This window comes from Pseudomonas glycinis (assembly GCF_054871425.1).
The window spans coordinates 1-57,303 of sequence record NZ_JBTYHF010000010.1 but is presented as its reverse complement, the minus strand read 5'-3'; the positions used below and the strand labels follow the sequence as shown (position 1 = coordinate 57,303).

At 61.1% G+C, this 57,303-nt stretch carries 50 protein-coding genes and 2 pseudogenes (1 of these 52 only partly in view); 19 read left to right on the top strand and 33 right to left on the bottom strand.

Features of this window, described 5'->3' with window-relative positions:
- Positions 1-88: the final stretch of a lipid kinase YegS gene (gene yegS / locus ACYSTU_RS22520; protein ID WP_016770833.1), read on the top strand. 830 nt of this gene lie to the left of the window's left edge; 88 of the gene's 918 nt are visible here — the last part of the coding sequence; the start codon falls outside the window, past its left edge; it ends in the stop codon at positions 86-88.
- On the opposite strand, the gene ACYSTU_RS22515 is transcribed toward yegS, so the two are convergent.
- From ACYSTU_RS22515 to ACYSTU_RS22505, 3 genes are all read right to left on the bottom strand, one after another.
- Positions 72-731: a response regulator gene (locus tag ACYSTU_RS22515; RefSeq protein WP_016770832.1), complete on the bottom strand. Its 660-nt coding sequence runs from the start codon at positions 729-731 to the stop codon at positions 72-74. The two genes, yegS and ACYSTU_RS22515, sit on opposite strands and share 17 nt — an antisense overlap.
- Positions 728-1,621, bottom strand: coding sequence for a sensor histidine kinase (locus ACYSTU_RS22510; RefSeq protein ID WP_123443514.1), 894 nt, complete (start codon positions 1,619-1,621; stop codon positions 728-730). The genes ACYSTU_RS22515 and ACYSTU_RS22510 overlap by 4 nt, the downstream gene beginning before the upstream one ends.
- Positions 1,622-2,084: 463 nt before the next feature.
- A complete protein-coding gene (locus tag ACYSTU_RS22505) occupies positions 2,085-2,555 on the bottom strand; it encodes a hypothetical protein (protein WP_024013689.1) in 471 nt (156 codons plus the stop codon).
- A 454-nt stretch (positions 2,556-3,009) separates the two neighbouring features.
- Here ACYSTU_RS22505 and ACYSTU_RS22500 point away from each other — a divergent pair, with 454 nt between their 5' ends.
- Both ACYSTU_RS22500 and ACYSTU_RS22495 read left to right on the top strand, forming a co-directional pair.
- A complete protein-coding gene (locus ACYSTU_RS22500; RefSeq protein ID WP_016770829.1) occupies positions 3,010-3,945 on the top strand; it encodes a chemotaxis protein CheV in 936 nt (311 codons plus the stop codon).
- A gap of 87 nt (positions 3,946-4,032) precedes the next feature.
- A complete protein-coding gene (locus ACYSTU_RS22495) occupies positions 4,033-4,839 on the top strand; it encodes an MOSC domain-containing protein (RefSeq protein ID WP_136493006.1) in 807 nt (268 codons plus the stop codon).
- Positions 4,840-4,911: 72 nt separating this feature from the next.
- On the opposite strand, the gene ppnP is transcribed toward ACYSTU_RS22495, so the two are convergent.
- The 10 genes and pseudogenes from ppnP to ACYSTU_RS22445 form a co-directional block, all read right to left on the bottom strand.
- The gene (ppnP, locus tag ACYSTU_RS22490) at positions 4,912-5,196 is read right to left on the bottom strand and encodes a pyrimidine/purine nucleoside phosphorylase (RefSeq protein WP_016770827.1); all 285 of its coding nucleotides are present in this window, start codon (positions 5,194-5,196) and stop codon (positions 4,912-4,914) included.
- A gap of 71 nt (positions 5,197-5,267) precedes the next feature.
- Positions 5,268-5,810, bottom strand: coding sequence for a 3'-5' exonuclease (locus ACYSTU_RS22485; protein WP_024013686.1), 543 nt, complete (start codon positions 5,808-5,810; stop codon positions 5,268-5,270).
- A 70-nt stretch (positions 5,811-5,880) separates the two neighbouring features.
- On the bottom strand, positions 5,881-6,213 hold the full coding sequence (locus tag ACYSTU_RS22480; RefSeq protein WP_442793165.1) for an acyl-CoA carboxylase biotin carboxyl carrier protein subunit: 333 nt from the start codon (positions 6,211-6,213) through the stop codon (positions 5,881-5,883).
- Positions 6,190-6,345, bottom strand: a pseudogene (locus ACYSTU_RS22475) (hypothetical protein); the annotation flags it as partial. The pseudogene ACYSTU_RS22475 and the gene ACYSTU_RS22480, both read right to left, overlap by 24 nt.
- A pseudogene (locus tag ACYSTU_RS22470) lies at positions 6,321-7,842 on the bottom strand (acetyl-CoA carboxylase biotin carboxylase subunit); the annotation flags it as partial. The pseudogenes ACYSTU_RS22475 and ACYSTU_RS22470, both read right to left, overlap by 25 nt.
- A gap of 120 nt (positions 7,843-7,962) precedes the next feature.
- Positions 7,963-8,757, bottom strand: coding sequence for an enoyl-CoA hydratase/isomerase family protein (locus ACYSTU_RS22465; RefSeq protein WP_499001683.1), 795 nt, complete (start codon positions 8,755-8,757; stop codon positions 7,963-7,965).
- The gene (gene atuD / locus ACYSTU_RS22460; RefSeq protein WP_056788533.1) at positions 8,754-9,911 is read right to left on the bottom strand and encodes a citronellyl-CoA dehydrogenase; all 1,158 of its coding nucleotides are present in this window, start codon (positions 9,909-9,911) and stop codon (positions 8,754-8,756) included. The genes ACYSTU_RS22465 and atuD overlap by 4 nt, the downstream gene beginning before the upstream one ends.
- Before the next feature lie 30 nt (positions 9,912-9,941).
- Positions 9,942-11,558 (bottom strand): geranyl-CoA carboxylase subunit beta, encoded by a 1,617-nt coding sequence (gene atuC / locus ACYSTU_RS22455; protein WP_499001679.1) that lies wholly within the window; start codon positions 11,556-11,558, stop codon positions 9,942-9,944.
- Positions 11,559-11,561: 3 nt separating this feature from the next.
- A complete protein-coding gene (locus ACYSTU_RS22450) occupies positions 11,562-12,446 on the bottom strand; it encodes an SDR family oxidoreductase (RefSeq protein WP_217878602.1) in 885 nt (294 codons plus the stop codon).
- 12 nt (positions 12,447-12,458) lie between these two features.
- Positions 12,459-14,243, bottom strand: a complete 1,785-nt coding sequence (locus ACYSTU_RS22445) for an acyclic terpene utilization AtuA family protein (protein ID WP_136493012.1) — start codon at positions 14,241-14,243, stop codon at positions 12,459-12,461.
- A 184-nt stretch (positions 14,244-14,427) separates the two neighbouring features.
- Here ACYSTU_RS22445 and ACYSTU_RS22440 point away from each other — a divergent pair, with 184 nt between their 5' ends.
- The 3 genes from ACYSTU_RS22440 (at position 14,428) to ACYSTU_RS22430 (ending at position 17,040) form a co-directional block, all read left to right on the top strand.
- Positions 14,428-15,051, top strand: coding sequence for a TetR/AcrR family transcriptional regulator (locus ACYSTU_RS22440; protein WP_016770820.1), 624 nt, complete (start codon positions 14,428-14,430; stop codon positions 15,049-15,051).
- 93 nt (positions 15,052-15,144) lie between these two features.
- A complete protein-coding gene (locus ACYSTU_RS22435; protein WP_125926323.1) occupies positions 15,145-15,942 on the top strand; it encodes a substrate-binding periplasmic protein in 798 nt (265 codons plus the stop codon).
- An 84-nt stretch (positions 15,943-16,026) separates the two neighbouring features.
- Positions 16,027-17,040 (top strand): GNAT family N-acetyltransferase, encoded by a 1,014-nt coding sequence (locus tag ACYSTU_RS22430; protein ID WP_499001673.1) that lies wholly within the window; start codon positions 16,027-16,029, stop codon positions 17,038-17,040.
- A 136-nt stretch (positions 17,041-17,176) separates the two neighbouring features.
- Here ACYSTU_RS22430 and ACYSTU_RS22425 read toward each other — a convergent pair whose 3' ends face one another.
- Entirely contained in the window at positions 17,177-17,731 is a 555-nt protein-coding gene (locus ACYSTU_RS22425) for an RNA polymerase factor sigma-70 (protein ID WP_008088195.1), read from the bottom strand.
- A 370-nt stretch (positions 17,732-18,101) separates the two neighbouring features.
- Here ACYSTU_RS22425 and ACYSTU_RS22420 point away from each other — a divergent pair, with 370 nt between their 5' ends.
- Together ACYSTU_RS22420 and ACYSTU_RS22415 are read left to right on the top strand one after the other, a co-directional pair.
- Entirely contained in the window at positions 18,102-31,100 is a 12,999-nt protein-coding gene (locus tag ACYSTU_RS22420; RefSeq protein ID WP_499001670.1) for a non-ribosomal peptide synthetase, read from the top strand.
- 228 nt (positions 31,101-31,328) lie between these two features.
- Positions 31,329-32,144, top strand: a complete 816-nt coding sequence (locus tag ACYSTU_RS22415) for an alpha/beta fold hydrolase (RefSeq protein WP_499001667.1) — start codon at positions 31,329-31,331, stop codon at positions 32,142-32,144.
- A 135-nt stretch (positions 32,145-32,279) separates the two neighbouring features.
- Here the strand turns inward: ACYSTU_RS22415 and dsbG are convergent, their stop codons facing one another.
- The 4 genes from dsbG to ACYSTU_RS22395 form a co-directional block, all read right to left on the bottom strand.
- Complete coding sequence (gene dsbG / locus ACYSTU_RS22410; protein WP_217878597.1) at positions 32,280-33,050, bottom strand: thiol:disulfide interchange protein DsbG; 771 nt, start codon at positions 33,048-33,050, stop codon at positions 32,280-32,282.
- A complete protein-coding gene (locus tag ACYSTU_RS22405) occupies positions 33,026-33,907 on the bottom strand; it encodes a TlpA disulfide reductase family protein (protein WP_122700107.1) in 882 nt (293 codons plus the stop codon). The genes dsbG and ACYSTU_RS22405 overlap by 25 nt, the downstream gene beginning before the upstream one ends.
- The gene (gene dsbD, locus ACYSTU_RS22400; protein WP_499001663.1) at positions 33,907-35,640 is read right to left on the bottom strand and encodes a protein-disulfide reductase DsbD; all 1,734 of its coding nucleotides are present in this window, start codon (positions 35,638-35,640) and stop codon (positions 33,907-33,909) included. The genes ACYSTU_RS22405 and dsbD overlap by 1 nt, the downstream gene beginning before the upstream one ends.
- Positions 35,641-35,737: 97 nt before the next feature.
- Positions 35,738-36,430, bottom strand: coding sequence for a hypothetical protein (locus ACYSTU_RS22395; RefSeq protein ID WP_281881417.1), 693 nt, complete (start codon positions 36,428-36,430; stop codon positions 35,738-35,740).
- A 253-nt stretch (positions 36,431-36,683) separates the two neighbouring features.
- Here ACYSTU_RS22395 and ACYSTU_RS22390 point away from each other — a divergent pair, with 253 nt between their 5' ends.
- The 5 genes from ACYSTU_RS22390 to ACYSTU_RS22370 all read left to right on the top strand — a co-directional run bounded on the left by ACYSTU_RS22390 (position 36,684) and on the right by ACYSTU_RS22370 (position 41,162).
- On the top strand, positions 36,684-37,364 hold the full coding sequence (locus ACYSTU_RS22390; protein ID WP_016770812.1) for a response regulator: 681 nt from the start codon (positions 36,684-36,686) through the stop codon (positions 37,362-37,364).
- Positions 37,364-38,686, top strand: coding sequence for an ATP-binding protein (locus ACYSTU_RS22385; RefSeq protein WP_024013671.1), 1,323 nt, complete (start codon positions 37,364-37,366; stop codon positions 38,684-38,686). Before ACYSTU_RS22390 ends, ACYSTU_RS22385 begins: the two co-directional genes overlap by 1 nt.
- Positions 38,687-38,814: 128 nt before the next feature.
- Complete coding sequence (locus ACYSTU_RS22380) at positions 38,815-39,300, top strand: GNAT family N-acetyltransferase (protein ID WP_122700103.1); 486 nt, start codon at positions 38,815-38,817, stop codon at positions 39,298-39,300.
- Positions 39,301-39,442: 142 nt separating this feature from the next.
- Complete coding sequence (locus ACYSTU_RS22375; protein ID WP_499001659.1) at positions 39,443-40,855, top strand: aspartate aminotransferase family protein; 1,413 nt, start codon at positions 39,443-39,445, stop codon at positions 40,853-40,855.
- 82 nt (positions 40,856-40,937) lie between these two features.
- Complete coding sequence (locus tag ACYSTU_RS22370; protein ID WP_016770808.1) at positions 40,938-41,162, top strand: MbtH family protein; 225 nt, start codon at positions 40,938-40,940, stop codon at positions 41,160-41,162.
- Positions 41,163-41,359: 197 nt separating this feature from the next.
- Here ACYSTU_RS22370 and ACYSTU_RS22365 read toward each other — a convergent pair whose 3' ends face one another.
- The 10 genes from ACYSTU_RS22365 to soxR all read right to left on the bottom strand — a co-directional run bounded on the left by ACYSTU_RS22365 (position 41,360) and on the right by soxR (position 48,860).
- The gene (locus ACYSTU_RS22365; RefSeq protein ID WP_024013667.1) at positions 41,360-42,265 is read right to left on the bottom strand and encodes a metal ABC transporter substrate-binding protein; all 906 of its coding nucleotides are present in this window, start codon (positions 42,263-42,265) and stop codon (positions 41,360-41,362) included.
- A complete protein-coding gene (locus ACYSTU_RS22360; RefSeq protein WP_007917717.1) occupies positions 42,266-43,165 on the bottom strand; it encodes a metal ABC transporter permease in 900 nt (299 codons plus the stop codon).
- Entirely contained in the window at positions 43,165-44,016 is an 852-nt protein-coding gene (locus ACYSTU_RS22355; protein WP_123443496.1) for a metal ABC transporter ATP-binding protein, read from the bottom strand. Before ACYSTU_RS22355 ends, ACYSTU_RS22360 begins: the two co-directional genes overlap by 1 nt.
- Positions 44,013-44,942, bottom strand: coding sequence for a metal ABC transporter substrate-binding protein (locus ACYSTU_RS22350; RefSeq protein WP_123443495.1), 930 nt, complete (start codon positions 44,940-44,942; stop codon positions 44,013-44,015). Before ACYSTU_RS22350 ends, ACYSTU_RS22355 begins: the two co-directional genes overlap by 4 nt.
- 35 nt (positions 44,943-44,977) lie before the next feature.
- Positions 44,978-45,553 carry a DUF6162 family protein gene (locus ACYSTU_RS22345; RefSeq protein WP_206421806.1) on the bottom strand — a complete coding sequence of 192 codons (576 nt, stop codon included), beginning with the start codon at positions 45,551-45,553 and terminating at the stop codon, positions 44,978-44,980.
- Positions 45,550-45,888 (bottom strand): hypothetical protein, encoded by a 339-nt coding sequence (locus tag ACYSTU_RS22340; protein ID WP_016770802.1) that lies wholly within the window; start codon positions 45,886-45,888, stop codon positions 45,550-45,552. The genes ACYSTU_RS22345 and ACYSTU_RS22340 overlap by 4 nt, the downstream gene beginning before the upstream one ends.
- Complete coding sequence (locus ACYSTU_RS22335; RefSeq protein WP_016770801.1) at positions 45,885-46,427, bottom strand: PA2404 family protein; 543 nt, start codon at positions 46,425-46,427, stop codon at positions 45,885-45,887. The genes ACYSTU_RS22340 and ACYSTU_RS22335 overlap by 4 nt, the downstream gene beginning before the upstream one ends.
- Positions 46,424-47,623 (bottom strand): PepSY-associated TM helix domain-containing protein, encoded by a 1,200-nt coding sequence (locus ACYSTU_RS22330; protein WP_024013663.1) that lies wholly within the window; start codon positions 47,621-47,623, stop codon positions 46,424-46,426. Before ACYSTU_RS22330 ends, ACYSTU_RS22335 begins: the two co-directional genes overlap by 4 nt.
- A gap of 214 nt (positions 47,624-47,837) precedes the next feature.
- Complete coding sequence (locus tag ACYSTU_RS22325) at positions 47,838-48,296, bottom strand: VOC family protein (RefSeq protein ID WP_217878593.1); 459 nt, start codon at positions 48,294-48,296, stop codon at positions 47,838-47,840.
- Positions 48,297-48,407: 111 nt separating this feature from the next.
- A complete protein-coding gene (soxR, locus tag ACYSTU_RS22320) occupies positions 48,408-48,860 on the bottom strand; it encodes a redox-sensitive transcriptional activator SoxR (protein WP_130912598.1) in 453 nt (150 codons plus the stop codon).
- Positions 48,861-48,953: 93 nt separating this feature from the next.
- Between soxR and ACYSTU_RS22315 the strand changes: the two genes are divergently transcribed.
- From ACYSTU_RS22315 to ACYSTU_RS22295, 5 genes are all read left to right on the top strand, one after another.
- On the top strand, positions 48,954-49,316 hold the full coding sequence (locus ACYSTU_RS22315; RefSeq protein ID WP_016770724.1) for an antibiotic biosynthesis monooxygenase: 363 nt from the start codon (positions 48,954-48,956) through the stop codon (positions 49,314-49,316).
- Between the two features lie 101 nt (positions 49,317-49,417).
- A complete protein-coding gene (locus ACYSTU_RS22310; protein ID WP_217878592.1) occupies positions 49,418-49,687 on the top strand; it encodes a hypothetical protein in 270 nt (89 codons plus the stop codon).
- 101 nt (positions 49,688-49,788) lie between these two features.
- Entirely contained in the window at positions 49,789-50,403 is a 615-nt protein-coding gene (locus ACYSTU_RS22305; RefSeq protein ID WP_499001650.1) for a LysE family translocator, read from the top strand.
- Between the two features lie 204 nt (positions 50,404-50,607).
- A complete protein-coding gene (locus ACYSTU_RS22300) occupies positions 50,608-51,774 on the top strand; it encodes an aminotransferase class V-fold PLP-dependent enzyme (protein WP_499001647.1) in 1,167 nt (388 codons plus the stop codon).
- 68 nt (positions 51,775-51,842) lie between these two features.
- On the top strand, positions 51,843-53,651 hold the full coding sequence (locus ACYSTU_RS22295; protein ID WP_499001645.1) for an aminopeptidase P family protein: 1,809 nt from the start codon (positions 51,843-51,845) through the stop codon (positions 53,649-53,651).
- A 44-nt stretch (positions 53,652-53,695) separates the two neighbouring features.
- Here ACYSTU_RS22295 and ACYSTU_RS22290 read toward each other — a convergent pair whose 3' ends face one another.
- Both ACYSTU_RS22290 and ACYSTU_RS22285 read right to left on the bottom strand, forming a co-directional pair.
- The gene (locus tag ACYSTU_RS22290; RefSeq protein WP_499001642.1) at positions 53,696-54,292 is read right to left on the bottom strand and encodes a 2-hydroxychromene-2-carboxylate isomerase; all 597 of its coding nucleotides are present in this window, start codon (positions 54,290-54,292) and stop codon (positions 53,696-53,698) included.
- 41 nt (positions 54,293-54,333) lie between these two features.
- Positions 54,334-55,062 (bottom strand): SDR family oxidoreductase, encoded by a 729-nt coding sequence (locus ACYSTU_RS22285; protein ID WP_499001639.1) that lies wholly within the window; start codon positions 55,060-55,062, stop codon positions 54,334-54,336.
- A 91-nt stretch (positions 55,063-55,153) separates the two neighbouring features.
- Here ACYSTU_RS22285 and ACYSTU_RS22280 point away from each other — a divergent pair, with 91 nt between their 5' ends.
- Positions 55,154-55,723: a TetR/AcrR family transcriptional regulator gene (locus tag ACYSTU_RS22280; RefSeq protein WP_016770792.1), complete on the top strand. Its 570-nt coding sequence runs from the start codon at positions 55,154-55,156 to the stop codon at positions 55,721-55,723.
- Here ACYSTU_RS22280 and ACYSTU_RS22275 read toward each other — a convergent pair whose 3' ends face one another.
- The 3 genes from ACYSTU_RS22275 to ACYSTU_RS22265 form a co-directional block, all read right to left on the bottom strand.
- The gene (locus ACYSTU_RS22275) at positions 55,724-56,005 is read right to left on the bottom strand and encodes a hypothetical protein (RefSeq protein ID WP_016770791.1); all 282 of its coding nucleotides are present in this window, start codon (positions 56,003-56,005) and stop codon (positions 55,724-55,726) included.
- A 169-nt stretch (positions 56,006-56,174) separates the two neighbouring features.
- The gene (gene rhtA, locus ACYSTU_RS22270) at positions 56,175-57,062 is read right to left on the bottom strand and encodes a threonine/homoserine exporter RhtA (protein ID WP_024013655.1); all 888 of its coding nucleotides are present in this window, start codon (positions 57,060-57,062) and stop codon (positions 56,175-56,177) included.
- On the bottom strand, positions 57,055-57,303 hold a 249-nt coding region (locus ACYSTU_RS22265), incomplete at its 5' end, for a hypothetical protein (protein ID WP_499001636.1). The genes ACYSTU_RS22265 and rhtA, both read right to left, overlap by 8 nt.

Below are 57,303 nucleotides of genomic sequence, written 5' to 3'. Positions count from 1 at the left end.
TGTTGCGAAACCTGCAGCGTTGCAGGTGCATCTGCCGAAGGACTCGCCGTTATTGGGCCAACAACCGTCAATCAGTCATCAAGGCTGATGATCTGCTCACGCACGGCGAACAGCACCAGGCCCGCCACGTCGTAGATTTGCAGGCGCTTCATGATCTGTGCGCGGTGGGTTTCGACGGTCTTGACGCTTAAGCCCAGGCCATTGGCGATTTCCCGGGTCGATTTACCGCGCACGATCAGGCGAAGGATTTCCAGCTGGCGCGCGGTCAGATTGTGCGAATCGGCGACGTCCGGCTGGCTTTTCTGGTTTCGCGTCAGTGCCTGATTGATCACCGTATGGGCAATGGCCGGGCTGAGGTAGCGTTCGTTGTTGCGCAGGGCTTCCAGCGCGTGCTCGAGCTCGGTGGCCGTGGTGTCCTTGAGCAGATAGCCATGAGCGCCGGATTCCAGTGCCTGCATGATCAGCGCCGGATCGGTGTGCATCGACAGAATCAGCACTTTGCTCTGCGGCCGCACGCGCTTGAGCCGTTGCAGCGCTTCCAGGCCACCGGTTTCTCTCATCGAGATGTCCAGCAATACGATGTCCGGGCTCAATTGCTCGACCATTTCAAGCAATTGCGAACCATCACTGGCTTCGCCGATTACCGCGTAACCGGGAATATCCAATACCAGAGCGCGCACGCCGGCTCTGATCAGCGAGTGGTCATCCACCAGAAGTAAGTTACAAGTCAACGCATAACCTTATTCGTACTGGCCCGTTCGAGTGCCCGAGGCGCCCACGGGAATAGTGCTTCGATTCGAGTGCCTTTGCCCGGCTCGCTGATAACGCTCAATGTGCCGCCCAACTGTTCGATACGCTCGGCCATTCCGGCCATGCCGCGTTGGCCTTCTCTGGCCGGGTCGGCCGCCGGGGCAAAACCCAGGCCGTCATCACTGATCAACAGCGTCAGACCTTGCGGCAATCGCTGTACCCGAATCAACAGGTTTTTTGCCTGTGCGTGCCGGAGGATGTTGGTCACGGCTTCCTGGGCAATGCGAAACGCCGCGACGGCCATTTCCTCGGGGATGCCGTTGAGCCGTTGCTGGCAATCGAGACTCCAGTTGACCGGCGTGTTGGCCAGTGTCTTGAGCAAATGCGCACGCAGGCTGGCTTCGAGGCCCAGGCTGGTCAATTGACGTGGATTGAGAATCGCCGAGACGTCACGCACCTTGGTCAGGGTTTCATCCAGCGTGTCGCAGAGGACCTTGCATTGTTCCTGCAGATCTTCCGGCAGGCGGCGTTTGAGCCAGTCACTTTGCAGCTTCGCGGCGGTGAGCAACTGGCCGATATCGTCGTGCAATTCACGGCTGAGGCGATGTCGTTCGTTTTCCTGGACTTGCAGCAGTCGATCAGCCAGCTCTTGTGGCTGAAACTTGATCGATTTGCGCGACAAGCGATATTGCACCCAGACGCACGCGGTGGCGGCGATGTCGAGTGCCAGCAACCCCAGTGGAATGTGCGCGGAAAAAACATAGGCCAGCAGACTGCCAATAGTCGCCAGAACACACAGCACTAGTGTGAAGCGCCGGGCGTTTTCCCGCGAGGGTGGCCATGTAATAAGTGACTTGAGACTGGCGTACATAACGGATGGAGCCAATGGATGTTCGCTGCGGGCAGACCGACCGGTGACTGGCGGATCTCTGTGTGGAAATACTGTCGATTATGTTATTGATTCATACCGCATTCGTTAAGCAATCATTGACCGGCAGTAACATTGCTAATGAAACGCTGAAGTCACTGTGCCATTAAACGGCAGGTAATTAACCGGCGGCATAATACCACTTAACATACCGTTGGTCGCGGTCGCTATATATGTCCATTCAGTCAGGAAATACCGGATCGTGGACGCAAGTTCCATATTGGAAAAAGTTGGAGTTTTTGTAGTTGGACGACTTCGATTAGCCTGGAAGTGTCTCTGGGAGCACACAGGGAAAACCCTGATGGCGGCATCTGGAAATCAGCCGTTGGTCGGGCAGATTATTTGCCCGGGATTGTCGCTGGCAGGTATGCACTATTCAATTACGACAGTTTCGCGGCCGGTTTTCTCAAGCCTGGTGAGCTATCAGGGACGCAGAAAGCAAACGTTTGCTCATCATCTTCGGCTCGAACGTGTCCTGGCCCATTTGTGCCGCGAAGGCCTCAAGCAGGGCTGTCTGCTCGCTGCCATCAAGGCTCAGTTGTCCGGTTTTATGATCGACCAGCTCAAGCTGCCATGCCATCAGGGTGAAACAGTCTCGCAAGGCATCGAGGGCCTGTTCGTGCAGGTCGACGCGATCCTGGGTCAGATTCAGCAGGCTGTAGATGTGCAGGGAAAACTCGGAGATTGCTTCCAGTGCCAAGGCTTCGGCGCGGCCGGCCAGCTTCAACAGAGTGCCGAGCATGCAGTCGATGGCATCCTTGTCATTGCTGATCAGTTGCAGATGGCTCAGGCATTCTTCGGACTTGGCGAGAAGCGTTTCGGCCTCGACCAGAAATTCGGGGAAGCGTTGCGCCCAGTCTTTACGGTCGATTGGCATGTTCATCTCCACCACGTCGTGTTGGTTGACGGATGGCCGTGTGTGGCGACGATCGTGAATCGTCGGCAGATCGCGCCCGGCGGTGCAGGTGCACGGACCGAGGGGTTCCAGAGGGTGGGTTGCCACTGAATTGCGATCGCACACAATAGCCTGACTCCGTTCATGCAATGAGAATGGCGTCACAGTAATGGCTATTGGAAATGGCGAATATCAGGTTGGGCCTGATTGATCCTAGGGGAATCCCTTAGGCGCGGGAACCTAACGTGCAAACCGAGGTCGCGCCGCAATGAATCTAGCAGATGAAATCACGATTGCCAGTAAAGCATGATGTCAGTGTGACATCAATGGCCGTTTGTGGCATTTTTAGCGGCGCGCTTTGCAGCAATCAAGATTAGCTGAATGCAGCCGATAAACCCCCATAGTGAATTCATCAGAACAAGCCCAGGAGTCATTGATGGCCGGCATTCTCGACACGGTAGACCAACGCACGCAACTGGTGGGTGAGAATCGCCTGGAAATCCTCATGTTTCGCCTGGCCGGACGCCAGCTGTTCGCGATCAACGTGTTCAAGGTTCAGGAAGTGCTGCAACTGCCCAAGCTGACCCTGATGCCGCAGCGTCATCCTTTCGTCTGCGGCGTGGTCAATCTGCGCGGACAGACCCTGCCGGTGATCGACCTGTCCCAGGCAATCGGCATGCGCCCACTGGTGCCGGGCCCGAACAGCACGATCATCGTCACCGAATACAACCGTTCGGTGCAGGCCTTCCTCGTCGGCGGTGTCGACCGCATCGTCAACATGAACTGGGAAGCCATTCTGCCGCCGCCGACCAGTGCTGGCCGCCAGCATTATCTGACCGCGATCAGCAAGGTCGACGATCAACTGGTGGAGATCATCGACGTCGAGAAAGTCCTCGCTGAAATCGTCCCGTACAACGCCAAGGTCTCGCGCGAGAAACTCGACGACCCGGTACTGGAGCGCGCCCGTGGCCGCGAAGTGTTGCTGGTGGACGACTCCAACGTAGCGCTTTCGCAATTGCGCGATACCCTCGGCCAGCTCGGGGTGAAGATGCACATTGCCAGTGACGGTCTGAAAGCCTTGAACATGCTCAAGGCCTGGGCCGATACCGGCGTGCATATGACCGATAAACTGCTGATGATCTTCACCGATGCGGAAATGCCGGAAATGGACGGTTATCGCCTGACCACGGAGATCCGCAACGACCCTCGCCTGCGTGGCCTGTACGTCGTGCTGCACACCTCGCTATCGGGCAGTTTCAACGACTCGATGGTGAAGAAGGTCGGTTGCGACAACTTCCTCTCCAAATTCCAGCCGGACAAATTGGTCGACGTGGTGCGCCAGCGTCTGATGCTCGACGCCGTGCCGGCCTGACCACACACCGATTGTAGAAGTGAGCCTGGTCTTTGATTCCAGATCGAGCTCGTATAGGGTGGCGTTTTTCCTCCAAGGAAGCTGGCCATGCTGCGTCTGAGCGCGCTTTATCGTTACCCGTTGAAATCCGGCAAGGGCGAAATCCTGCAAAGCATCGAGCTGGACAAGCTCGGGCTGGCGGGCGACCGACGCTGGATGCTGGTGGACGAGGCCAGCGGGCGCTTTCTGACCCAGCGTGCCGAAGCGAAGATGAGTCAGTTGTCGGCGTTATGGAATGCCGGCGGCGGTCTGACCCTCAGCGCTCCCGAGCAGGGTTCTATCGAAGTCGCGCTGCCCGCTGCCGACGCCGAGCTGCGCGGTGTGACGATCTGGCGTGACACCCTGCGGGTGCCGGACGCCGGTGATCAAGCCGCGCGTTTTGTCAGCGACTTCCTCGGGAGGCCGACACGTCTGGTGCAAATGCCACTCGAGCGGGCACGCACCACGCAGTCGGGTTTCGGCAAGGACGACGATCAAGTGGCGTTCGCCGACGGTTATCCATTGCTGCTGATCGGCGAAGCCTCGCGGCAGGCTCTCTCGGAAACGGTAGGGCGAGACCTGGAGATGCTGCGCTTCCGTCCGAATCTGGTGATCGAAGGCAGCGCGCCCTACGCCGAGGACCAATGGAAACGCATTCGCATCGGCGATATCGAATTCCGCGTGGTCAAGCCATGTGCGCGTTGCATCATGACCACCGTCGACCCGCAAACCGGTGAGCGCAGTGCTGATCGTGAGCCGTTCGCGACGTTACAGAAACACCGCAGCACCGCCGATGGCGCGATGTTCGGGCAGAATCTGGTCAACGACGGTAACGGTCGCCTGGAAGTCGGCATGCCGGTGGAGATTCTCGAATAGGCTGTCGCTGAAACGAAAAATGCCCGGGTCTTTTGGACGCGGGCATTTTTTTGCGCGGTGAAACCGGCGGGATCAGCCGCGGTATTCGCACAGGTAAGCGGTATCCACTTCGACTTTCAGCTGGAACTTGCTGTTGGCCGGAACGTTGAACTGGCTGCCGGCGGCGAAGGTTTCCCAGTCGCTGCTGTCTGGCAGTTTTACGTTCAGCGCGCCGGACACCACGTGCATGATCTCGCGCTGGCTGGTGCCGAATTCGTATTCGCCCGGGGCCATGACGCCAATGGTCGCCGGACCTTCAGCGGTGCCAAAGGCGATCGACTTGACGGTGCCGTCGAAGTACTCGTTGACTTTAAACATGGGCGGATTCCTCGAAAAGGGCTTAAAAGGGGGCGGCCAGTATGCACAAGGCTTTTCGCGCCGTCACGCGTCTAAAGCGGCAGGACCAGCGGCAATAACCGTGCAGTATTGCGGGCATCTTCCAGCGCGCGATGTTGTTGGCCGTTGAACTGCATGCCCGCCAGTTGCAACGCGCCGTTGAGCCCCAGCGGTCGTTCCAGGCGCCGAGCCTTGGCGAAGCGCTGTTTGAGGTTCATGTGCGGGACTTTGCTCAGGCCGCTGTCGATGTTCAGGCGCTGCCACTCCTGGAGCAACTGCTGGCGATCGTAACCGCCCCAACTGGCCCAGCCTTCAAGGCGAGCCTGATGCTGCGCCAGCCAACGCTCAAAGGCCGGCCAGACTTCGCTCAGCGGTTGCGCCGAATCGATGTTGGCCTGAGTGATGTGTGTCAGCTCCCGACAGAACGGCGTCAGCAATGGCCGGCGGGTCGGTTTGACGAAGCGCTGGAAGTGATCCTGCTCGCGCCCGGCGCGGTCGACCAGGGTCGCACCGATCTCGATAATTTCCATTTCCGTGACCGGCCAGCCACCCTCGTCTGTGGTGGCTTCCAGATCTATGACCAGCCAATGGGGCATCGCAGGGTTCCTGATTTCCGCGTTCTGATTTATCAGAGCGTAGTCAAACCCCGCGCTTGTGCCCGGGCGACTACTCGACCTGCAACAGAACCTGACGATTTTTTACCTGATCGCCGACCTTCACTTGCACCCGTTTGAGCACGCCATCGATGCCGGCCTTCAACGGATGCTCCATTTTCATTGCCTCCAGTACCACCAGCAATTGACCCTTGCTGACCGTACTGCCTTCGCTGACCAGCACATCGACAATGGCACCGTCCATCGGGGCTTTCAGGGTGCCGGAGGCGACGCTGGTCTGACTGTCGATCGGCGCATGAGTTCGATCCTCCAGGTGCAGGCTGCCCGGATGGGTGAACAGCCACAGCTGCCGATCGTGCAGACGATAGGCGTGACGCTGGCGCAGACCATCGACTTCGAGGGTGATCGATTGCGCGGCGTGCTCAATGATTTTCACCGCCACAGTGCTTTCGCCAGCCTGCACGACCAACTCGCCGGGTTTGCGCGCCAGCACCGCCAGCGTCCAGTCCTGCTCGTCACTGCCCAGTCGATAGTGCAACGGCACGCTGGCGTTGTTGCGCCAGCCGTTCAGCGGGGCGCGATGGGGCAGGGCGCTGGCCTGATAGAACAACACCACGGCAATCGCCAGTTGCGCCGTCGTCGGCACATAAGTGTTGAGGCAGGCATGGCTGGAAAAATGTTCCTGGATGAAGGCGGTGCTGAAATCGCCACTGATGAACTGCGGATGTTGCAGCAGGCCTTCGAGCAAGCGTTGGTTGCTTTGCACGCCAAGCAGCACCGTGTCCTGCACCGCCCGCAACAATTTGCGCCGCGCCTCTTCGCGGGTTGCGCCGTGGGCGATCAGTTTGCCCAGCAGCGGGTCGTAGAACGGGCTCACCGACTGGCCTTCAAGCAGACCGTGATCGATCCGCGCCCCGTGATCCGAAGCCGGTTGCCATGCGGCAATTCGGCCGGTTTGCGGGAGAAAATCCGCAGCGGGATCCTCAGCGTAGAGGCGCACTTCCATGGCGTGACCGTCGAGGCGGACCTGTTCCTGCGTCAGCGGTAACGGCTGGCCCTCGGCAACCAGCAGTTGCCACGCGACCAGATCGAGGCCGGTGATCAATTCCGTCACCGGATGCTCGACCTGCAGACGGGTGTTCATCTCCAGAAAGTAGAACTGCCCGCGTGCGTCGAGGAGGAACTCCACGGTGCCGGCGCCGACATAATCCACCGCGCGCCCGGCCTTGAGCGCCGCTTCGCCCATGGCCTGGCGCAGCTCGGCGGTCATCACCGGGCACGGCGCTTCTTCGATGACTTTCTGATGGCGGCGCTGGATCGAGCAATCGCGTTCGCCGAGATAGACCAGATGGCCGTGCTGGTCGCCGAACAATTGCACTTCGACGTGGCGCGGTTCGATCAATGCCTGTTCGAGAATCAACTCGTCGCTGCCGAAACCGTTCATTGCTTCGGACCGCGCGGTGCGCAGTTGCGCCGCCAGTTCGCTGGCCTCGTGCACCAGGCGCATGCCACGTCCACCGCCACCGGCACTGGCCTTGATCATCAGCGGATAGCCGATGCGCTCGGCTTCGGCCAGCAGCGTCGCGTCGTCCTGCGCTGCGCCTTGATAGCCGGCAATGCACGGCACGCCCGCGTCGAGCATGGCGATTTTCGACAGGCGTTTGCTGCCCATCAGTTCGATCGCTTCGGCGCTGGGGCCGATGAAAATCAGCCCGGCTTCGGCGCAGGCGCGAGCGAAATCGGCGTTTTCCGAGAGGAAGCCGTAGCCCGGGTGAATCGCGTCGGCGCCGCTGCGGCGGGCGGCGTCGAGGATCGCCGCAATGTTGAGGTAGGACTGCTGCACCGGCGCCGGGCCGATACGCACGGCTTGGTCGGCCATTTGTACGTGCAGCGCATCGGCGTCGGCGTCGCTGAAAACGGCGACGGTGCGATAACCCAGCGCCTGGGCCGTGCGCTGGATGCGGCAGGCGATTTCACCGCGGTTGGCGATCAGGATTTTGTGGAGGGTGGGCATGGTGGGGTTCCTGAAATGATAGCGGTGAATGGGATGGCCGCATCGCTGGCAAGCCAGCTCCCACAGGTTATTTGAGCAAATGAGAATCCGTGTGGGAGCGGGCTTGCCCGCGATGCTTTTTCAGGCCCATCCCGGTTTGCGTTTCTGCATGAATGCCATCGTCCCCTCGATTCCTTCCTCTCCAGTCACCGCCGCGCTGAACCACTGCGCCGCCTCATCAAGCAACTCACTCGACGGCTGTCCGGCACTTGCCAGCAACAATGCTTTGGTCGCGGCATTCGCTTCCGGCGCGCAGCGCAGTACCTGTTGCAAGACCTCATCCAGTCGCTCGGCCAACGCTTGGGCATCCTGTTCAACGAAATGCACCAGCCCCAATCGCTGCGCCTCGGCGCCATCGAAACGCGCCGCCGTCAGCGCGAGCCGGCGGGTTTCGGTCAAGCCGATCCGTTGCACCACAAACGGTGCGATTTGCGCCGGGATCAGGCCGAGGCTGGTTTCCGGCAAACCGAACTGCGCCTGGTGATCGCTAATCGCAATATCGCTGACGCAGGCCAGGCCGAAGCCGCCGCCGAGCACGGCGCCTTGCAACACGCAGATCAGCACCTGCGGCGTGTGCTGGGCTTCCTCCAGTAACGCGCCAAACGCCCGGTTCAACTCGCGGTAAGCGTCCGCGCCCTGAGCCCGGGCATTGGCCATGTCCTTGATGTCGCCACCGGCGCAGAAATGCCCGCCGGCACCGCTGAGCACCAAGGCCCGCACTGTGCGGTCATCGCGCACCGCCGCCAGCACCGCGCGCACCTCGGCGACCATTTGCAGGCTCATCGCGTTGCGGCTGTCCGGGCGGTTGAGGGTGATGTGCAGCACGCCGCCATGCAGTTCCAGCAACAGCGTCTGGCAATCGGGCAGGCGGCTCATTTCTTTTTCCCCGGCAGGATGCCCATCAGTTTGCAGATGATCCCCAGCATGATTTCGTCGGCGCCGCCGCCAATCGACACCAGGCGCACATCGCGATAGGCGCGGGCCACCGGGTTGTCCCACATGAAGCCCATGCCGCCCCAATATTGCAGGCAGCTGTCGCTGACTTCACGGCCGAGGCGTCCGGCCTTGAGCTTGGCCATCGACGCCAGTCGCGTGACGTCCTGACCTTTGATGTACTGCTCGGTGGCCTGATAGACCAGCGCGCGCAGGCATTCGATTTCGGTCTGCAATTCGGCGAGACGGAAGTGGATCACCTGGTTGTCGATCAGCGCGTTGCCGAAGGTCTTGCGCTCCTTGCAGTACTCGATGGTGCTGTCGATGCAATATTCCAGGCCCTTGATCATGTTTGCCGCGCCGAACAGGCGTTCCTCCTGGAACTGCAGCATCTGCATCATGAACCCGGCGCCTTCATGGCCGATGCGATTGCGCTGCGGCACGCGCACGTTGTCGAAGAACACCTGCGCGGTTTCCGAGCTGCGCATGCCGAGCTTGTCCAGGTGCGAGCTGAGGCTGATCCCGGGGGTGTTCATCGGCACCATGATCAGCGACTTATTGATGTGCGGCTTGTCGTCGGAAGTGTTGGCGAGCAGGCAGATGAAATCGGCGCTCGGCGAGTTGGTGATCCACATTTTGCTGCCGTTGATCACGTAGTCATCGCCGTCCTTGCGCGCGGTGGTTTTCAGCCCGGCGACATCGGAGCCGGCGCCGACTTCGGAAACGCCGATGCAACCGACCTGTTCGCCCGTGATCGCCGGCCGCAGGAATTCTTCGCGCAATTCATCGGAGCCGAAGCGGGCGAGGGCGGGTGTACACATATCGGTCTGCACGCCGATCGACATCGGAATCCCGCCGCAATGAATGGTGCCGAACTCTTCGGCGGCGACAATCGAATAGCTGTAGTCGAGGCCCATGCCGCCGAATTTTTCCGGCTTGGAAATGCCCAGCAGACCCAGTTCGCCGGCCTTGCGGAAAATCTCGTGGATCGGAAAGCGCCCGGCCTTTTCCCACTCTTCGACGTGCGGGTTGATCTCGTGCGTGACGAACTGGCGGACGGTACGGCGCAGGGCTTCGTGTTCCGGGGTGAAGATCATTGTTGTTGTTCTCCGTAGGATCCGTGGCGGTCAGAAGCGGCTGACGCCGAAGCTGTTGGGTTGCAGCGTACGCCTGTCGGCTTCGTGGCAAATATCCAGCAAGTAGCCAAGCAGGGTGCGGGTGTCGCGCGGGTCGATCAGGCCGTCGTCCCACAGGTTGGCGCTGCCGTACAGTGCGGTGGACTGGCTGTCGAGTTTCTGCGCGGTCATCTGTTCGAGCATGTCGAGCATTTTCGGATCGGGCTCGATGCCGTCCTTGAGCTGTTTGGCTTCGGTAACGATGCGCAAGACCTTGCCGGCCTGTGCGCCGCCCATCACTGCCGTGCGGCTGTTGGGCCAGGCGAAAATGAAGCGCGGATCGAGCCCGCGTCCGCACATGGCGTAGTTGCCGGCGCCGTAGGAACCGCCGACGACAATGGTCAGTTTAGGCACCCGTGCGTTGGCCACCGCCTGGATCAGTTTCGAGCCGTGTTTGATCACCCCTTGCTGTTCCGATTCGGTGCCGACCATGAAACCCGTGGTGTTGTGGAAAAACAGCAGCGGCGTCTGGCTCTGGTCGCACAACTGGATGAACTGCGCCGCCTTGCTCGCACCTTGCGGGGTGATCGGGCCGTTGTTGCCAATGAAGCCGCAGGCGCGGCCCTGGATTCTCAGTTGGCCGCAAATGGTTTGCTGGTCGAACTCGCCTTTGAACTCGAGAAAGTCCGACTCATCGGCAATCCGCGCGATGATTTCGCGCACGTCGTAGGGCTTTTTTGCATCGTCGGGGATCAGCCCGAGCAGTTCGTCGATGGGGTAAAGCGGTTCTTTGAATTGCGGCTGCGGCAGCCACGGCAACTGCTCGTTCCATGGCAGCATGCGCATGATCTCGCGGACCTGACGTATGCCGTCAGCGTCGTTTTCGGCGAGATATTCGGCAGTGCCGGCGACCTGCGCGTGCATTTCGGCGCCACCGAGTTCTTCATCGCTGGCCACTTCGCCGGTCGCCGCTTTGAGCAATGGCGGGCCGGCGAGAAACAGCTTGGCCTTGCCGCGCACCACCACCACGTAATCCGATAACCCCGGTTGATAGGCGCCGCCCGCCGTGGCCGAGCCGTGTACTACGGTGATCTGCGGCAAACCCATTGCTGACATGCGCGCCTGATTGGCGAAACTGCGCGCGCCTTCGACAAAGATCTCTGCCGCGTAGTTGAGATTGGCGCCGCCGCTTTCGGCGAGGGTGATCATCGGCAGTTTGTTTTCCCGCGCGATCTGTTGCAGGCGCAGGGATTTTTTCAGGCCGCTCGGCGAGATCGTGCCGCCCTTGATTGCGCTGTTGTTGGCGACCACCATCGCACGGATGCCGCAGACGTAACCGATGCCGGCAATCAGCCCGCCACCGGCCGAGCTGCCGTCCTTGTCGTCGTGCAATTTATAGCCGGCGAGGCTGGCCAGTTCGAGGAACGGCGCACCGGGGTCGAGCAGCAGGTTCAGGCGCTCGCGGGGCAACAGTTGCCCGCGTTTGCTGAATTTGTCTTTGGCTTCGGCGGCCTTGTTCAGCAGGTTCTGTTCGAGCTGCTGCACCTGCTCGATGGCGGCGAGCATGGCCGCGCGGTTGCGCGCGAACGCTTCGCTGTGCGGATCGAGTTGCGACTGAATCTGCGCCATGGCTTATTCCTTGTCCTTGAGCACGTCGGGACGCAACACTTCTGGTAAATACGCGCGGTGAAAACCATTGAACGATTCGCTGTGGCTGGCCTTGTGCAGCGGCCAGGCGCGACTGCCGAGGCTGGCGGCGCCGTCGATTTTCAATGTGGTGCCGCTGATGAACGCTGCCGCCGGGCTGAGCAGAAACACGATCGCCGCACTGACTTCCGATTCGGTGCCGATACGCTTGAGCGGCACATGCTCGCGCAGGGTCGGAATCACTGCTTTGAATGCGCCCTCGTAGGTGTCCATGCCGCTGGAGGCGATCCAGCCCGGCGCCACGGCGTTGACCCGGACCCCGGCGTAACCCCATTCGAACGCGGCGGTCTTGGTGAAGTTGTCCATGCCCGAACGCGCGGCGCCCGAGTGGCCCATGCCGGGCATGCCGCCCCACATGTCGGCAAGCATGTTGACGATGCTGCCGCCGTGTTTGCTCATCGACTGGTTGAACACTTCCCGGGCCATCAGAAAGCCGCCGACCAGATTGGTCCGCAGCACGGTTTCGAAGCCCTTCTGATTGATCGAGGCCAAGGGCGACGGGTATTGGCCCCCGGCGTTGTTGACCAGGCCGTGGATCGGCCCGTGTTCGGCGATCAGCTCTTTGACCAGTTGCTTGACCGCTTCTTCATCGCGGATATCGCAAGCCTTCCAGTGCGCGCGGCCGCCGTCCTCGGCGATCTCGGCGGCGACTTTTTCCAGCTTTTCCGGCTTGCGCCCGACCAGCAGCACATTGGCGCCAAGGGCCGCCAGTTCATGGGCGGTGCAGCGACCGATGCCGCTGCCGCCGCCGGTGACAATCAGGTTCTGGCCGCTGAACAGATCGGCGCGGAAAATCGACGCGTAAGCCATGCACACCATCCTCTAGTCGAGCTGTTCGGCGATGCTCTGCGGCACCGGGATCTGGATTTCCAATAGTTGCTGGGCGAAGGCTTTGCCTTGCGGGTCGATGCGCAGACTGGCGACACCGCCGCCGCCGAGGGCGTTTTCCAAAAGAAAGTTGAGGCTGTGGGTGCCGGGCAGATACCAGCGTTCGACACGCCCGAGCACCGGATCGAGGACGTGGCGCATCCAGTCGACCACCACCGAAGGGGTCAGCGCTTCGGCGATCCATGGCAGGTAATCGGAATGGCGCGGCATCACGCCGATGTTGCTGTGGTTGCCCTTGTCGCCGGAGCGCGCCACCGCCAGTTTCACCAGCGGCACACTGGCATCGGCGCGGCCCTGGGGTTTGGGTGGCTGATGGGTGAGCGGCAAATCGGCGCTGTCGAGGGCCACTGGGTCGGGGAGGGCGCAAGGATGACGTTCGCCTGCGATGTCGACTTGCAGGGCGCAGGCGCTTTTATCGACGAGGAACGAGAACAAGCGGATGACTGGGTACACGGTCGGACGTCCGCCGACAATGCCGGTCAGACCGGGCGCCATACCGGTCGCGGCCTGGGCGATCTCTTTGGAAAACAGCACCAGCGCGCGTTTGTCAGGGTGGCGCACGGCGATTTTGATCACCACTTCACGGCTGTCGCGCCGCTGGCCGTGGGGGCCGTAGGTGGCTTCGCTGCCGAGCAGTTCGACATGGGTTTCGCTGTACGGCGCCCAGCCGCGCAGGCTGAACATCTCGGCGGTCTTGTCGATGATCGCCTGACTGACCCGCCGCGCCTTGTCCACCGCGTCGATGCCGGCCATCAGGCAACTGGCGGTGCAGCGAAAACCGTCCGGGTACGTGGCGCTGACCTTGTATTTGTCGCTGGGCGGCAGGCCTTTGGCACCGTGCACCTGCACGACGTTTTTGCCTTGTTGCTGAAGTTTGACCTGAGTGAAATCGCAGATCACATCGGGTAACAGATAGGCCTGCGGATCGCCGATTTCGTAGAGCATCTGCTCGCCGATGGTCAGCGGCGTGACCAGGCCGCCGGAGCCTTCGGGTTTGCTGACGAGGAACTGGCCATCGGCGCTGACCTCGACGATCGGAAAACCGATGTGCTCGTAATCCGGTACCTCGCGCCAGTCGGTGAAATTACCGCCGGTGCACTGCGCGCCGCATTCGATGATGTGCCCGGCCAGCGCGGCCTGGGCGAGTTTGTCGTAGTCATGCCACGACCAACCGAATTCGTGAACCAGCGCCGCACTGACCACGGCGCTGTCGACCACCCGGCCGGTAATGACGATGTCGGCACCCAGGCGCAACGCTTCGACAATCCCTGGCGCGCCGAGGTAGGCGTTGGTCGACACGCACATGCGCGGAAGCGGCGCGCCGCTGAACATTTCGCGGATGTCGGCGGGGTGTTTGAGCTGTCCTTGCAAGTCGTCGCCGAGCAACACGGCAATCTTCAGCTGGACCCCGGCCTGATCGCAGGCCGCTTGCAGGGCCGCCGCGCAAGCCTGCGGATTGACCCCGCCGGCATTGCTGATCACGCGGATGTTCTGTTCGGCCAGTTGCGTCAGCAGCGGCGCCAGCACTTCAACGAAGTCGCCGGCGAACCCGGCCTGCGGGTCTTTCAGGCGCGCGCCGGCCATCAGCGACATGGTGATCTCGGCCAGATAATCGAACACCAGATAATCCAGGTTTCCGCCGGAGACAAGCTGGGCGGCAGCAGTGGAAGTGTCGCCCCAAAAAGCACTGGCGCAGCCGATTCGCACGGTGGTTGGCATTTTTATCTCCGACTCAGGGACCTGCGACAGAAGTGTCTGGAGGCTACCAAGCAAGCGCTTGGTTTGTAAACAGGCGAAACATTCTTCTGCCCAAGCGCTTGCTTGGTGCCCGCGCGCGGCTTAAATTGCGCGCAACCCTGCGGTTACAGGGGGCAACACACTGATCGACTGTAGGAGAGAACGGGTGGACGAGCAAAAAGCCCTGCGGGTCATGCGCGAACTGGTCGACCAGGGCCAGTTGACCGACCCGGACAGCGCCCGCGGCAAATTGCTGCAAGTGGCGGCTCACCTGTTTCGCAACAAAGGCTACGAGCGCACCACGGTGCGCGATCTGGCCAGCGCTGTGGGCATCCAGTCGGGCAGTATTTTTCATCACTTCAAAAGCAAGGATGAAATTCTCCGCGCGGTGATGGAGGAAACCATCCGCTACAACACCGCGCTGATGCGCGCAGCCCTGGCCGAAGCCGGTGACGTGCGCGAGAAAGTGCTGGCGCTGATTCGCTGCGAATTGCAGTCGATCATGGGCGGCAGTGGCGAGGCGATGGCGGTGCTGGTGTACGAATGGCGCTCATTGTCCGAAGACGGCCAGGCTAAAGTCCTTGCTTTACGTGACGTTTATGAAGACATCTGGCTGCAGGTTCTGGGCGAGGCCAAGGACGCCGGCTATATTCGCGGCGACGTTTTTATTACCCGACGTTTCCTTACCGGCGCACTGTCCTGGACCACCACCTGGTTCCGTGCCGGCGGCAGTTTGAGCCTCGATCAGCTCGCCGATGAAGCGCTGATTCTGGTCCTCGAAGCGCGTTGAACGGTTGTCGGACCGGCCGACAAACTGGCTAAGTCGGCGAAACCGCCTAGCTTGAATGCATTGATCGCTATTTTTTTCGGGGAGTGGGGTGTTTTGAAGTCTTCGCCAATTCGGACAGCCGCCGGGCTGATGCTCGCTGCGCTGGCTGCGTTATGGGTATTGCCCGCTCAGTCAGCGCAATTGGTCCGGGTCGGCGCCGCGCATTTCCCGCCTTATACGATTCGCCCGGAAAACGGCGCCGACACCGGCCTGTTGCCGCAATTGATCGAGGCGCTGAACCGCTCGCAGAGCGACTATCAGTTCGTCCTGGTGCCAACCTCGATCCCGCGCCGCTTCGGTGATTTCAAGCAGGGCCGCATCGATATGGCGATCTTCGAGAACCCCGAGTGGGGCTGGAAGGACATTCCCCACGACGACGTCGACATGGGCCTGGAAGACGCCGAGATTTTCGTCGCGCAACGCGAGGACGGCCGCCAGCAAAACTACTTCTCGAGCCTGTCGGGCAAACGTCTGGCGCTGTTCAGCGGTTATCACTACGAATTTGCCAACTTCAACGCCGACCCGAAATACCTCGCGCACAACTACAACGCCACGCTGACCTATTCCCACGACAGCAACCTGCTGATGGTCCTGCGCGGGCGCGCCGACATTGCCCTGGTGACCCGTTCCTATCTGTTCGATTACCTGCTGCGCAACGAGAAGGTCCGCGATGAGCTGTTGGCGTCGCAGCGTACCGATCAGATCTATCACCATTACGCGATTCTGCGGCCAAGCGCTCCGATCAGCGGCGACGCCTTCGGCAATCTGTTGCAGCGTCTGCGTGACAATGGCGAATTGCTGAAGATTTTCGAGCCTTACAAGATTGCCGTGGTGCCCGTGCCGCATCACTGAAGCGCTGTTTTCGTCCCGCGCTTAAATTTCCCTTCCCGGCTCACGTCACTTCGTTGAACTGTGACGATTACGTGAGCCCGACCCATGTCCAATCTGAATGACCTGACTGCCCTGGCATTGCCCTCGGGCAGTCGCTTGATCGCTGATGCTACCGAGAGCCGCTTGAGCCTGAGCCTGGACGGGCAACCGCTGATTCGGCTGCGCCTGGACCGCGAGGCCAATGGCCCGATTCAGCTTGATGAACGTTTTTCCCTGCCGCCCGGGCAAGCCTTGTGGGCCGCCTGTTATTGGTTGTTCGCCCGTGACCCGGCGTGCCAGCAATTGACCTGGCAACTCGATCAGCCACCGACCGAAGCCTTGCGCAGTGGTCTGCTGATCAATACCGAAGTCGCCGGTGAGTATCGCTGCGAGCGCACGCTGTTCTGGCAACTGCCGCAGCCGTGGCTGGGCACTTCACTGACCGGCAGCTATCCGCAGCAAATGGTCATCAGCCATGGCAAGCGCCATCCGCTGCGACCGGTGAAGCCGCGCGGTGAAGTCTACCGGCGTTTCGATGCGCGGCTCGGCGCGTGGATTTCCTTGCGAACGCTGGAAATCGAGGAAGATCTGTCGCGCTTCAATCGCTGGCAGAACAGCCCGCGCGTGGCGAGTTTCTGGCAGGAGGAGGGCAGCCTTGAGCAGCATCGCGACTATCTCAACAAGCTCGATGCCGATCCGCACACGCTGACGCTGATCGGCTGTTTCGATGATCAGCCGTTCGCCTATTTCGAAGCCTACTGGGCCAAGGAAGATCGCATCGCGCCGTTCTACGATGCCGGCGATTACGACCGTGGCATTCACATGCTGGTCGGCGAGGAAAGTCATCGCGGCCCGCACAAAGTGGCGAGCTGGTTATCGGCGCTGGTGCATTACCTGTTTCTCGATGATCCACGGACCCAGCGCGTGGTCGCCGAGCCACGTGCCGACAACGCGAAGATGATCGGCCATATGCACAACCAATGCTTTCACTGCGAGAAGGAATTCGATTTCCCGCACAAGCGCGCGGCGTTGATGATTCTGGGACGGGAGCGGTTTTTTGATCGGTGCCGGTTGGCCTGATGTATTCGGCCTCGGAATTTCGTTGGGTCAGAGGCCGCTTTCGCGAGCAGGCTCGCTCCCACACTGGATTTGTGTCGTTAATCAAACCCTGTGGGAGCGAGCCTGCTCGCGAATGGCTTGACGCAGAATCCGGATCCTAACGACGACCCGCAATCACCGCATCCCGCCGACTGCCCGAGACCTTGCGGCAGTGCACCAGCGCATCACGAATCATGAAGTTGACCAGGGTGGGCGATACGCCCAGTTCCTTGGCGATGTCCTTTTGCGGCACGCCGTGCAAGCGGTACATCTCGAAGGCATAACGGGTGCGGCTGGGCAGTTCGGTCAGCGCATCGGCGATGTGTTCGAGGGTCGAGAAGTTGATGTGCGAAGTTTCCGGCGAAGCGCCCTGAATCACCACGTTCAAGCCTTCCTCTTCCGGGCCTGAGTATTTCTGTTCGAGCGCCTGCTTGCGGTAGTGATCGATGGCGAGGTTGCGCACGATCTGGAACAGGTAGCTCAGCTGAGCCTTGATCGACGACGTGATCGGCGGCGCCGATTGCAGTCGGAAAAACGCATCCTGAACCACATCTTCGGCACGAGACCTGCAACCGGTAATGCGGGCTGCAATCTTGACCAGAATCAGTCGATTGTCGACGAATGCCTGAAGTAGCGGTGAATCGCACCTGCTTGTGGATACTTGTTCCGTCATGGAAATCACCTTGCTGCCAATAGGTTAGTGGGAGGGCCTGGGGGGACGGCGCCGTCCTACACATCGAGCGACAAATTATGTTGAATGATAATGATTGTCAAATGAGAAAGAGAGGTATTGCTGTAAGGCGATGTGTTTTGCCAACTGCGACACGCCGCCGCACCCTGGCCCCGCTGGACGTCGTGCCTGCCGACTAATTATTTCCACAGTCCATCCGTTCTCATTGGTGAATGGCCCGGGTGCAGATCCCCGGCCTCAGCGCATTCCGATGCCCAGCGTGGTCGGCACAGACCGCGCCCCGCACGCCTCTCGACAGGTGTGACGCAGCCACCCGATTCCACTTGCAAGCCGAATTCAGGCAGGAAACCTCATGACCGACGCGTTCGAACTCCCCAGCACCCTGGTCCATGCCCTCAAGCGTCGCGCGGCCCTGACGCCGGACCGACTGGCCTTGCGTTTTCTCGCCGAAAACCCGGAACAGACCGTGGTGCTCAGCTATCGCGAACTGGATCAACGCGCGCGCACCATCGCCGCTGCGTTGCAGGCTCAGGCTGGATTCGGTGAGCGTGCGGTGCTGCTGTTTCCCAGTGGCGCGGATTACGTCGCGGCGTTTTTCGGCTGCCTGTATGCCGGTGTGATTGCGGTGCCGGCCTATCCGCCGGAATCCGCGCGTCGTCATCATCAGGAGCGATTGCTGTCGATCATCGTCGACGCCGAACCCACGCTATTGCTGACCAGCGCCGACCTGCGCGATGCCTTGCAACAAATCGACGGCGCGCCGCCGCTGTTGTGTGTCGACACCCTCGACAGCGCACTGGCCGAACAGTGGGTTGAACCGAGCCTGCCAGCCGAGCACATCGCCTTTCTGCAATACACTTCCGGCTCCACCGCGCTGCCCAAGGGCGTGCAGGTCAGCCATGGCAATCTGGTCGCCAACGAACTGCTGATCCGTCACGGTTTCGGCATCGACGTCAACCCGGACGACGTCATCGTCAGCTGGTTGCCGCTGTACCACGACATGGGGCTGATCGGCGGCCTGCTGCAACCGATTTTCAGCGGCGTGCCGTGCATTCTGATGTCGCCGGCCTACTTCCTCGGCCGGCCGTTGCGCTGGCTGGAAGCGATCGCCGAATACGGCGGCACCATCAGCGGCGGCCCGGATTTCGCCTACCGTTTGTGCAGTGAGCGGGTCAGCGAATCGGCCCTTGAGCGCCTCGATCTGAGCCGCTGGCGCGTGGCCTATTCCGGTTCCGAGCCGATCCGTCTCGATACCCTCGAGCGCTTCGCGGAAAAATTCGCTGCTTGCGGTTTCAGCGACAACAGTTTCATGGCCTCGTACGGTCTGGCCGAGGCGACCCTGTTTGTCGCTGGCACACCGCGCGGCACCGGCATCCCGGCGCTGCGCGTGGACGATCAGGCGCTGGCGCAAAACCGCGCCGAGCCGGGCGATGGCAGCGCGATCATGAGCTGCGGCATCAGCCAGCCTGAGCACGCGGTGCTGATCGTCGAACCGAATACCCTCGAAGAACTCGCCGACAACGCCGTCGGCGAAGTCTGGGCCGCCGGCCCGAGCATCGCCCACGGTTATTGGCGCAACCCCGAAGCCAGCGCCAAGACTTTTGTCCAGCACGCCGGCCGCACCTGGTTGCGCACCGGCGACCTGGGTTTTATCCGTGCGGGCGAGTTGTTCGTCACCGGGCGCCTGAAAGACATGCTCATCGTCCGCGGACACAACCTCTATCCGCAGGACATCGAGCAGACCGTCGAGCGCGAAGTCGAAGTGGTGCGCAAGGGCCGCGTGGCGGCGTTCGCGGTCACTCACGACGGCGAAGAGGGCATCGGCATCGCTGCGGAAATCAGCCGCAGCGTGCAGAAAATCCTTGCGCCAGATGCGCTGATCAAAGCCATTCGCCAAGCCGTGGCCGAGGCGTATCAGGAGGCGCCAAGCGTGGTGGTGCTGCTCAATCCGGGCGCGTTGCCGAAAACCTCCAGCGGCAAACTGCAGCGCTCGGCGTGCCGCAATCGTCTGGCTGATGGCAGCCTCGACAGTTACGCGCTGTTCCCTTCGATCACAGCCGCAACGGAAAACGCGACCAGCAGCACTTCGGACCTTGAAGCGTTGATCGGGCAAATCTGGGCCGAGCAACTCAACGTCAAGCAGGTCAGTGGCGACGACCATTTCTTTCTGCTCGGCGGCAACTCGATCGCTGCCACGCAAGTAGTGGCGCGGGTTCGCGAAGCACTCGGTGTCGAGCTGAGCCTGCGCCTGCTGTTCGAAGCGCCAACCCTCTCCGCTTCCGCCGCCGCTGTGGCGCAGCTAAAACAGGACGGCGGCAGCGCTCAAGGTCCGATCAGCACCTTGTCGCGCAGTGAGCCGATGCCGCAGTCGCTGGCACAAAACCGTCTGTGGATCACCTGGCAACTCGATCCACAGAGCAGCGCCTACAACATTCCCGGCGGCCTGCGCTTGCGTGGCGAGCTGGACGAAGACGCCGTGCGCAGCAGCTTCCAGCAACTGATCGAACGCCACGAATCCTTGCGCACACGTTTCTTCGAACGCGACGGCGTGGCATTGCAGCAAGTGCTCGCCGCTGCAGAACTCAATCTGCAACTGATCGACATCAGCGACCTGCCAATTCCCGAGCGCGAAGCCCGCGCCGAGCAGATTCGCGAAGACGAGGCGCGCACTCGGTTCGATCTGGAAAAAGGCCCGTTGCTGGCGGTGACACTGGTGCGTCTCGATGACGAAGAACATCAACTGCTGGTGACCCTGCATCACATCATCGCTGACGGCTGGTCGCTGAATATCCTGCTCGACGAATTCTCGCGTCTCTACGCGGCGGCAACCCAAGGGACGCCGGCGACACTGGCAGCGATGCCCACGCAATACGCCGATTACGGCAACTGGCAGCGGCAATGGCTGGCGCAAGGCGAGGGCGAGCGGCAACTGGCGTACTGGAAAGCGCAGTTGGGCGAAGAACATCCGCCACTGGAACTGGCCACCGATCACCCGCGCTCGGCCAGACACAACCACAGCGCCGCGCGCCACAGCGTGCGCTTGAGTACCGAACTCAGCGAGGCGATCCGCCAGACTGCGCAGGCCCACCAGGCCACGCCGTTCATGCTTCTGCTCGCTGCGTTGCAAAGTTTGCTGCACCGCTACAGTGGTCAGCGCGACATTCGCATCGGCGTGCCCAACGCCAACCGTCCGCGCCTGGAAACCCAAAGCCTGATCGGCTTCTTCATCAATACCCAGGTGTTGCGTGCGCAAATCGATTCGCGCCTGACATTTGCCGAGCTGCTGAACCAGACCCGCCAGGCCGCACTCGGCGCCCAGGCCAATCAGGATCTGCCCTTCGAACAACTGCTCGAAGCGTTCCCGCAGGCCCGCGAACAGGGACTGTTCCAGGTCATGTTCAACCATCAGCAGCGCGACCTCAGTGCGCTCAAGCGCCTGCCGGGTCTGCTCGCCGAAGAACTGCCGTGGCACAGCCGCGAAGCCAAGTTCGATCTGCAATTGCACAGCGAAGAGGATCGCAACGGTCGCCTGAGCTTGTCCTTCGACTACGCCAGCGAACTGTTCGATGCCACGACCATCGAGCGTCTGGCCGAGCATTTCCATAATCTGCTCAGCGAGGTCTGCGAACAGCCACAGCAGGCCATCGGCGATCTGCGCTTGCTGACCGCCAGCGAGCAGAATCAACAGAAGGACTGGAGCGTCGCTCCGTGCACCTCGGCGCAACACTGGCTGCCGGAACTGCTCGAGCAACAATCGCGCAACACCCCGCAACGCACCGCGCTGGTGTGGGACGGCGGTAGTCTGGATTTTGCCGAGCTGCACACGCAAGCCAACCGGCTCGCCCATTACCTGCGCGACAAAGGCGTTGGCCCGGACGTGTGCGTGGCCATCGCCGCCGAGCGTTCGCCGCAACTGCTGATCGGTCTGCTGGCGATCATCAAGGCCGGCGGCGCCTATGTGCCGCTTGATCCGGATTATCCGGCCGAACGCCTCGCGTACATGCTCCGCGACAGCGGCGTCGAACTGCTCCTGACCCAGACGCAATTGCTCGAGCGTTTGCCGGCCAGCGATGGCGTCAGCGTGATCGCCATGGATGCGCTGCACTTGGATAAATGGCCGAGCCAGGCACCGGGCCTGCGACTGCACGGCGACAACCTCGCCTACGTGATTTACACCTCGGGTTCCACCGGGCAACCGAAAGGCGTCGGCAACACCCACGCCGCGCTGGCCGAGCGCCTGCAATGGATGCAGGACGCTTATCGTCTCGACGAAACCGACGTGCTGATGCAAAAAGCGCCGATCAGTTTCGACGTCTCGGTGTGGGAATGCTTCTGGCCGCTGATCAGCGGCGCGCGTCTGCTGCTTGCCGCCCCCGGCGAGCACCGCGACCCGCATCGCATCGCGCAACTGGTCCAGCAATACGGCGTGACCACGCTGCACTTCGTCCCACCGCTGCTGGCGCTGTTCATCGACGAGCCGCTGAGTGCCGAGTGCACCAGCCTGCGCCGGGTGTTTTCCGGCGGTGAAGCCTTGCCCGCCGAGTTGCGCAACCGTGTGCTGACGCAACTGCCGGCGGTGCAATTGCACAACCGTTATGGCCCGACTGAAACCGCGATCAATGTCACCCATTGGCACTGCACAACTGCCGATGGTGAGCGCTCGCCGATTGGCCGGCCGCTGGGCAATGTGGTCTGCCGCATTCTCGATGCCGATCTCAATCCAGTACCGGCGGGTGTGGCGGGCGAGCTGTGCATCAGCGGTATTGGTCTGGCTCGCGGTTACCTGGGTCGTCCGACGTTGACCGCCGAGCGTTTTGTCGTCGATCCACTGGGCGAGCAGGGTGCCCGCTTGTACCGCACCGGCGACCGTGCGCGCTGGTCCTCGGATGGCGTTATCGAATACCTCGGCCGTCTCGATCAGCAGGTCAAACTGCGTGGCTTTCGCGTCGAACCGGAAGAAATCCAGGCGCGACTGCTGGCGCAAAATGGCGTCGCCCAAGCCTTGGTTCTGGTGCGGGAAACCGCTGCCGGTGCGCAACTGATCGGCTACTTCACGGCGAGCGATGCGCAGGAAAATGCCGACGAACAAATCGCTCGACTGAGGAACGCTTTGGCCGCTGAGCTGCCGGAATACATGGTCCCGGCGCAACTTTTGCGCCTTGACGCGATGCCGCTGAGTCCCAGCGGCAAACTCGACCGCCGCGCCTTGCCCGAGCCGCAATGGCAGGTGCGTGAACATATCGAGCCGGTCAGCGAACTGGAGCAACAAATCGCCGCGATCTGGCGCGAAGTGCTGGGTCTGAAGCAGGTTGGCCTGCGTGATGATTTCTTCGCCCTCGGCGGTCACTCGCTGCTGGCCACGCAAATCATTTCGCGCACACGTCAGGCCTGTGACGTCGAACTGCCGCTGCGCACCTTGTTCGAGCACAGCGAACTGGGCGATTACGCCGAACAGATTCGCCTGATCCAGGTCAGCGGCCACACCAATCAACAGTTGCCGATTGCAAAAATCGACCGCAGCCAGGCGGTGCCGCTGTCCTATTCGCAGCAGCGCATGTGGTTCCTCTGGCAGATGGAACCGGACAGCCCGGCGTACAACGTCGGCGGCATGGCGCGCTTGCGCGGCGTGCTGCATGTCGAGCATTTCGAGGCGGCGTTGCAGGCGCTGATCCTGCGCCACGAAACCCTGCGCACCACATTCCCAAGTATCGATGGCGTCGCCCGCCAACAGGTGCATGCCGAGACCGGCGTGCGCATGGGCTGGAAGGATTTCTCCAGCCTGCCGGCAGAAGTCCGGGAGCTACAAGTCCAGCAACTGGCCGATGCAGAAGCGCACCAGCCGTTCAATCTGGAAACCGGACCGTTGCTGCGTGCCTGTCTGGTCAAGACCGCCGAGCACGAGCATTACTTCGTCCTGACCCTGCACCACATCGTCACCGAAGGCTGGGCGATGGACATCTTTGCCCGTGAACTCAGTGCGCTGTATGAAGCGTTCGTCGATGAGCGCGAATCACCGCTCGCGCCGCTGCCGGTGCAATACCTCGACTACAGCGTCTGGCAGCGTCAGTGGCTGGAGTCCGGCGAGCGCCAGCGCCAGCTCGATTATTGGACCGCGCAGCTCGGTCGCGAACATCCGCTACTGGAACTGCCCGGCGACCGTCCGCGTCCACCGGTGCAGAGCCATCAGGGCGAGCTGTTCCGTTTCGATCTGAGTGACGATCTCGCTGCGCGGGTGCGGGCGTTCAATGCGCAAAACGGCCTGACCCTGTTCATGACCATGACCGCAGCGCTCGCCACGCTGCTCTACCGCTACAGCGGCCAGACCGACCTGCGCATCGGTGCGCCGGTGGCCAACCGCATCCGCCCGGAAAGCGAAGGGCTGATCGGTGCGTTTCTCAACACCCAGGTGCTGCGTTGCCAGCTCGACGGGCAGATGTCGGTCGGCGAACTGTTCGAGCAGGTGCGCCACACCGTGATCGAAGGCCAGTCCCATCAGGATCTGCCGTTCGATCATCTGGTCGAAGCCTTGCAGCCGCCACGCAGCGCGGCTTACAACCCGCTGTTCCAGGTGATGTGCAACGTGCAGCGCTGGGAATTCCAGCAGAGCCGCACCCTCGCTGGTATGACCGTCGAGTACCTGGCCAACGATGCTCGGGCGACCAAGTTCGATCTCAATCTGGAAGTCACCGACCTCGACCATCGCCTCGGCTGCTGCCTGACTTACAGCACCGATCTGTTCGACGAGCCGACCATCGAACGCATGGCCAGGCATTGGCGCAACCTGCTTGAAGCGTTGATCGCTGATCCGCAGCAACGCCTCAGCGAACTGCCGTTGCTCGACAACACCGAGCAACAGCACCTGCTCGACAGCCTTGGCATCGATCCGGGCGAGCATCGTCTCGACCAGTGCATCCATCATCTGTTTGCCGAACAGGCACTGGCGCGCAAAGACGCGCCGGCGCTGACCTTCGCCGGGCAGACCCTGAGCTACGCCGAACTCGATGCCCGGGCCAATCGTCTGGCCTGGGCGCTGCGTGAGCGTGGGGTCGGCCCGCAAGTGCGGGTGGGTCTGGCGCTGGAGCGTTCGCTGGAAATGGTCATCGGCCTGCTGGCGATTCTCAAGGCTGGCGGCGCCTATGTGCCGCTGGATCCGGAGTACCCGCTGGATCGTCTGCATTACATGATTGAAGACAGCCGCATCGGCCTGCTGCTCAGCGATCGGGCGATGTTTCAGGCCCTGGGTGACTTGCCGTCAGACGTGGCGCGCTGGTGCCTGGAAGATGACAGTCCGGGATTGGCCGACTACCCGGCCGGCGAGCTACCGTTTATCAGCCTGCCGCAACATCAGGCCTACCTGATTTACACCTCGGGCTCGACCGGCAAACCGAAAGGCGTGGTGGTCTCCCACGGTGAAATTGCCATGCACTGCCAGGCCGTGATCGAACGCTTCGGCATGCGCCCGGACGACTGTGAACTGCATTTCTATTCGATCAACTTCGACGCTGCCACCGAACGTCTACTGGTGCCGCTGCTCAGCGGTGCGCAGGTGGTGTTGCGGGCGCAGGGCCAGTGGGACGCGGAAGAAATCTGCGGCTTGATTCGCACGCATCGAATCAACGTCCTCGGTTTCACGCCGAGCTACGGCAGCCAGTTGGCGCAGTTCCTTGCCACGCAGAATGACGTCCTGCCGGTGCGCATGATCATCACCGGCGGTGAAGCGCTGACCGGCGAGCATCTGCAGCGCATCCGCGCGGCGTTCCAGCCAGCGCTGTTCTTCAACGCCTACGGCCCGACTGAAACCGTGGTCATGCCGCTGGCCAGTCTGGCGCCGCAGGTACTGGAAGAGGGCGCCGGCAGTGTGCCGATTGGTAGCGTGATCGGGTCGCGAGTCGCCTACATTCTCGATGCCGATCTGGCCTTGGTGCCGCAAGGCGCGACCGGTGAATTGTTTGTCGGCGGCGCCGGTCTGGCTCAGGCCTATCACGACCGCCCGGGCATCAGCGCCGAGCGTTTTGTCGCTGACCCGTTTACCGCTGATGGCGGGCGCATGTATCGCACCGGCGACCTGGTGCGCCAGCGTGCCGATGGTCTGGTCGAGTATCTGGGGCGGATCGACCATCAAGTGAAAATCCGCGGTTTCCGCATCGAACTGGGCGAAATCGAAACGCGCCTGCTCGATCATTCTTCGATCCGCGAAGCCGTGGTGCTGGCGCTGGATGCGCCGAGTGGCAAGCAGTTGGTGGGTTACCTCGTTACAGAGGTCGCCGGGCAAGGCGAAGCGCAACAGGCTGAACTGCGCGAAGCGCTCAAGTCGCACCTCAAGGCGCAACTGCCGGACTACATGGTGCCGACCCAGCTGATGCTGCTGGCAAGCATGCCGCTGACCGCCAACGGCAAACTCGACCGCCGCGCCTTGCCGGCGCCGGACACGGACCTCAATCGTCAGGTCTATGTCGCGCCGAGCAACGAGCTTGAGCAGACCCTGGCGCAGATCTGGTGCGATGTGCTCAACGTAAGGCAGGTCGGCCTCAACGACAACTTCTTCGAGCTCGGCGGCGACTCGATTCTGTCGATTCAAGTGGTCAGCCGCGCGCGTCAGCAGGGCATTCACTTCAGCCCGCGCGACCTGTTCCAGCACCAGACCGTGCAGACGCTCGCCGCCGTTGCCAGTCGCACCCAGCAAGTGACGGCCGAGCAAGGTCTGGTGGACGGCGAATCGCGCCTGACGCCGATTCAGCACTGGTTCTTCGATACGGACATTCCCCAGCGTCAGCACTGGAATCAGGCGCTGTTGCTGGAACCGACTGTGCGGCTCGAGCCGCAACGATTGCTGCAAGCTTTGCTGGCAGTGATCGAGCAGCACGATGCGCTGCGTCTGCGTTTCACTGAAACCGATGATGCATGGCAAGCGACGCATCAAGCGCTGACGAATGAGGATGTGCTCAGGCAAGTCAGCGTCGATTCGCTGGATCGGTGCGAATCTCTGTTCGCCGACGCGCAACGCAGCCTGAATCTGCAAAACGGCCCGTTACTGCGCGCAGTGCTGGTCGATGTTGCGGATGTTCAGCAACGCCTGTTCATCGCCATCCACCACTTGGTCGTCGACGGCGTTTCCTGGCGCGTGTTGCTGGATGATCTGCAAACCGCCTATCGCCAACTCGACGCTGCGCAGCCGCTGAAACTGCCGGCGAAAACCAGCGCCTTCAAGGACTGGGCCGCGCGTTTGCAGGCCTACGCCGGCAGCGAATCCCTGCGTGAAGAACTCGGTTGGTGGCAAGCGCAACTGGCCGGGCCGAGCGCCGATTTGCCTTGCGAAAACCCGCAGGGCGGCAGGCAGAATCGCCATGCGCAAACCGTCAGCGTACGCCTCGATGCCGAGCGCACCCGGCAGTTGCTGCAACAGGCACCGAGCGCTTATCGCACTCAGGTCAACGACCTGCTGCTGACCGCGCTGGCCCGTGTGCTGTGCCGCTGGAGCGGCCAGCCCTCGGCACTGATTCAACTGGAAGGCCACGGTCGCGAAACCCTGTTCGACGAGATTGATCTGACCCGCACCGTCGGTTGGTTCACCAGCGCTTATCCGCTGCGCCTGACCCCGCACAATATCGAAGAGGCCGCCGGGCAGGGCGCTTCGATCAAGGCGATCAAAGAACAATTGCGCGCCGTGCCGCACAAAGGTCTCGGTTATGGCGTGTTGCGTTATCTGGCCGATGACGGCTGCCGCCAGAACATGGCCGCGCTGCCGCAGGCGCAGGTCACCTTCAACTACCTCGGCCAGTTCGACCAGAGCTTCGGCAGCGATGCGCTGTTCCGTCCTCTCGATGAGCCAATCGGTGCAGCCCACGATCCGCAGGCGCCGTTGCCCAACGAGCTGAGTGTCGACAGTCAGGTTTACGGCGGTGAACTGCTGCTGCGCTGGACTTTCAGTGCCGAGCGTTACGAGGCGCAAACCATTAACGATCTGGCCGCCGCCTACCTCGGTGAGTTGCAAAGCCTGATCGCCCATTGTCTGCAAGACGAAGCCGGCGGCCTGACGCCATCGGACTTCCCGCTGGCGAAACTGACTCAGGCGCAACTCGATGCGCTGCCGGTGCCGGCCGCGCACATCGAAGATGTCTACCCGCTGACGCCAATGCAGGAAGGCATGTTGCTGCACACCTTGCTCGAGCCGGGCACCGGTCTGTACTACATGCAGGATCGATATCGCATCAACAGCGAGCTCGACCCCGAGCGTTTCGCCCAGGCGTGGCAAGCGGTGGTCGCTCGTCATGAAGCATTGCGCGCTTCGTTCTGCTGGAACGTTGGCGAAGACATGCTGCAAGTGATTCACACGCCGGGGCGCACGCCGATCGAGTATCTGGACTGGAGCGCCGTCGCCGAAACCGAGCAGGAACCACAGCTGCAAGCGCTGCTGAAAAGCGAACGCGAAGCCGGGTTCGATCTGCTCAATCAGGCGCCGTTTCACCTGCGCCTGATCAAGGTCGGCGCGGCGCGTTATTGGTTCATGATGAGCAACCACCACATCCTCATCGACGCCTGGTGCCGTTCGCTGCTGATGAACGACTTCTTCGAGATCTATACCGCCCTCGGTGAAGGTCGCGAAGCGCAGTTGAGCGTGCCGCCGCGTTATCGCGATTACATCGGTTGGCTGCAACGCCAGAACTTGGCCGAGGCGCGGCAGTGGTGGCGGCAGAATCTGCAAGGCTTCGAGCGCACCACGCCGATCCCGAGCGACCGGCCGTTCCTGCGCGAACACGCCGGTGAAAGCGGCGGCATGATCGTCGGCGACCGCTACACCCGCCTCAATGTCGAGGACGGCGCACGGCTGCGGGAACTGGCGCAGGCCCATCAACTGACCGTCAACACTTTCGCCCAGGCTGCGTGGGCTCTGGTTTTGCGGCGCCTGAGCGGCGATCGCGACGTGCTCTTCGGCGTGACTGTGGCCGGGCGGCCGGTGGAGATGCCGGAAATGCAACGCACCGTCGGCCTGTTCATCAACAGCATCGCCCTGCGGGTGAAGATGCCTGAGGACGATCAGCGCAGCAGCGTGCGTCAATGGCTCAGCGCGTTGCTCGACAGCAACATGCAACTGCGCGAGTACGAATACCTGCCGCTGGTGAATATCCAGGAGCAGAGCGAATTGCCCAAAGGCCAGCCGCTGTTCGACAGCCTGTTCGTGTTCGAAAACGCCCCGGTGGAAGTCTCGGTGCTTGATCGTGCACAGAGCCTGAATGCGACCTCGGATTCCGGCCGTACCCACACCAACTTCCCGCTGACGGCGGTGTGTTACCCGGGCGATGACCTTGGCTTGCACCTGTCCTATGACCAGCGTTACTTCGACGAGTCGACGGTCGAGCGCATGCTCAGTGAGTTCAAACGCCTGCTGTTGGCGCTGGTCGACGGCTTCCATGGCGACATGGCCGATTTGCCGCTGCTCGGCGACGAAGAACGCGACTTCCTGCTGCACGGTTGCAACCAGAGCGGCCACGACTACCCACTGGAGCAAAGCTACGTGGCGTTGTTCGAGGCGCAGGTCGCGGCGCATCCGCAGCGCGTTGCCGCCAGTTGCCTCGATCAGCAATTGAGCTATGCCGAACTGAATCACAACGCCAACCGTCTCGGCCATGCCCTGGTCGCTGCCGGTGTGCGCATGGATCAACCGGTGGCGCTGCTGGCCGAGCGTAATCTCGACCTGCTCGGCATGATCATCGGCAGCTTCAAGGCCGGTGCCGGTTACCTGCCGCTGGACCCGGGTCTGCCGAGCCAGCGCCTGAGCCGCATCATCGAGCTGAGCCGCACGCCGTTGCTGGTGTGCAGCGCAGCCTGCTTAGAGCAGGCGCAGACCTTGCTCGAAGAGTTTGGCTGTTCGAATCGCCCGCGCCTGCTGGTGTGGGAAGAGGTCCAGGCGTCGGCCGCAGCGACGCACAATCTCGGCATTCACAGCGGCCCGGACAATCTCGCCTATGTGATCTACACCTCGGGTTCGACCGGTCTGCCAAAAGGCGTGATGGTCGAGCAGCGCGGCATGCTCAACAACCAGTTGAGCAAACGCCCGTACCTCGACTTGAGCGAGGCCGATGTGATCGCGCAGACCGCCTCGCAAAGCTTCGATATTTCCGTCTGGCAGTTCCTTGCCGCGCCGTTGTTCGGCGCACGGGTCGACATCGTGCCGAATACGATTGCCCACGATCCGCAAGGTTTGCTGGGCCATGTGCAGGCGCAGGGCATCACCGTGCTGGAAAGTGTGCCGTCGCTGATTCAGGGCATGCTCGCCGCTGATCACATGAGCCTTGATGGTTTGCGCTGGATGTTGCCGACCGGTGAAGCGATGCCGCCGGAACTGGCCCATCAATGGCTGCTGCGTTACCCGGACGTTGGTCTGGTCAATGCTTACGGCCCGGCGGAATGCTCGGATGACGTGGCGTTCTTCCGCGTCGACATGGCGTCGACGCGCGGCAGCTATTTGCCGATCGGCACGCCGACCGACAATAACTTGTTGTATTTGCTCGATGGCGCGCTGGAACTGGTGCCTTTGGGCGCGGTGGGTGAGTTGTGTGTGGCTGGCACCGGCGTCGGTCGCGGTTATGTCAGCGATCCGTTGCGCACCGCGCCGGTGTTTGTGCCGAATCCGTTCGGCGCGCCGGGCGAACGCCTGTACCGCACCGGTGACCTGGCACGGCGCCGCACCGACGGCGTGCTGGAATACGTCGGCCGCGTCGATCATCAAGTGAAGATTCGCGGTTACCGCATCGAGCTCGGTGAAATCGAAGCGCGCCTGCATGAACAACCGGAAGTGCGCGACGCGGCGGTGGGTGTGCAGGAAGGCGTCAACGGCAAGCATCTGGTGGGCTACCTGGTCGCGGCCGATGCAGCGCTCAATCCGGGCGAACGCCTGGAGCGGATCAAGCAGCGCCTGCGCGCCGAACTGCCGGAATACATGGTGCCGCTGCACTGGCTGTGGCTGGAGCAAATGCCACTCAACGCTAACGGAAAACTCGACCGCAAAGCCTTGCCAACGCTGGAGATCGGTCAGTTGCAAAGCGCGGATTATCTGGCCCCGCGCAACGAGCTGGAGCAGACCCTGGCTGATATCTGGGCTGAAGTGCTGAAAGTGGAAAAGGTCGGCGTGCGCGATAACTTCTTCGAATTGGGCGGGCATTCGCTGCTGGCTACGCAAATTGCATCGCGGTTACAAAAAGCCCTGCAACGCAACGTGCCGCTGCGCGCGATGTTCGAATGCAGCACGGTGGAGGAACTGGCCGAATACATCGATGGGCTGGCGGCCAGCGACATTACGGAGGAGAAGGTTGATCGGTTGAATGATCTGATGGCGGAGCTGGAGGGGTTGTAGTTCTTCAGCGCTTGGGCCGGCCTCTTCGCTGGCAAGCCAGCTCCCACAGTTTTTGCGGTGAGCACAAATCTTGTGAACGACGTTGAACCTTGTGGGAGCTGGCTTGCCAGCGATGGCGTCGGTGAACTCAACACAAATCACCAGTACATGACTGTACATTTCCATCCTTGACGATCAACAGCCGGCAGCTCAGTCTGCCGGTTCTGTTTTTTGTCGCGGAGGTGGTCGATGCCCTTTTTCACGGTTGACGGACAAGCACTGCACTACATTGATCAAGGCACCGGCCCCGCCGTGTTGCTGGCCGGCAGTTACCTTTGGGACCAGGCGATGTGGGCGCCGCAGATCGCCGCGCTGACCGCGCACTATCGCGTCATTGCCGTGGATCTGTGGGGGCATGGCGAGTCCGGCAAGTTACCCGAAGGCACCACTTCGCTGGACGACATCGCCCGACAGGCGCAGGCCTTGCTCGATCACCTGGACATCGACCGCGTGACTCTGGTCGGGCTGTCGGTCGGCGGCATGTGGGGCGTGCGTTTGGCACTGTCCGCACCGCAACGTCTCAACGGTCTGGTGCTGATGGACACCTACGTCGGCGTCGAGCCAGAACCGACCCGGCAGTATTACTTCTCGCTGTTCAAGCAGATCGAAGACACCGGTACCATCTCCGAACAACTGCTCGATATCGTCGTACCGATCTTCTTCCGCCCGGGCATCGACCCGCAGTCGGCGCTGTATCAGGACTTCCGCGCGAAATTGAAGAGCTATTCGCCCGAGCGTCTGCGCGACAGCATCGTCCCGATGGGACGCATCACGTTTGGCCGCGACGACCTGTTGCCACGCCTGGACGAGCTGGACCCGGAGACGACACTGGTGCTGTGCGGCGATCAGGACAAACCGCGACCACCCTCGGAAGCCCGGGAAATGGCTGAATTGATCGGTTGCCCGTGCGTGCTGGTACCGGAGGCGGGGCATATCTCCAATCTGGAGAATCCCGCGTTTGTCACTGAGGCACTACTGGCGTTTCTGGCCGAGCGCAACCGCTAGACCGAGTGAATTCCAATCGCGGGCAAGCCCGCTCCCACAGGGTTTCAGGTGTTCACATATTCCGTGTTCATCACAAGACTCTGTGTGAGCGGGCTTGCCCGCGATGAGGCCGGGTCAGGCGATAAAGGATCGGTTTTATTTCGCCCCGAGAATCTTCACCAGCTTGTCCGGCGAAGGCGCGCCTTGCTGTTGTTGCAGTTCGCCTTTGTCATCCATATAGAAAATCGCCGGGGTGGCCTGCAGTTCGAGGTCTTCCATCAACTGCATGTTGGCCGCGAGTCTGGTTTGCACGGCGACCGGAATGTCTTTCAACGCCTTGAGGGCGCTGCCCTTACCAGCGCTCTCATGATCTTCCAGGGCCTTGGCCGGGTCTTTCGCCGCCAGCAGCGCGGCTGATTTGCCCGGGCTGTCTTCGCGGATGATGCCGACCATGATGTGGCGCAACTGCACTTTGCCTGCCTTGACCCATGGCCGCGCCTGTTCCCAGAACATGTTGCAGTAGGGGCAATTCGGATCGCTGAACAGGTACACCGTGCGCGGTGCATCCTTGTTGCCGTCCTGAATCCAGTTGCTCGCCTCGAACTTGGCCCAGACCTCCTTGGACATCGGTGCGTAGACCAGTTTCTGCAAAGGCTCGCTGCTCAGGTCCTTGCCGTCGGCATCGTACAGACTACCCACCACGACGTGTTTGCCGTCCGGGGTCAGGTACAGCGCCATGCCGCGATTCTGGTATTGCGCGGCGTACCCGCGCAGGCCATCGGGGGCGTCGAACTGGCCGACGATTTTCGCGCCCTTGGCTTCGATCTTTTTGATTGCGGCGGGCAGTTCTTCAGCAGCCTGCACCGACGGCAAGTGCAGCAGGGCAGTGCCCAGGGTCAGCGTCAGCAGGTGGCGGAGGCGGGGCATGGCAGTTTCCTTGCAGAGTTGGCCGGGGCAACGGCCTGATTCGGGCTTGAAGGCGAAGTGTCGAAGGTTTCCAAGGCGCGGGCGAGGCTGGCGTTCGACAGTTCACCGAGGTGACTGGTCAGCAAGCGACCGTCCGGGCTATAGAACAGCGTAGTCGGTAACGCCATGGAACCCACGGCCTGACCGAGACGGCCGCCGCGGTCGAACAGCACGTTGTTCAGGCTCAGGCCCTGGGTTTCCAGGAACGTTGCCACGCTTTGCATGCTTTCGGCCTGATTGACGAACAAGAACGTCAGATCCGGGCGCTGCTGTTGGGCGTTTTCCAGCACCGGCATTTCTCGCCGGCACGGCGGGCACCAGGTCGCCCAGAGGTTGATCACCAGCGGCCCGCCCTGATAGTCACTGAGCTTGATGGTTTCGCCAGCGGCGTTGCGCAGGGATATATCCGGCAGGCGCGTACCCTGTTCGTAGATATTCAGCGACAGGGTGGCAAGCAGCCAGAACGCCACGCCACTGACCACGCCGAAACCCAACGGTCGACGCAAAGCGGGCCGGCGCCAGCCGCGATACAACGCCGCCAGCAGCAGCACGATCACTCCGGGCCAAGCGAGGAAACCGCCGTCGCGCAGATCGATGATCTGCCACGGGTCATTGCGATAGTGCGACCAGTACAGCGCGACAAACGCAACGCGCGCCGCGAGCATGCCCAGCAAAAACAGGCTGAACAGCGCTGACTCGGGGTTATCACCGCCGCGCTTGGCCACTCGCCAGCCGACAAATGTCGCCAACGCCAGAGCACTGATCAGCAGCAGGTGGTTGAGCGCGATGGCGAAGGTGCCGAGGGTGAACGTCAGCATCAGTTGGCATCTCGGGTGGCGGACCAGCGTTGCAGGAAGGTATCGGCATCGACCTCGCCGGTGATGCGCTGGCTGCGGCGTTCTTCGCCGTCAGCGCCGATCCAGATGAACGTCGGCGGCCCCGGCACTTTATAGCGACTGAGCAGCTCACGGCTCGCAGCGTTGTCGGCGGTCACATCCAGGCGCAGCAGGCGCACATCGCTCAGGGCCTGCATGACCTTGGCCTCACCGAACACCTTCTTCTCCATGACCTTGCACGACACACACCAGTCGGCGTAGTAATCGAGCAGCACCCACTGACCCTGGGCCTTGGCCGCGTCGAGTTCGCGTTGCAGGGCGGCCGGTTCCTTGATTGTGCTGAAGGCATCGTGGCCCGTCGGCGCCGCGCTGGCGACAGGGCCGGCGCTGTAGACCTGCAATGGCTGATACGGATCATCACTGCCGCCCGCTGCACCGATCACCAACAAGCTGCCCCACAAACCGAGCAACAAGGACAGGGCGCCAAACATCTGCGCGACGCGGCCAAACCCTGCGGATTGTTTCCAGGCGCTGTAAGCGGCGATCAACAACAGGGCGCCACACAGGCCCAGCCACAAAGACGGATCCAGTACCGGGCGCAGCATCAACAATGCAGTGGCAAGAAAGAGGAAGCCGAATATGCCCTTGAGCAGATTCATCCACGCCCCGGGTTTTGGCAGGAAGCGGTTGCCCACGGTGACCAGCAGCAACAGCGGCACACCAATGCCGATGCCCAGTGCAAACAGAATCAGACCGCCGTGCAACGCGTTACCGCTCTGCGCGATGTATAGCAGCGCGCCGGCCAGTGGCGCGGTCATGCACGGCCCGACCAACAGACCGGACAACGCGCCCAGCACACCGGCGCCGATCAGGCTGCCGCCGCTGCGGCTGCGCGACGCATGTTCAAGACGATCACGCAGGGCCACCGGCAGTTGCAGCTCGAAGAAGCCGAACATCGGCAATGCCAGCACCACGAAAATGGCGGCAAACGCACCGAGCAGCCAAGGATTTTGCAACCACGCCTGCAGGTTCGCACCGAGCAGCGCAGCAATCACGCCCATCGCCGCATACACCAGTGCCATGCAGATCACGTAGCTGCTGGCCAAGGCAAACCCGCGCCGTGGTGTGGCGCCACTGCCGACGATCATCCCGGCGAGAATCGGCAGCATCGGCAGCGAACACGGGGTAAACGCCAACAGCAGGCCAAGGCCGAAGAACACCAGCAGACTCCAGCCCAGCGCCCGTTGTTGCAGACTGCTGGCCAAAGCCTGATCCGGGGCTTCAGCGCCTGTTGTTGCTGCGGCTTTGCCACCCAGGTCAATCACCCGGGTTTGCGGTGGATAGCACAGACCGGCATCGGCGCAGCCCTGATAACTGACCTTGATCTGACCGCTGGCCGCTGCCGGGATTTTCACTTCCAGGCCTTGGCGATAGACCGGCTGCTCGCCGAAGAACTCATCGCTGTGGGATTCGCCTTCAGGCAACACCGGCTGCTGATCGGCGGCCAGTCCGTCGAATTTCAGGCGTTTCTGATACAGGTAGTAGCCGTCAGTGATCTGCCAGAACAGCTGGGTTTCGCCCGAGTCCAGAAGCTCGGAGGTGAGTACGAATGCCTTGTCGACGGGTAAAAAGTCCGGCTTGGACTCGAACGGATTGTTTCCGGCCTGAGCCAGACCGGAAACCAGTAGAGCAAACAGAAGAAAAAAATGACGCATGGAGGAGCCTTGTCCCTGTGCAAGTGGGGTGCAGGATGGGCGGCGGCGATTAACCGATAATTAACCCTATCCTACTAGGCTCGCCGGGATTGACCAATCAGCCACGCAGCAGGCCGGGCCAATTACCGTCATCAATGGTTCTGGGGCCGGCAACGAGTCGGTCGGACTGAATGTTGTAAGTGAGGTACTGATTGTTGGTCAGGAAGATATACCAGTAACTGTCTGCAAATGTCCGGTCATTCTGCGCTGCGGTGATTATCCGGTCCTTGTAAGGTTTCAGCGCGCCCAGCTGATATTCGCCGAAACGGTTGTACTTGACGGTCTTGGCCTTGTAGTCGAAAGACAAGTAGTGGCCGTCATCGAGGATGAATCGAAACAGAAAAGGGTGGCCGGTCAGTTGAAACCAGGTGCCGGCGATGATCTTGTCAAAATATGGAAGAATCGGCTTCCATACCGAGTCGGATACCTTGTAGAAGGCGGCAACTTTATCGCTGTCCTGATCGTATTTGCAGACCATCGGAGTTGTTCCGTCATAGAAGAAAAGCCAGGCAATATCCTCGTCACTTCCGGCGTTCCAGCCGAAGGAAGTGGTAGTCAAGCCAAAGCGCAGATCTTTGGTATACGGGGCGAAGTTGTCCCAGTTGCCTGCCGTGGCGGTTGGATAATTGGACGGGACACTATTGTCGCCAATATCAAAGCGCGAATAGGTATCGGTGTCCTTGAAGAAAAAATAAATTCGATCAGGGCCGGAGCGCCAGTCTATGGCAACAAAGTTATTCAAGTTGGTCATGTTTGAAAGTCCATTTAAGTGTGGGGTTGAAGTTGCCAGTTGAAACTAGATGAAGTTGCGTTGGCGATAAAGGCTGGAATTGTTTCCGGATGGGTAACGGGGTAATAAAGTTTGCTTGGCATGCTCGCGTCGGTTGCTGGGCTGCGACAACCTGACTGCATTCTCGTGCAGCTTTGCGAAGTCGACGTGTGCCGCCATAATTGCCACTTAATCCTTGCCTGCTTCACTCGCCTTTTTTATTTCCGGAGCCCCTATGCACGTACTGGTTTGCGAAGACGATGAGCTGATCGCCAGCGGCATCGTCGCCGGGCTCAAGGCACAGGGCCTGACCGTCGAGCACGTCAACACCGCGTCCAAGGCGCGGGCGATGCTCAAGGTCGCCGAATTCGACGTGATGGTTCTCGATCTCGGGTTGCCCGACGAAGATGGCCTCAAGTTGCTGCAACAGTTGCGGCAGAGCGGCCTGGAAATCCCGGTTCTCATCCTCACTGCCCGTGACTCGGTGACCGATCGTGTCGACGGTCTGCAGGCCGGCGCCGACGACTACCTGCTCAAGCCTTTCGACCTGCGCGAACTGTTCGCTCGCCTGCAAACCCTGTTGCGCCGAGTGGCCGGGCGCAGTGTCAATCTGATCGAGCATGGCGCGCTTACTTACGACCCGAGTAGCCGCGAAACCCGACTCGCCGGGCAACCGGTGGACCTGTCGCGGCGCGAGCAGTCGCTGTTGCAGGCATTGCTGCACAATCGCGGCCGGGTGCTGTCCACCGAGCAACTGAAGGACAGCGTCTACGGCTTCAACGACGAACTGGAAAGCAACGCACTGAACGTGCATATCCATCATCTGCGCAGCAAGCTTGGCAAAGGCATCGTCGAAACCGTGCGTGGTCTGGGCTATCGCCTCGGGCCTGCCGATGGCGGAGAGCAAGGCAAGTGATGAGTCTGCGCCTGCGCCTGAGTCTGACGCTCGGGGCCGCCTTCGCGCTGATCTGGGCGCTGGCGGCGGCGTGGATGCTCAGCGATCTGCGCAATCAGATGATGTTCTCCCTCGACCAGCGCCTGGTCGCTTCGGCGCGCATGGTCGCCGGTTTGCTTGAGCAATTGCCGACGCTGCCGAGCAAGGGCGAGGGCACCCACTTCAGTGCTGAACAGCTGAACATTCCCGGCGGCATGGCCTGTCAGGTCAGCTCATTGCGCGGCGAGATTCTCGCGCGAAGCCACAACAACCCCGAGCAAGCGCTGGAAGCCGAGAAAATGGGCTTCCACGATCAAATGATCGACGGCGCACCGTGGCGCAGTTTCACCCTGGCCCGGGGCGATGTGCGCATCACTACGGCGGATCGGCAGATCGAGCGCGAAGCCTTGAACATGTCGATTCTGCTCGCCGCTTCGGTGCCGGTCGGTGTGGCCTTGCTGGGCTGCCTGTGCCTGCTGTGGCTGGGCATCGGTCAGGGTCTTGCACCACTCAATCGTCTGCGCGAGGCGCTGATGCGGCGCAATGCCGACTCCCTTGAGCCCTTGCAGTTGCAGGCGTTTCCCAGCGAATTGAAGCCGTTGCTGGAAACCCAGAATCAATTGTTCCAGCGCATCGGCAAGACCATCGAGCGTGAACGTCGCTTGACCGGTGACGCGGCGCATGAACTGCGCAGTCCGCTGACGGCGATCAAGACCCACCTGCAAGTCGCGCGCATGACCGACGGCAGTGCACGCGATCAATCGCTGGCCCGCGCCGAGGAGGGCGCCGATCGCCTGCACCGCACCCTTGAACAGTTGCTGCTGCTGGCGCGGGTCGAAGGCAGCCTGTCGTTCGATGACGGCTCGCAATGCAGCGCCGAGCAAGTGGCCCGACTGGCGATCCAGGACGCCACCGGCGGTGAACGGCTGCGGATCCAACTGCACGTGCCGGACGACTTGTCCGCCGCGCCGCTGCAAATGCCCGCCGTGCTGGCGATTGCTGCACTGCGTAACCTGCTCGACAACGCCCTGCGCCATACGCCTGAAGATTGCGCGGTCGAGGTCCATCTGGAAAACATCGGCAATCGCGTGCGTTTTGTCGTGCGTGACCATGGTCCTGGCATTGCGCCAGATGATTTGCAGCATCTGACCCAACGGTTCTGGCGCAACGGGCAGAGCACCGGCTGCGGGCTGGGTCTGGCGATTGTCCAGGCGATTGTTCAGCGCTGTGATTGTGCCCTGCATTTCGACAGCCGCCCGGATGGCTTGCGGGTGGAACTGACCATGCCGTTGCAAACCCTCTGATCTCACCTCAGATCCCAAAAAAAAACATGTTCTGGCACATCAAATGTAACTTCTCGGCGTTCGCTATCCGCCAGGGTTGGGGCTAAGGTCAACCCAGCTTTGACTCAATGGATTGAGGGAACTGCGCCATGGAAGCACCCGTCTGCGTACGTTCGGCCACCCTGGCCGACACCGGCATCATCAACCGTATTGTCGAGCGCTCGATCCGCATCGGATGTGCACTCGATCACCGCAACCATCCACTTCTCGTCAGCGACTGGCTCAACCGTTCTCACGCCGATTTCATCAGTAGCCGGCTCGCCGACCCACATTTCTATCTCTGCGTCGCTTTGCTTGATGACAAACCGGTCGGTGTCGGCATGGCCCGGGTCAGTGGCGAAATCCTGCTGTGTTACGTCCAGCCGGAATCCTTCCGCCGAGGCGTCGGCCGGGCGCTGATGCAGAATGTCGAAGGCTGGTTGCGGGTTCGCGGTGTGCGCAATGCTCACCTCAACAGCACCCGCACCGCCGAGGGGTTCTATCGGCACCTGGGTTACCAACAGGCAGCGCCACCCGGTCTTTCCAACGGCTTGCAAACCGTGCCGCTGCGCAAACCTTTGTCCTCACTGCCGTGACAACTCGATCAAGGGTGTAAATCCGCACCGCGCTGAAGCGTTTCCAGAACAGGAAAACCTGCAAGTGCGCCCCGCGACCGGAACGCGCACCTGTCGGTGTGCTGTTCTGGTCACTATCCATAGCGAATTGAGGGGTCGAGAGATGTCAGTCGCCACCAGTCTTATCGAAGCGTCGTCGGCCCGGGTCGCCTCGGCGCCGGCGGAAACGTTGTTCGAATTCAACGAATCACCGTTGTTGGCGCGGCAGAGCCGGCAGGAGTCCAACGCGCGCAGTTATCCTCGGCGTATTCCCTTGGCGCTCAAGCGTGCCAAGGGCTTGTATGTCGAGGATGTTGAAGGACGTACATTCATCGACTGCCTGGCTGGAGCCGGCACGCTGGCGCTGGGGCATAACCACCCGGTAGTGATCGAGGCGATCCAGCAAGTGCTGGCCGATGAGTTGCCGCTGCACACCCTCGACCTGACTACGCCGGTCAAGGATCAATTCGTCCAGGACCTGTTCGGGCTGCTGCCGACGGAGTTGGCGGCGCAAGCGAAAATCCAGTTTTGTGGCCCGACCGGCACCGACGCCGTGGAAGCAGCGCTGAAACTGGTGCGCACCGCAACCGGGCGCAGCACCGTGCTGTCATTTTCCGGCGGTTATCACGGCATGAGTCAGGGGGCGTTGAGCCTGATGGGCAGCCTGGGACCGAAAAAACCACTGGGTGCCTTGCTCAGCAACGGCGTGCAGTTCATGCCTTTTCCCTACGACTACCGCTGCCCGTTTGGCCTCGGTGGCGCGGCGGGCGTCAACGCCAATCTGAGTTATCTGGAAAACCTGCTCAACGATCCCGAGGCCGGCGTGCAATTGCCGGCGGCGGTCATTGTCGAGGCGGTGCAGGGCGAGGGCGGCGTGATACCGGCGGACATCGAGTGGTTGCGCGGCTTGCGCCGGATCACCGAGAAGGGCGGTGTGGCGTTGATCGTTGATGAGATCCAGAGCGGTTTCGCCCGTACCGGCAAGATGTTTGCCTTTGAACACGCGGGCATCGTTCCGGATGTGGTTGTACTGTCCAAAGCCATCGGCGGCAGCCTGCCGTTGGCGGTGGTGGTTTACCGTGACTGGCTCGACACCTGGCAACCGGGCGCCCATGCCGGCACGTTCCGTGGCAATCAGATGGCCATGGCCGCCGGTTCAGCGGTGATGCGCTATCTGGTGGAGCACAAGGTTTGCGAGCACGCCGCCGCCATGGGTGATCGACTCAGCGAGCATCTGCACATCCTGCAACGCGACTTCCCGCAGATGGGCGATATTCGTGGGCGTGGCCTGATGCTCGGCGTTGAACTGGTCGACCCGAACGGCGCGCCCGACGCGCTCGGTCATCCGCCAGCGTTTGCGCGTCTGGCGCCGCTGGTCCAGCGTGAATGCCTCAAGCGTGGCCTGATTCTGGAGCTGGGCGGTCGCCATGGCGCGGTGGTGCGCTTTCTGCCGCCGCTGGTGATCACTGCTGCGGAAGTCGACCGGGTGGCCGAGATCTTCGGTCGCGCATTGGCCGCTGCCACCACCGCGCTGTAAATTTTTCCGCGCGGCGAACGTTCTTTCTACATACCCGGCTGCATTCTTTGTGCAGCCGCCCTTACAACGATGGAGAACCAGCATGACGTCAGTATTCGACCGCGAGGACATCCTCTTTCAGGTCGTGGTCAACCACGAAGAGCAATACTCGATCTGGCCCGATTACAAAGCTGTGCCGCAAGGCTGGCGCACCGTGGGCAAGAGCGGCCTGAAAAAGGAATGCCTGGCCTACATCGAAGAAGTCTGGACCGACATGCGCCCATTGAGCCTGCGCCAGAAGATGGATGCACAAGTCGCGGCGCAATAAGCGACCGGGCATAAAAAACCCGCTGGACCAGTGATGTCAGCGGGTTTTTTCATGTCTTGAATTTGTATTGCTTGCACAGTCTCATCGCTGGCAAGCCAGCTCCCACAGGTATTGTGGTTGATCACAAATGTGTGTTCGCCAAAAACTCTGTGGGAGCTGGCTTGCCAGCGATGAACGATGACTCGGTATCAGCCTGACTACGCTCCGCTCAACCCCTTGAGCAACAAATCCACATTCCCCTCCAGCTCCGCCAGCGGATCCGCCGCATCGGTACTCAACACCACCAGGCGGCTGCCGGATTCGGCAATCGCTGCTTTCACCGGCTCCGCTGGCTGGCGATGGTGCAGCACCACCGCCACGTCATTGTCCTTGAGCGTCGCTGTCAGCTTCTTCAACTCCTCTGGCGTCCAATCGGCATCGGGACGCGCATCCTGTCCGGCCAGTTCAAGGTTGAGGCTGCCAATCAGATAGCCGAAGTGATCGCTCAGGCTCATCACGCTCAGGTTGTCCGCTTCGGCCAGACGCGCCTCGGTGTCCGCGCTGAGTTTCAGCAAACGCTGTTTCAACGCCGCCAGGTTGGCTTCGATTGCAGGCTTGGCGCTTGGTGCCAGGCGCACCAGGTCCGCCGCCATCACATCGGCCATGCGCCCCATGTTGTTGCTCGCCAGCCATGGCTGACTGTTCAGGCCATCAACCTGCAGGCCCGGCTGCACGGCGATGCCGGGCAGGGCGCCGTCGACCGGGCGCGCAGCGTCGACTTCGACGATACGGATATTGCTGCGCCGCGCGATCGGGTACAGCGGATCATCGGCCCACAGCGAACGCAGACCGATTACCGCGTCCGCGTCGGTGGCCAGTTTGCTCAGCGCCGGAGCGCCACGACCGGTGAAATACGCGGTCTGGCGGCTGCCGGGCAGGTTGGCCGGCGCCGCGCGTTCGAGTTTGACGTCGGTACCTTTGAGCAATGCTTCGCCCAATCCATAGGTGATCGGTAACGAGGCCAGAACGCGCAACGGTTTCGCAGTTTCAGCCGCCATCAACGGAGTGCAGACCACGCCACACAGGGCCATGGCCAGAGTCAGGTTACGCAATGAAAAAGCCATTTATCCAAGGTTCCCTTTCAGGCTGGGGACGACGCCGCGCGCAATGGCGGCGAGGGCGAAAGCGATGCCGGCGACCAGAATGATCGCGGCGCCGGACGGGATCGGCAGATCGAATACGATCGGCGCAAGAATCCCGCACAGGGTGCTGACGGTAGCGATCAGCACCGAGCACCAGAAAAACCCTTTCAGCGACTGACTGAGCAAGCGCGCCGCTGCCGCAGGAATCACCAGCAAGGCACCGACCAGAATCGCGCCAATCACCTTCACTGCCGCGACGGTGATCAAGGTCACCAGGATCACGAACAGGTAATCCAGGGTCTTCACCGCTACGCCACGCACCGCCGCCAGTTGCGGATTGAAACTGGCGAGCATGATGCGGTTGTACAGCGGCAGGGCGAGGGCCATGACCAGCGAACCGACGATGGCCAGCACCGCCAGATCATTGCCGTTGACGGTCAATACCGAACCGAACAGCACGTTTTCCAGAATGTGCACGTTGATCTTGCCGGCGAGAATCAGCAGCAGGCTCGCGCCCAGTGCCAGTGACACCGAGAGAAACACGCCGATCAGCGTATCCGGTGCCAGTCCGGTGCGGTTGCGCAGGTAATTGAGCAGAATGCCGAACAGCAAGCAGTAACCGAACAGGCTGCCGTACGGGCCGGTGTAGGGTTCGCCGAGCAGGATGCCGATGGCGACACCGGTCAACGCGGCATGGCCGACTGCTTCGGAAAAGAACGCGAATCGCTTGACCACCACCAGCGTGCCGAGCCCGCCGAGCACGGGGCCGATCAGCAGGCCGGCGAGCAGTGCATTGACGACAAAACCGTAGGCCAGCGCTTCCGGCAGATAACCGGAAGACGCCCAACCCTGAACCATCAAACGAAAGGCTTCGTAACTCATCAGACCGCGCTCCGTGGATGGGTGGAAAACAGCGTCAGCAGACGTTCCGGAGTCAGCGCCTGTTGCGGTGTGGCATCGAACAGCACGCGGCGGTTGAGACCGGTAACCCGATCGGCCAGCCGACCCACCGCTTCCAGGTCATGTTCGATCCACAACACCGTGATGCCCGCCGCGCGCCAGTCAGTCAGCAGACGTTCGAACACCTGGATCCCGGCCTCATCGAGGGCCGACATCGGCTCGTCGAGCACCAGCAGTTGCGGCGCCGGAATCAAGCCCTGCGCGAGCAGCACCCGCTGCCGCTCGCCGCCGGACAGCGCGCCCATGCGCCGCTTGCGCTTGTCCTGCATGCCGACGCGCTCCAGTGCTTCGCCGATGGCGCCGGCATAGTGTTTGCTCAAGCCGAGAAAGGCCGGACGGCGTTGACACATGGCGGCCATGAAATCGTCGACGGTCATCGGCAAGCCGCGATCGAACTCCAGCGCCTGCGGGACGTAACCAATGGTGCCGGGCTCGCCGGGCCAGTGCAGACTGAGCTGGCCCTGATGCGGCATCTGCCCGAGCAGGGTCTTGATCAGCGAACTCTTGCCACCGCCGTTGGGGCCGACCAGCGCATGCACGCTGCCGGGCTGCACCTGGAAGCTGACCTTGTCGAGAATCGTCGTGCGCCCCAAGGTCAGGCTGATATCCGCAAACTCCAGCGCCGGCCCGGTTATCCCCTGTGAGAGCGAGCCTGCTCGCGAATGTGGTGCGTCATTCAACGAAGATGTTGCCTGATCCGGCGCCTTCGCGAGCAGGCTCGCTCCCACCGGGTTATCGGTGTTGTCAGGGATCAGGGTTTCTTTCGACGTCATGCCCCCGACTCCTGAATCGCCCGAACCACGGTGTTGAGGTTGCCGGTCATTTCCTTTTCGTACTTGTCGGCGGTGTATTCGCCGTAGGAAATGTGCGACAGCGGGTACAGCTTCACCCCGGATTCGCGCTGGATGGTGTCGACGTAGCTGGACGGGAAATCCATCTCCGAGAAGATCACTTTGACGTCGAGTTCCCGCAACTGGTCGATGGTCTTTTTCAGCTGACTCGGGCTTGGCTCGATGCCGTGGGCCGGCTCGACCACGGCCGTCACTTCCAGACCGAATTCGCGCAAAAGATAGTCGTAAGCCGCATGCACTGTGGCCACGCGCAGTTCGGCGTTCGGTGCCTGGGTCAGTTTGGCCAAAGCGTCGGCGCGCATCTGCCGCAGGCGTTTGCCATAGGCGCGCGCGTTTTGCGTGTAGATCTTGGCGTTGTCCGGATCGATCTTGCCCAGCTCGCGGGCGATGTTGTTGACCTGGGCGATGGAGGCGCTGATCGACAGGAACGTGTGCGGATTGACCACTTTGCCGGCGCCGCGCGCAGCGACACCGGTGGCTGCCAGTAATGGCACGTTTTCGTTCGCTTCGATGGTTTTGACGTTGGGTGTTTCGCTGGCGGCGATCATCCGGTCGGCGAAGTCGTCATGACCGACGCCGTTGAGCACGATCACGTCCAGTCCGCTGATGCGCTTGATGTCCTCGGCGCGCGGTTCGTAGGCGTGCGGATTGAAGCCCGCAGGAATCAGCGGCACCACTTCTGCCTTGTCGCCGACGATGTTGGCGACGTAGCTGTAATACGGATGCAGAGTGATGCCGATACGCAGGCGTTTGCCTTGCTCGGCGCTGGCCAACGAGCTCAGCAGGCAGGCGCACAGGCCAAGCAGAAACAGGCGTAACAAGGAACGGCGAGGAGATGAAATGGACATGGGCAAGCAGTCTTCTCTCGGATAAAGGCGAGGAATCAATGGCGATGTTCGCGGGTAACCCCGGCATCGAATTGCGCGACGATCTGTTTCCAGCCAGCGGCGGACAGCGCGGCGTCAGACAGATCTTCAGCAGGCGCGGAATCGGCGCTGCGGTTCAGCCAGATGTCCGGCGCCGCGTTGGCGTCAGTGCCGACACGCATCAGAAACGAGCCGGCGACGTCAGGCGTCGCACTACGGCCGAAATACGCGCGGTCGGCGAGCATCTGCCATGCGTGACCACCACGGCTGACCGAACTGGCGTCCTGCGCGAACGGCGCGAAGCCTTCGTCGGCGAGCATTTGTGGCGTCGGCAGGGTTTTTTGCTCTTCGCGCAGCAAGCGGATTTCGTCGAGGGTCACGCGCAGGTCGGCATAGATGCCTTGCTCGGCGGCGCTGAGATCGCGGCGGGCGTCGTACTGGTTGCTCGCGACCGGCTCCGGTTCATGGGAAACCCCGCGCCACGCCACCACCGAGCCGGCGACCGCGAGAATCAGCAGGCACAACAGCAGCACATTGAGGGTTTCATGACCGGCGCCGGCCGGGCGTACCACTTGCGTCGTCGGGCTACTCATGGGGCTTCGATATCCGCCTGGTCGATTTCCACAACGTGGCCTGGGCCGGCATCGAATAGCACATAGAACTCGCTGCCGGGTTTCTTGAACGTCAGCGTTGAGTCGTCACCGAGTTTGCCCGGCACCAGAATGGTTTCGTCATAGCCGATCACATCGAGGGTCACCCCGGGCGCGCCGCTGCCGTCGGAGAAACCGCCGGTGCATTTGATCTGTTCGGCATCGATGGCTTTGCATTCGCACATCGGGTTGTGCGCCAGGGCGCTGGCGCTGAAACCGGCGCTCAGCAGCAGCGCGGCGCTGGCGAGCAAACGGGTCTGAAGGGGTGAGCGAGTCATGGTTTGGCTCCTTGTTTGTTCAGCCACGCAACCGTGGCGGGGGAGGCTTGGCTCAGGGGAATCGCGGCTTGGTGCATGCTGCCGTCCCAGCCTTCCATGGTGATCCACAGCTCGGCGTCAGGTTTGGTCTTTGCCGGGATCGGCATTTGCGTGCCCATGCGATAAGGCGTACCGAAGAAGATCGTGCCAGCGGCGCGCAGACTGCGCGGCTTGCCGATGCGCAGGTAAGTAGCCTTGACCTGTTCGACACAGGTATCGCAGACGGCGGCAGTGAAATCCTTCATATAACCAGCCGGACCGCTAAGGTGCGGCGCCTCGTCACGCAGTTCGGCCAGGCGCAGGCTCCACGGGCCGACCTGAACCGTGCCTATTTCCCGTTGGCCCAGGCCACTGTCGCCGCGAAACAGCGAAGCATCGGCAAAGTATTTCGGCATGAAGCCCAGCGGGATCAGCAACAGCAGGACATTGATGTGGAAACGCCACTTGTGCCAGAAACGCGACAGGCGCGAGGGCGGTGTGACCGAGATGGCTTTGTTCACAGGCTCGCCTCCGAAGTTTCATGGCGCAGCGCCGGTTGGGCGGTGACGCGGTTTTTTTTGTCCTCGCGTTTCAGCGCATTGGCGGTGGCCAACGCGGTGCGCTTGGTCCAGATCAGCAGGCCGCTGAGGATCATCATGCTCAGCAACAGACCGAAGAAGAACCAGATCAACTTGATCCAGATGCCACCGAAGTCACCGGTGTGCAGCGGGCGCATGGATTCGGTGACGAATTCCAGCGAGGAGCGATCGGACAGCAACCGTGAGGAAGCCATTTCGCCGTTGTACGGGTTGAGAGTCGCGGTCTGATACATCAGCGGATACCAGCCACGGCCGCTGACGCTCATGTGCGAGTAGGCATTGCCCGGCAGGTTGACGTAGCTGGCTTCCAGCCCCGGAATCTTCTGCTGGGCGATTTCGATGGCGCGGTCCAGGCTGATGCGCGGCGGCGGGGTGCCGGCGGCCGAGATCGGCACACTTTCGCGGGACATCGCCGGAATGATCGGTTCGCTGGAAATGGAAATCTGGTTATCGAACAGGATCGCCTTGATCAGGAACCAGATGCCGGTGATGGAAATCACCGCGATGAACCAGATTGACCAGATGCCGCACAAGCGATGAAAGTCGCCCCAGAAAATCCGCGCGCCGTGGCGCACGCGCAGGGTCGGGCGCAGGAAACCTTTCCAGAAGCGTTTGTAGACCACCAGCCCGGTAATCAGCGACACCAGCATCGGCACGCCGAGCAATGACACCAGATACCAGCCCCAGCTATAGCCATTGGTGAACGGCACCAGCCACCAGCCATGCAGGGCGCGGGTAAAGGCCTTGAAATCAAAGGCCGGCGCGGTGCCTTGGATGACCCCGGTGTACGGATTGACATAGACCGTCAACGAGCGCCCGTCGGGGTAGCTGACTTCGACATCGAGGGCAAAGTGCGACTCGTCCGGACGATTGATGCTCTGCACCAGGGTTTGCGGCTCGGCTTGTTTGATCGCGGCGAGAATCTGGTCGTAGCTCAGTCGCGGCGCATCGTCCGACGGCTGACTGGCGCGCATTTGCGGGTTGGCCAGCCAGACAATTTCCTGGCTGACCACCGCCAGCGTGCCGGTAACACAGACGATCAACACAAAGAACCAGATCGGCAACGCCAGCCAGCTATGCACCAGGAACCACAGTTTGGAACGGGATTTCTTCGACATGATTGCGCGTCTTGATTGCGGTGGAAGGGGCCGGGCTACGGGCTTCGCAGCACGGAACTCCCCGGGAGGCCGTTCGTGGCTTTTGCCTACGCGAACGGCCTGCATTCCTATAAGACGGATGAGCGAAGAAAATCCCGAAAGCGGATATGAAAGTAAATGTTTCGCAATTACATCGGCAGTGCATTTTTGCCGGTCGATCCGAGGCAAAAAGCCCTCAGCCTTGGCTGAACATCTCCATCGCACGCTGGCGAATCTGCTCTTCGCTCAGATCCTCTTTGTGCGTGGCGAGAAACCACAGATGGCCGAACGGATCTCTCAGCGTGCCGCTGCGATCACCGTAAAACTGGTCTTTGACCTCGGAGACGCTTTGCGCCCCGGCATCCAGCGCTTGTTGAAAGGACTGGTCGACATCGGTGACATACAGGTGCAAGCCGATCGACACCGCCTGCTGTGGATTGCTCAGCGGCCCCTGATCGCAAGGCGTGCCAAGCATGATCGCGCTGTCGCCAATGCGCAGCTCGGCATGGCCGATGGTGCCGTCGGGCATGGTCAGGCGCATGACTTCGCTGGCATTGAAGGCTTTCTTGTAGAAATCGATGGCCTCGGCAGCCTGTTGGATGCCGAGATACGGGGTAATGCTGTGATACCCCTCGGGAATGGGTTTGACGCTCATGACGTTCTCCCTGTTTTTGTTTTCAACAGATGTGGTTACACCGGATTTACCCGGAGCAATCACTATAGAACCGTCCTTGCTGCGCAAATTGTTCGCCGACGAGCAGCGTCATCACTCATCGCGAAAGTGCGGGCCTGGGCCTCGGTCACCGAGCATGTCGCCTTTATTGCGTAACGGACACGCTTCCATGGACAGACAGCCGCAGCCGATGCACCCGGTGAGCTGATCGCGCATCAACGTAAGTTGCCTGATCCGTTCATCGAGCTCGCGCTGCCATTGTTCAGACAGAATCTTCCAGTCCGCCGCCGACGGCGCGCGATCCTGCGGCAGGATCTTCAGCGCTTCGCCGATTTCCGCCAGCGGTATCCCCAGCCGTTGTGCGACTTTGATCAACGCCACCCGGCGCAGTACGGCGCGCGGATAGCGGCGTTGATTGCCGGCATTGCGCTCACTCTTGATCAAACCTTTGGCTTCATAAAAATGCAGCGCCGTGACCGCGACGCCACTGCGCGCCGCAACCTCACCCACGGTGAGAGGCTTGTGCACCTGCTCCTTGCTGATCATGCGGAAAATACTCTTGACCTTGACTTAACTAGAGGTTTTACCCTGCAGCTCTTCGGGTCGCAAGGCTCGCATCAAGATGAGTGGGGGCTTTACATGAGCAATCGCAGCTTTACCCAATTGATCGAATTCGAAATCGAACCCCGCCAGCAAGCAGCGCTGGTCTCGGCACTGGCGACGCAGACCGAGGGGCTGGCCCAGCGTTACGACGGGTTTCTCAGCGCCAGCGTGCAGGCCAGCGACGACGGCCGCCGCGTGCTGAGCTTTTTGCAATGGCAGAGCCGCGAAGCGGGGGAGGCGGCGTTTCGCAGTTTCGAAAGCGGCGAGGAGGATTTCTGGCAATTGATCCGCACCCATCGGGCGAAAACCGTGACCTTCAATTCGTTCCAGGTGCACAGCAGCATTGCCCGCAGCCACGACGACGCGCTGCACTGCCGTTTGCCGGTCAGCCAGTATTAGCGCAAAGCTGATAGCCACTATTGAGAGCGTTGATTTCTGCGCGAGCGTGCCCGGGCGTAGCCTTTCTCCATCGACCCCACATTGCTCGCCAGGACGCTCCCATGAACCGTTTACTGACTCTTTCGCTGATGCTCGCTGTTTCCGTACTCGCCGGTTGTGCCGGCCATGTTTCGCCCGAGCTGCGCCCTTACACCGCTGAAGAATCCCGCGAACTGGCGCTGGAAGCGCTGAACCGCAGCGGCTTGTCATTCGACGAATACCACGCGAAAAAAGCCCAATTGCTCGGCCAGCCGCAGAAGACTTTCGGTTTCGACCAACAGGGTGAGATGAGCGCCGAACGTGCCATACAGCTGCACGGTCGTCCGAGCTGAAGGCAAACTGTACTGCTTGAAGTTTTCCCTAACTGTCCGTGGGTTTGCCGGGCCGTGTGGGATAGGGTCAACAGCTGAATGACCCTGGATGGACTGCCTCGATGAACCTCTCGCTTGATCTGCTGTTGGGCTTTGCCCTGTTTGCCCTTGTCACCTCGATCACACCGGGGCCGAACAACACCATGTTGCTGGCGTCCGGAGTGAATTTCGGTTTCAACCGCACCATTCCGCACATGCTCGGCATCAGCTGCGGCTTCTTTTTATTGGTGGTAGCGGTGGGCTTCGGCCTTGGCGCGGTGTTTCAGGCCTATCCGATTCTGTATACGGTGCTGCGTTATATCGGCGCCGCGTATCTGTTGTATCTGGCGTGGAAGATCGCCCACTCCGGCCCGGTCGGCGACAGTGCCCACGGCGAGGCGAAACCGATCAGCTATCTGGGCGCCGCGGCGTTCCAGTGGGTCAATCCCAAGGCGTGGATCATGGCCATCGGTGCCATCAGCACGTACACGCCGATGCAGGGTTATTTCTATAACGTCGTGATCATCGCGGCGGTGTTCGCCATCATCAATCTGCCCAGTGTCGGCCTGTGGGCGGCGTGCGGCACGCTGTTGCGCAATGTGCTGAAAGATCCGCGCTGGTTGCGCGTGTTCAATTGGGGCATGGCAGCGCTGTTGGTGATCTCGTTGTATCCGTTACTTCTCGAATGCTTTCACTGACGCATTGCTTCAATCGCCGGCCCGATGCCTGTTAAGCTCGGTTTCAGGAGCGTTCCTACGCACTTTTAATGAAGCCCTACTTCTTTAACGGCATCCGATCAGGTATTGATGACGCTCTCGAACCCATGCACAGCTCACGAGGCTGTGCATCGTCGTTTGCAGACACGAGCATCCTGATCCCGGAACACGCTCTGCGAGTCCTTTATGAACACACGTCCGTTGTATTTCGATTACGCCGCCACCACCCCGGTGGACGAGCGGGTCATCCAGGTGATGATCGAATGTCTGGGTTTTCACGGTAACTTCGGTAACCCGGCGTCCAGCTCCCACGCTTTCGGCCAGCAGGCCCGGCAGACGGTCGAGCAGGCACGTCGGCAAGTCGCCGATCTGGTCGGCGCGCAGCCTGAGCAGATCGTCTGGACCTCTGGTGCCACCGAATCCAACAACCTCGCCCTCAAAGGCGTCGCTCAGGCCCGTGGCGTTTGCGGCGGGCACATCATTACCAGTCAGATCGAACACAAGGCCATTCTCGACACCGCGCGGCAATTGCAGGACTCGGGCATTGCCGTGACCTATCTGGTGCCGGACGCCCAAGGCTTGATCACGCCGCAAGCGGTCAGCGAAGCGATGCGTGACGACACTTTTCTGGTCTCGCTGATGCTGGTCAACAACGAGTTGGGCACGGTCAATGATGTCGAGGCGATTGGCGAAGTGGTGCGCAGTCGGCAGGCGTTGTTTCATGTGGATGCGGCGCAAGGCGCGGGCAAGGTCGCGATCGATCTGAGCCGCTGGCCGGTGGACCTGATGTCGTTTTCCGCACACAAACTCTACGGCCCCAAAGGCATCGGCGCTTTGTATGTCGGCCCGCAGGCGCAGCAACGCTTGCAGGCACAGATCCACGGCGGCGGTCATGAAGGTGGCCTGCGCTCCGGAACCCTGGCGACTCATCAGATTGCCGGGATGGGCGCTGCTTTCGCTTTGGCCGCCGACGCATTTGATGAAGAGAAAAAGTCCATCATCGCTTTGCGCGAACGCTTGCTCGAACAGCTTTTGAAGTTGCCCGGCGTGCGCCTCAATGGCAGTGCCTCGCAACGTATTCCGCACACCCTGAGCCTGACCTTCAGCGAGGGCGAGTTCAACAGCGCCGCATTGAGCCATTCGATCGCGTTTTCCGCGACGTCGGCGTGTAATTCCGCAAGTAATGCGCCGTCCCACGTGCTGCTCGCGCTCGGACACGATGCGCGGCTGGCGGGGCGCACCATTCGCTTGAGCCTCGGGCGGTTTACCACCGTTGAGGATGTCGACAAGGCCGTTGACCTGATCACAACCGCCTGCGCCAGTGCTCCGGCATTCTGGGCGACAGGGTTCTAAACAGCAGACGCTTTCCATGGCCGCGAAGGCTACGAACAATAACGATGACGCGATTAGCAGGAGACATGATGAGTTCCCACACCTTGACCGAAGGAACGGTGCCTCAGCGCCTGGCGCATACCCGTGAACTGATGCGCCGCGAAGGCATCCATGCGCTGCTGGTGCCGTCCGCCGACCCGCATCTTTCGGAATACCTGCCGGGTTACTGGCAGGGCCGGCAATGGTTGTCGGGTTTCCACGGTTCGGTCGGTACGCTGATCGTCACTGCTGATTTCGCTGGCGTGTGGGCCGACAGTCGTTACTGGGAACAGGCGACCAAGGAGCTCAACGGCAGCGGCATCGAACTGGTCAAACTGCAACCGGGGCAGCCGAGCCCACTGGACTGGCTGGCCGAACAAACCCCTGAGGGCGGCGTTGTTGCGGTCGACGGCGCGGTAATGGCAGTGGCGTCGGCGCGTACGCTGAGCAGCAAACTCGAAGCACGCGGCGCTCGCCTGCGCACCGATACCGACCTGTTGCAGGAAGTCTGGCGTGATCGCCCGAGCCTGCCGAACGCGCCGATCTATCAGCATCTGCCGCCGCAAGCGACCGTCAGCCGTGGCGAGAAACTCGCGACATTGCGCGAAACCTTGCAAGAACGTGGTGCCGACTGGCACTTCATCGCCACCCTGGATGACATTGCCTGGCTGTTCAACCTGCGTGGCGGTGATGTTTCGTTCAATCCGGTGTTTGTTTCGTTCGCCTTGATCAATCAGCAACAGGCCACGCTGTTTGTGGCGCTGAGCAAGGTCGATGCCGATCTGCGCGCGGTACTGGAGCAGGATGGCGTGACGCTGCGTGACTACAGCGAAGTGGCCGATGCGTTGCGTGCTGTGCCGAGCGGCGCGAGCCTGCTGGTCGATCCGGCGCGAGTGACCACGGGGTTGCTGGATAACCTGGACAGTGGCGTGAAACTGGTCGAGGGTCTCAACCCGACTACGTTGGCCAAATCGCAGAAAAGCGAAGCCGACGCTCAACACATCCGTAAAGCCATGGAGCAGGATGGCGCGGCGTTGTGCGAATTCTTTGCCTGGCTGGAATCGGCATGGGGGCGCGAGCGCATCACCGAACTGACCATCGACGAGAAACTTACCGCTGCCCGTGAACGTCGTCCCGATTACGTTTCGCTGAGCTTCAACACGATTGCCGCGTTCAACGCCAATGGCGCGATGCCGCACTATCACGCTACCGAAGAGGAGCATGCGTTGATCGAGGGTGATGGTCTGTTGCTCATCGATTCCGGTGGTCAATACCTCGGCGGTACCACAGACATCACGCGCATGGTCCCGGTGGGTACGCCGACCCAGGAGCAGAAACAGGATTGCACGCGCGTGTTGAAAGGCGTGATTGCGCTGTCGCGGGCACGATTTCCGAAAGGCATTCTGTCGCCGCTGCTCGACGCCATCGCTCGTGCGCCGATCTGGGCTGACAACGTCGACTACGGCCACGGCACTGGTCATGGCGTGGGCTATTTCCTCAACGTTCACGAAGGTCCGCAAGTGATCGCTTATCAAGCGGCACCGGCACCGCAGACGGCGATGCAGCCGGGGATGATTACCTCGATCGAACCCGGCACTTATCGCCCGGGCCGCTGGGGCGTGCGCATCGAGAACCTGGCGATGAACCGCGAGGCCGGCAGCAGCGAATTCGGCGACTTCCTCAAGTTCGAAACCCTGACGCTGTGCCCGATCGATACTCGCTGCCTGATTGCTGACCTGCTGACTCAGGAAGAAAAGCAGTGGCTCAATGCTTATCACAGTGAAGTACGCGAGCGTCTGAGTCCGTTGTTGGATGGCGCGGCGCTGAGCTGGCTGAACGAGCGCACTGTGGCCATTTGATCGATTTACCCAAGGCGCCGCTCGCGGTGCCTTGGGTCTCGGCTTCAATCCTGGCGCAATGCCTCTTCTACGAAGTCGAGTCGATCCTGACCGAAGAACAACTGATCGCCAATGAACATGCTGGGGGCACCGAAAACGCCGCGCTTGATCGCGGCTTCGGTGTTTTCCTTGAGTGCGGCTTTTACTGATTCATCGTTGGTCAGCGCCATTATCTCTTGGGGGTCGAAGCCGTTTTCAGTCAGCACGGCGGCAACGGTTTGCGGATCGTTGAGGTTACGGCCTTCTACCCAAAGCGCCTTGAACAGGCAATCGACGAACTCGGCGAAACGCTGCGGCTGGCGCATCTGCATGCCAGTGACGGCACGCATCAGTATCAGCGTGTTGATTGGAAAGTGCGGATTGAATCTGAGCTGTACGCCGTAGCGTTTGGCGAAGCGATCGAGGTCCTGAAACATGTAGCGGCCCTTCGCCGGAATCATTGCCGGCGAAGCGTTGCCGGTGGCTTTGAACACGCCACCCAACAGCATCGGGATGTAGCTCAGTTCGCTCTGGGTATCGGCGCAGATTTTCGCTAGCTGGGTGTGCGCCAGATAGGTGGTGGGGCTGCCGAGGTCGAAATAGAATTCCACGGTTTTCGTCATGATCAAATCGCTCTCTTATTGTTGTAATGAGGGTGGAGGGCTTACCAGCGTTCGTTCCATGGGCGCAGGTCCAGCTCAAAGGTCCAGGCATCCCGCGGCTGACTGTGCAGATACCAATAGTTTTCAGCGATGTGCCCTGGATCGAGAATGCCGTCCTGATCCTTGGTCGCGTATTTCTCGGGAAAGCTGTTGCGGATGAAGTCGGTATCGATCGCACCATCAACTACGACGTGGGCGACATGAATGTTCATCGGCCCCAACTCTCTCGCCATGCTTTGCGCCAGTGCGCGGATGCCGTGTTTGGCTCCGGCGAAAGCGGCAAATCCAGAAGCACCGCGCAGCCCGGCCGTGGCACCAGTGAACAGAATCGTGCCGCGCTGCCGAGTGACCATGCGCTTGGCCACTTCACGGGCATTGAGAAAACCGGAGAAGCAGGCCATCTCCCAGATCTTGAAATATTTGCGTGCGGTTTCTTCGAGAATGCTGCAGGGCACGTTGGCGCCGATGTTGAAGACAAAGGCCTCAATCGGGCCGACGCGGGTTTCGATGTCTTCGATCAACGCGATGACATCTTCTTCCTTGCGCGCATCGCAGGCAAAACCATGGGCCTCACCGCCCTCAGCGATGATTGCGTGAACCAGAGGCTGCAATTTGTCGGCGCTGCGCCGGGTCACGCAGGCTATAAACCCCTCACTGGCAAAGCGCTTGGCAATTGCCCCGCCGGTGGCATCACCGGCACCGACAACCAACACGACCTTCTTGTTATTCATGGGTGAATCCCTTTTGGTTAACGATCGTTTAGTTAACGAACGTTATGCTAGGATTCGGGCAGCGTCAAGGCGATCTACTTCAGGAGATGACATGCGTTATTCGGCCGGACACAAATCGGAAACCCGCGAACGATTGCTGCAAAGCAGCGCGCTGTCGGCAAAGAAATCGGGGTTTTCCACGGTGGGCGTGGATGGCCTGATGAAAGCCATCGGTTTGAGTGGCGCCGCGTTCTACAGCCACTTTTCATCCAAGGATGCGTTGTTCGCTGCCATCGTCGAGCGAGAGTTGAGTGAAAGTCTTGAGCGCCTTGGTGGCCAGGGCGGTGCAGATCGGCAGCGGCTGGAGCGTTGTCTGAAGCAGTACCTGAGCATGGCCCATGTCGAGCAACCCGAGGCCGGTTGCGCGCTGCCGACATTGGGCGCGGAGATTGCCCGTGCCGATGTACAGGTGCGTGAGCAGGCTGAAGAATGGATCTGCCGCCTTCAGCAGGGCTGGGCCGAGATACTGGAAAGCGAGAGTCTGGCCTGGTCGGTGCTGTCGCAATGCGTGGGTGCATTGGTGGTCGCGCGGATGCTGGCAACACCGGACGTGCAGCGTACGGTGTTGCGCTCGAGTCACGAGGAAATTACGCGTCAGCTCGCTTTGCCACGAGCCGAGTAGTTATTTGCAGATGACGATCATGCTGCGGCTGGTATAACCGGCGGGGTTCAGGCCGAACGGATAATCGCCAGGTTCTTCTACGGTGTCCCCGGATTTGGCGATCACCTTGTAACCCTTGGGCGCGCAGGAATTGGCGGCGCTGGTGTAGCACTTGTCCCATGAGGATGAAAGTCCGGAACAGTTGATGTGCAGCCCCTTCTTGCCTCGTTTGACCTGGGTTTCCGAGGTCGCTGCGCAACTCGCGATCGCCAGCAGGGCGATCAATAGCAAAATTCGTTTCATTACCATCCTTAATAGCGGCCGCGAGTCTGGTGCTCGGGTCTGCCTGTATTCGCTCGCGTTTGCAGCGTTGTGCCGTCCTTTGCGAAAAAATCCATGCCTGGCGATGGGTTACGAAGCTAAACATGGCCTAAATGAGCGCCAATTACCAGACCCCACTTTCTATAACGCTTCAGTCGGCCGCGACAGCAGGCTTTGCTCCGCTGCCCATGGTCATGGTTGCGCCCACTGACGCCAGAATAATGCACAGGATGGCCAGCCATTGTGACAATGAAAGGTATTCCTGGAGAAAAAGCAGACCTGACAATGCTCCGAAGGCCGGTTCGATACTCATGAGCGTGCCGAAGGTGCGCGCGGGCATACGCGTCAGGGCGACCATCTCCAGGGTATAGGGCAGGGCGGTGGACAGAATGGCGACGCCGATAGCGATCGGAATCAGCGATGGTGTAAGCAGCGCAGCGCCGGCATGAACAATGCCGATCGGCGCCACGAACAGCGCGGCGATCATCACGCCGAGGGCTGCCGTCGTCACCCCGTTGTCGGCGCCGGCCTTTTGCCCGAACAGAATGTACAGCGCCCAGCACACTCCGGCCCCCAGCGCATAACCCGCTCCGACCAGATCAATGCCGGCAGTGGTTGCCCCGGTAGGTATCAATAGAAGCAAGCCGGCCGCAGCAAGCGCAATCCATACAAAATCAATGGCGCGGCGAGAGGCATATATAGCTACAGCCAGAGGGCCGGTGAATTCCAGCGCAACGGCGATGCCCAGCGGCACTGTGCGCAGCGACATATAAAAGAGGAAGTTCATTCCACCCAATGCCATTCCGTAGACGATGACGGTACGAAGAGACTTGGAGGTCAGCTTTGCACGCCATGGGCGCAGTATCAGCAGCATGATCACGCTGGCAAAGATCAAGCGAAGAGTGGTTGTTCCTTGTGCGCCGATAATGGGGAACATGCTTTTGGCCAGAGAAGCGCCCGACTGGATGGACGCCATGGCTATCATGAGCAGGCAAACCGGAAACAATGTGGAAGCAAGGGAGCGAGGTTGATCATTCATTGCGCGGCAGCATCCAAGGCAAAAACACAGTATTGTTGTGGTAGTGGGCAATATACTGCGCATTGGATGGGGGCGCGTCTATATATAGAAAGCGTTTTTGCTGATTTGAAAGAAAAGCGAAATTAACGGTTGACGGCAGATTCCAGAGGTCTATAATTCGCCCCACTTCCGGCGCAGTCGAAACGGAAAACTCCTTGAAATTCAAAGAGTTACGCAGTTTTCGACAGCGGCTTGCTTCAGA

What these genes read in the sequence shown, in the direction of transcription:
- ACYSTU_RS22510 (WP_123443514.1), bottom strand. Translation starts at nt 1,621, where the DNA reads ATGTACGCCAGTCTCAAGTCACTTATTACATGGCCACCCTCGCGGGAA.
- ACYSTU_RS22505 (WP_024013689.1), bottom strand. Translation starts at nt 2,555, where the DNA reads ATGCCAATCGACCGTAAAGACTGGGCGCAACGCTTCCCCGAATTTCTG.
- ACYSTU_RS22500 (WP_016770829.1), top strand. Translation starts at nt 3,010, where the DNA reads ATGGCCGGCATTCTCGACACGGTAGACCAACGCACGCAACTGGTGGGT.
- ACYSTU_RS22495 (WP_136493006.1), top strand. Translation starts at nt 4,033, where the DNA reads ATGCTGCGTCTGAGCGCGCTTTATCGTTACCCGTTGAAATCCGGCAAG.
- ppnP (WP_016770827.1), bottom strand. Translation starts at nt 5,196, where the DNA reads ATGTTTAAAGTCAACGAGTACTTCGACGGCACCGTCAAGTCGATCGCC.
- ACYSTU_RS22485 (WP_024013686.1), bottom strand. Translation starts at nt 5,810, where the DNA reads ATGCCCCATTGGCTGGTCATAGATCTGGAAGCCACCACAGACGAGGGT.
- ACYSTU_RS22465 (WP_499001683.1), bottom strand. Translation starts at nt 8,757, where the DNA reads ATGAGCCGCCTGCCCGATTGCCAGACGCTGTTGCTGGAACTGCATGGC.
- atuD (WP_056788533.1), bottom strand. Translation starts at nt 9,911, where the DNA reads ATGATCTTCACCCCGGAACACGAAGCCCTGCGCCGTACCGTCCGCCAG.
- atuC (WP_499001679.1), bottom strand. Translation starts at nt 11,558, where the DNA reads ATGGCGCAGATTCAGTCGCAACTCGATCCGCACAGCGAAGCGTTCGCG.
- ACYSTU_RS22450 (WP_217878602.1), bottom strand. Translation starts at nt 12,446, where the DNA reads ATGGCTTACGCGTCGATTTTCCGCGCCGATCTGTTCAGCGGCCAGAAC.
- ACYSTU_RS22445 (WP_136493012.1), bottom strand. Translation starts at nt 14,243, where the DNA reads ATGCCAACCACCGTGCGAATCGGCTGCGCCAGTGCTTTTTGGGGCGAC.
- ACYSTU_RS22430 (WP_499001673.1), top strand. Translation starts at nt 16,027, where the DNA reads ATGTCCAATCTGAATGACCTGACTGCCCTGGCATTGCCCTCGGGCAGT.
- ACYSTU_RS22425 (WP_008088195.1), bottom strand. Translation starts at nt 17,731, where the DNA reads ATGACGGAACAAGTATCCACAAGCAGGTGCGATTCACCGCTACTTCAG.
- ACYSTU_RS22420 (WP_499001670.1), top strand. Translation starts at nt 18,102, where the DNA reads ATGACCGACGCGTTCGAACTCCCCAGCACCCTGGTCCATGCCCTCAAG.
- ACYSTU_RS22415 (WP_499001667.1), top strand. Translation starts at nt 31,329, where the DNA reads ATGCCCTTTTTCACGGTTGACGGACAAGCACTGCACTACATTGATCAA.
- dsbG (WP_217878597.1), bottom strand. Translation starts at nt 33,050, where the DNA reads ATGCCCCGCCTCCGCCACCTGCTGACGCTGACCCTGGGCACTGCCCTG.
- ACYSTU_RS22405 (WP_122700107.1), bottom strand. Translation starts at nt 33,907, where the DNA reads ATGCTGACGTTCACCCTCGGCACCTTCGCCATCGCGCTCAACCACCTG.
- dsbD (WP_499001663.1), bottom strand. Translation starts at nt 35,640, where the DNA reads ATGCGTCATTTTTTTCTTCTGTTTGCTCTACTGGTTTCCGGTCTGGCT.
- ACYSTU_RS22395 (WP_281881417.1), bottom strand. Translation starts at nt 36,430, where the DNA reads ATGACCAACTTGAATAACTTTGTTGCCATAGACTGGCGCTCCGGCCCT.
- ACYSTU_RS22390 (WP_016770812.1), top strand. Translation starts at nt 36,684, where the DNA reads ATGCACGTACTGGTTTGCGAAGACGATGAGCTGATCGCCAGCGGCATC.
- ACYSTU_RS22385 (WP_024013671.1), top strand. Translation starts at nt 37,364, where the DNA reads ATGAGTCTGCGCCTGCGCCTGAGTCTGACGCTCGGGGCCGCCTTCGCG.
- ACYSTU_RS22380 (WP_122700103.1), top strand. Translation starts at nt 38,815, where the DNA reads ATGGAAGCACCCGTCTGCGTACGTTCGGCCACCCTGGCCGACACCGGC.
- ACYSTU_RS22375 (WP_499001659.1), top strand. Translation starts at nt 39,443, where the DNA reads ATGTCAGTCGCCACCAGTCTTATCGAAGCGTCGTCGGCCCGGGTCGCC.
- ACYSTU_RS22370 (WP_016770808.1), top strand. Translation starts at nt 40,938, where the DNA reads ATGACGTCAGTATTCGACCGCGAGGACATCCTCTTTCAGGTCGTGGTC.
- ACYSTU_RS22365 (WP_024013667.1), bottom strand. Translation starts at nt 42,265, where the DNA reads ATGGCTTTTTCATTGCGTAACCTGACTCTGGCCATGGCCCTGTGTGGC.
- ACYSTU_RS22360 (WP_007917717.1), bottom strand. Translation starts at nt 43,165, where the DNA reads ATGAGTTACGAAGCCTTTCGTTTGATGGTTCAGGGTTGGGCGTCTTCC.
- ACYSTU_RS22355 (WP_123443496.1), bottom strand. Translation starts at nt 44,016, where the DNA reads ATGACGTCGAAAGAAACCCTGATCCCTGACAACACCGATAACCCGGTG.
- ACYSTU_RS22350 (WP_123443495.1), bottom strand. Translation starts at nt 44,942, where the DNA reads ATGTCCATTTCATCTCCTCGCCGTTCCTTGTTACGCCTGTTTCTGCTT.
- ACYSTU_RS22345 (WP_206421806.1), bottom strand. Translation starts at nt 45,553, where the DNA reads ATGAGTAGCCCGACGACGCAAGTGGTACGCCCGGCCGGCGCCGGTCAT.
- ACYSTU_RS22340 (WP_016770802.1), bottom strand. Translation starts at nt 45,888, where the DNA reads ATGACTCGCTCACCCCTTCAGACCCGTTTGCTCGCCAGCGCCGCGCTG.
- ACYSTU_RS22330 (WP_024013663.1), bottom strand. Translation starts at nt 47,623, where the DNA reads ATGTCGAAGAAATCCCGTTCCAAACTGTGGTTCCTGGTGCATAGCTGG.
- ACYSTU_RS22325 (WP_217878593.1), bottom strand. Translation starts at nt 48,296, where the DNA reads ATGAGCGTCAAACCCATTCCCGAGGGGTATCACAGCATTACCCCGTAT.
- soxR (WP_130912598.1), bottom strand. Translation starts at nt 48,860, where the DNA reads ATGATCAGCAAGGAGCAGGTGCACAAGCCTCTCACCGTGGGTGAGGTT.
- ACYSTU_RS22315 (WP_016770724.1), top strand. Translation starts at nt 48,954, where the DNA reads ATGAGCAATCGCAGCTTTACCCAATTGATCGAATTCGAAATCGAACCC.
- ACYSTU_RS22310 (WP_217878592.1), top strand. Translation starts at nt 49,418, where the DNA reads ATGAACCGTTTACTGACTCTTTCGCTGATGCTCGCTGTTTCCGTACTC.
- ACYSTU_RS22305 (WP_499001650.1), top strand. Translation starts at nt 49,789, where the DNA reads ATGAACCTCTCGCTTGATCTGCTGTTGGGCTTTGCCCTGTTTGCCCTT.
- ACYSTU_RS22300 (WP_499001647.1), top strand. Translation starts at nt 50,608, where the DNA reads ATGAACACACGTCCGTTGTATTTCGATTACGCCGCCACCACCCCGGTG.
- ACYSTU_RS22295 (WP_499001645.1), top strand. Translation starts at nt 51,843, where the DNA reads ATGAGTTCCCACACCTTGACCGAAGGAACGGTGCCTCAGCGCCTGGCG.
- ACYSTU_RS22290 (WP_499001642.1), bottom strand. Translation starts at nt 54,292, where the DNA reads ATGACGAAAACCGTGGAATTCTATTTCGACCTCGGCAGCCCCACCACC.
- ACYSTU_RS22285 (WP_499001639.1), bottom strand. Translation starts at nt 55,062, where the DNA reads ATGAATAACAAGAAGGTCGTGTTGGTTGTCGGTGCCGGTGATGCCACC.
- ACYSTU_RS22280 (WP_016770792.1), top strand. Translation starts at nt 55,154, where the DNA reads ATGCGTTATTCGGCCGGACACAAATCGGAAACCCGCGAACGATTGCTG.
- ACYSTU_RS22275 (WP_016770791.1), bottom strand. Translation starts at nt 56,005, where the DNA reads ATGAAACGAATTTTGCTATTGATCGCCCTGCTGGCGATCGCGAGTTGC.
- rhtA (WP_024013655.1), bottom strand. Translation starts at nt 57,062, where the DNA reads ATGAATGATCAACCTCGCTCCCTTGCTTCCACATTGTTTCCGGTTTGC.